General features: G+C 46.2%; 53 protein-coding genes and 1 other RNA gene (1 of these 54 only partly in view). 20 read left to right on the forward strand and 34 right to left on the reverse strand.

Features of this window, described 5'->3' with window-relative positions:
- Nucleotides 1–269: 269 nt before the first annotated feature.
- The gene (locus tag KV201_RS00270) at nucleotides 270–2,036 is read right to left on the reverse strand and encodes an alkaline phosphatase (protein ID WP_226058187.1); all 1,767 of its coding nucleotides are present in this window, start codon (nucleotides 2,034–2,036) and stop codon (nucleotides 270–272) included.
- 255 nt (nucleotides 2,037–2,291) lie between these two features.
- On the opposite strand from KV201_RS00270, the gene KV201_RS00275 reads away from it, so the two are divergent.
- The gene (locus KV201_RS00275) at nucleotides 2,292–2,717 is read left to right on the forward strand and encodes an HPP family protein (protein ID WP_226058188.1); all 426 of its coding nucleotides are present in this window, start codon (nucleotides 2,292–2,294) and stop codon (nucleotides 2,715–2,717) included.
- A 59-nt stretch (nucleotides 2,718–2,776) separates the two neighbouring features.
- Here KV201_RS00275 and KV201_RS00280 read toward each other — a convergent pair whose 3' ends face one another.
- A complete protein-coding gene (locus KV201_RS00280) occupies nucleotides 2,777–4,138 on the reverse strand; it encodes an MATE family efflux transporter (protein ID WP_226058363.1) in 1,362 nt (453 codons plus the stop codon).
- A 532-nt stretch (nucleotides 4,139–4,670) separates the two neighbouring features.
- On the opposite strand from KV201_RS00280, the gene KV201_RS00285 reads away from it, so the two are divergent.
- Entirely contained in the window at nucleotides 4,671–5,588 is a 918-nt protein-coding gene (locus KV201_RS00285) for an alpha/beta hydrolase (RefSeq protein WP_226058189.1), read from the forward strand.
- Nucleotides 5,589–5,671: 83 nt separating this feature from the next.
- On the opposite strand, the gene lgt is transcribed toward KV201_RS00285, so the two are convergent.
- Nucleotides 5,672–6,451, reverse strand: coding sequence for a prolipoprotein diacylglyceryl transferase (gene lgt, locus KV201_RS00290; protein ID WP_226058364.1), 780 nt, complete (start codon nucleotides 6,449–6,451; stop codon nucleotides 5,672–5,674).
- 228 nt (nucleotides 6,452–6,679) lie between these two features.
- Nucleotides 6,680–7,150: a cupin domain-containing protein gene (locus KV201_RS00295; RefSeq protein ID WP_226058190.1), complete on the reverse strand. Its 471-nt coding sequence runs from the start codon at nucleotides 7,148–7,150 to the stop codon at nucleotides 6,680–6,682.
- A 378-nt stretch (nucleotides 7,151–7,528) separates the two neighbouring features.
- On the opposite strand from KV201_RS00295, the gene KV201_RS00300 reads away from it, so the two are divergent.
- Entirely contained in the window at nucleotides 7,529–8,437 is a 909-nt protein-coding gene (locus KV201_RS00300; RefSeq protein WP_011845791.1) for a sensor domain-containing diguanylate cyclase, read from the forward strand.
- 159 nt (nucleotides 8,438–8,596) lie between these two features.
- On the opposite strand, the gene KV201_RS00305 is transcribed toward KV201_RS00300, so the two are convergent.
- Both KV201_RS00305 and KV201_RS00310 read right to left on the reverse strand, forming a co-directional pair.
- Nucleotides 8,597–10,786 (reverse strand): OsmC domain/YcaO domain-containing protein, encoded by a 2,190-nt coding sequence (locus KV201_RS00305; protein ID WP_226058191.1) that lies wholly within the window; start codon nucleotides 10,784–10,786, stop codon nucleotides 8,597–8,599.
- 259 nt (nucleotides 10,787–11,045) lie between these two features.
- Complete coding sequence (locus KV201_RS00310) at nucleotides 11,046–11,276, reverse strand: hypothetical protein (RefSeq protein WP_006080209.1); 231 nt, start codon at nucleotides 11,274–11,276, stop codon at nucleotides 11,046–11,048.
- A 319-nt stretch (nucleotides 11,277–11,595) separates the two neighbouring features.
- Here KV201_RS00310 and KV201_RS00315 point away from each other — a divergent pair, with 319 nt between their 5' ends.
- Both KV201_RS00315 and KV201_RS00320 read left to right on the forward strand, forming a co-directional pair.
- Nucleotides 11,596–13,260, forward strand: a complete 1,665-nt coding sequence (locus KV201_RS00315) for a methyl-accepting chemotaxis protein (protein ID WP_226058192.1) — start codon at nucleotides 11,596–11,598, stop codon at nucleotides 13,258–13,260.
- Between the two features lie 228 nt (nucleotides 13,261–13,488).
- Nucleotides 13,489–13,668 (forward strand): DUF6435 family protein, encoded by a 180-nt coding sequence (locus KV201_RS00320; RefSeq protein WP_226058193.1) that lies wholly within the window; start codon nucleotides 13,489–13,491, stop codon nucleotides 13,666–13,668.
- A gap of 31 nt (nucleotides 13,669–13,699) precedes the next feature.
- Here KV201_RS00320 and KV201_RS00325 read toward each other — a convergent pair whose 3' ends face one another.
- Complete coding sequence (locus KV201_RS00325) at nucleotides 13,700–14,116, reverse strand: ribosome recycling factor family protein (RefSeq protein WP_012588553.1); 417 nt, start codon at nucleotides 14,114–14,116, stop codon at nucleotides 13,700–13,702.
- A gap of 317 nt (nucleotides 14,117–14,433) precedes the next feature.
- Here KV201_RS00325 and KV201_RS00330 point away from each other — a divergent pair, with 317 nt between their 5' ends.
- From KV201_RS00330 to KV201_RS00340, 3 genes are all read left to right on the forward strand, one after another.
- Nucleotides 14,434–14,679, forward strand: a complete 246-nt coding sequence (locus tag KV201_RS00330) for a DUF3297 family protein (RefSeq protein WP_006080205.1) — start codon at nucleotides 14,434–14,436, stop codon at nucleotides 14,677–14,679.
- 162 nt (nucleotides 14,680–14,841) lie between these two features.
- Entirely contained in the window at nucleotides 14,842–15,408 is a 567-nt protein-coding gene (locus KV201_RS00335; RefSeq protein WP_226058194.1) for a DUF2726 domain-containing protein, read from the forward strand.
- Nucleotides 15,409–15,798: 390 nt separating this feature from the next.
- A complete protein-coding gene (locus KV201_RS00340; RefSeq protein WP_226058195.1) occupies nucleotides 15,799–16,770 on the forward strand; it encodes a GGDEF domain-containing protein in 972 nt (323 codons plus the stop codon).
- A gap of 234 nt (nucleotides 16,771–17,004) precedes the next feature.
- Here KV201_RS00340 and KV201_RS00345 read toward each other — a convergent pair whose 3' ends face one another.
- The 4 genes from KV201_RS00345 to KV201_RS00360 all read right to left on the reverse strand — a co-directional run bounded on the left by KV201_RS00345 (nucleotide 17,005) and on the right by KV201_RS00360 (nucleotide 20,906).
- The gene (locus tag KV201_RS00345) at nucleotides 17,005–18,051 is read right to left on the reverse strand and encodes an alpha/beta hydrolase (RefSeq protein ID WP_226058196.1); all 1,047 of its coding nucleotides are present in this window, start codon (nucleotides 18,049–18,051) and stop codon (nucleotides 17,005–17,007) included.
- Nucleotides 18,052–18,067: 16 nt separating this feature from the next.
- Nucleotides 18,068–18,547, reverse strand: a complete 480-nt coding sequence (locus tag KV201_RS00350; protein WP_226058197.1) for a cyclophilin-like fold protein — start codon at nucleotides 18,545–18,547, stop codon at nucleotides 18,068–18,070.
- 61 nt (nucleotides 18,548–18,608) lie between these two features.
- A complete protein-coding gene (locus tag KV201_RS00355) occupies nucleotides 18,609–19,658 on the reverse strand; it encodes an NAD(P)-dependent alcohol dehydrogenase (RefSeq protein ID WP_226058198.1) in 1,050 nt (349 codons plus the stop codon).
- Nucleotides 19,659–19,673: 15 nt separating this feature from the next.
- Complete coding sequence (locus tag KV201_RS00360; RefSeq protein ID WP_226058199.1) at nucleotides 19,674–20,906, reverse strand: MFS transporter; 1,233 nt, start codon at nucleotides 20,904–20,906, stop codon at nucleotides 19,674–19,676.
- A 139-nt stretch (nucleotides 20,907–21,045) separates the two neighbouring features.
- Between KV201_RS00360 and KV201_RS00365 the strand changes: the two genes are divergently transcribed.
- The 4 genes from KV201_RS00365 to KV201_RS00380 all read left to right on the forward strand — a co-directional run bounded on the left by KV201_RS00365 (nucleotide 21,046) and on the right by KV201_RS00380 (nucleotide 25,943).
- The gene (locus tag KV201_RS00365; RefSeq protein WP_006080194.1) at nucleotides 21,046–21,936 is read left to right on the forward strand and encodes a LysR family transcriptional regulator; all 891 of its coding nucleotides are present in this window, start codon (nucleotides 21,046–21,048) and stop codon (nucleotides 21,934–21,936) included.
- A gap of 683 nt (nucleotides 21,937–22,619) precedes the next feature.
- The gene (locus KV201_RS00370) at nucleotides 22,620–23,534 is read left to right on the forward strand and encodes a nuclease-related domain-containing protein (protein WP_226058200.1); all 915 of its coding nucleotides are present in this window, start codon (nucleotides 22,620–22,622) and stop codon (nucleotides 23,532–23,534) included.
- 91 nt (nucleotides 23,535–23,625) lie between these two features.
- Complete coding sequence (locus tag KV201_RS00375; RefSeq protein WP_226058201.1) at nucleotides 23,626–24,324, forward strand: hypothetical protein; 699 nt, start codon at nucleotides 23,626–23,628, stop codon at nucleotides 24,322–24,324.
- 8 nt (nucleotides 24,325–24,332) lie between these two features.
- Nucleotides 24,333–25,943 carry a hypothetical protein gene (locus KV201_RS00380; protein WP_226058202.1) on the forward strand — a complete coding sequence of 537 codons (1,611 nt, stop codon included), beginning with the start codon at nucleotides 24,333–24,335 and terminating at the stop codon, nucleotides 25,941–25,943.
- Between the two features lie 623 nt (nucleotides 25,944–26,566).
- Here KV201_RS00380 and KV201_RS00385 read toward each other — a convergent pair.
- Together KV201_RS00385 and KV201_RS00390 are read right to left on the reverse strand one after the other, a co-directional pair.
- Nucleotides 26,567–27,052, reverse strand: a complete 486-nt coding sequence (locus KV201_RS00385) for a His/Gly/Thr/Pro-type tRNA ligase C-terminal domain-containing protein (protein WP_226058203.1) — start codon at nucleotides 27,050–27,052, stop codon at nucleotides 26,567–26,569.
- A 215-nt stretch (nucleotides 27,053–27,267) separates the two neighbouring features.
- Nucleotides 27,268–28,245 (reverse strand): transposase, encoded by a 978-nt coding sequence (locus tag KV201_RS00390; protein ID WP_226058204.1) that lies wholly within the window; start codon nucleotides 28,243–28,245, stop codon nucleotides 27,268–27,270.
- 490 nt (nucleotides 28,246–28,735) lie between these two features.
- Between KV201_RS00390 and KV201_RS00395 the strand changes: the two genes are divergently transcribed.
- On the forward strand, nucleotides 28,736–28,888 hold the full coding sequence (locus tag KV201_RS00395) for a hypothetical protein (RefSeq protein ID WP_226058205.1): 153 nt from the start codon (nucleotides 28,736–28,738) through the stop codon (nucleotides 28,886–28,888).
- An 83-nt stretch (nucleotides 28,889–28,971) separates the two neighbouring features.
- On the opposite strand, the gene KV201_RS00400 is transcribed toward KV201_RS00395, so the two are convergent.
- The 10 genes from KV201_RS00400 to KV201_RS00445 form a co-directional block, all read right to left on the reverse strand.
- Entirely contained in the window at nucleotides 28,972–29,772 is an 801-nt protein-coding gene (locus tag KV201_RS00400) for a hypothetical protein (RefSeq protein ID WP_226058206.1), read from the reverse strand.
- Between the two features lie 163 nt (nucleotides 29,773–29,935).
- A complete protein-coding gene (locus KV201_RS00405; RefSeq protein ID WP_226058207.1) occupies nucleotides 29,936–30,250 on the reverse strand; it encodes a hypothetical protein in 315 nt (104 codons plus the stop codon).
- Nucleotides 30,251–30,586: 336 nt separating this feature from the next.
- Nucleotides 30,587–31,564: a transposase gene (locus KV201_RS00410; protein ID WP_226058204.1), complete on the reverse strand. Its 978-nt coding sequence runs from the start codon at nucleotides 31,562–31,564 to the stop codon at nucleotides 30,587–30,589.
- Nucleotides 31,551–32,573 carry an aminoacyl--tRNA ligase-related protein gene (locus KV201_RS00415; protein ID WP_226058208.1) on the reverse strand — a complete coding sequence of 341 codons (1,023 nt, stop codon included), beginning with the start codon at nucleotides 32,571–32,573 and terminating at the stop codon, nucleotides 31,551–31,553. Before KV201_RS00415 ends, KV201_RS00410 begins: the two co-directional genes overlap by 14 nt.
- A 911-nt stretch (nucleotides 32,574–33,484) precedes the next feature.
- Entirely contained in the window at nucleotides 33,485–36,373 is a 2,889-nt protein-coding gene (gcvP, locus tag KV201_RS00420) for an aminomethyl-transferring glycine dehydrogenase (protein WP_226058209.1), read from the reverse strand.
- A gap of 122 nt (nucleotides 36,374–36,495) precedes the next feature.
- Complete coding sequence (gene gcvH, locus KV201_RS00425; RefSeq protein ID WP_006080188.1) at nucleotides 36,496–36,885, reverse strand: glycine cleavage system protein GcvH; 390 nt, start codon at nucleotides 36,883–36,885, stop codon at nucleotides 36,496–36,498.
- Nucleotides 36,886–36,910: 25 nt separating this feature from the next.
- Nucleotides 36,911–38,005 (reverse strand): glycine cleavage system aminomethyltransferase GcvT, encoded by a 1,095-nt coding sequence (gene gcvT, locus KV201_RS00430; protein WP_226058210.1) that lies wholly within the window; start codon nucleotides 38,003–38,005, stop codon nucleotides 36,911–36,913.
- Between the two features lie 450 nt (nucleotides 38,006–38,455).
- Nucleotides 38,456–39,664, reverse strand: coding sequence for an FAD-dependent monooxygenase (locus KV201_RS00435; RefSeq protein ID WP_226058211.1), 1,209 nt, complete (start codon nucleotides 39,662–39,664; stop codon nucleotides 38,456–38,458).
- A gap of 44 nt (nucleotides 39,665–39,708) precedes the next feature.
- The gene (ubiH, locus tag KV201_RS00440; RefSeq protein ID WP_226058212.1) at nucleotides 39,709–40,935 is read right to left on the reverse strand and encodes a 2-octaprenyl-6-methoxyphenyl hydroxylase; all 1,227 of its coding nucleotides are present in this window, start codon (nucleotides 40,933–40,935) and stop codon (nucleotides 39,709–39,711) included.
- Between the two features lie 218 nt (nucleotides 40,936–41,153).
- Nucleotides 41,154–41,729 carry a UPF0149 family protein gene (locus KV201_RS00445; RefSeq protein ID WP_006080183.1) on the reverse strand — a complete coding sequence of 192 codons (576 nt, stop codon included), beginning with the start codon at nucleotides 41,727–41,729 and terminating at the stop codon, nucleotides 41,154–41,156.
- A gap of 235 nt (nucleotides 41,730–41,964) precedes the next feature.
- On the opposite strand from KV201_RS00445, the gene KV201_RS00450 reads away from it, so the two are divergent.
- The 3 genes from KV201_RS00450 (at nucleotide 41,965) to KV201_RS00460 (ending at nucleotide 43,278) form a co-directional block, all read left to right on the forward strand.
- Entirely contained in the window at nucleotides 41,965–42,267 is a 303-nt protein-coding gene (locus KV201_RS00450; protein ID WP_006080182.1) for a cell division protein ZapA, read from the forward strand.
- A gap of 117 nt (nucleotides 42,268–42,384) precedes the next feature.
- A non-coding RNA gene (gene ssrS / locus KV201_RS00455) (6S RNA) lies at nucleotides 42,385–42,565 on the forward strand.
- Nucleotides 42,566–42,573: 8 nt separating this feature from the next.
- Nucleotides 42,574–43,278 carry a 5-formyltetrahydrofolate cyclo-ligase gene (locus tag KV201_RS00460; protein WP_226058213.1) on the forward strand — a complete coding sequence of 235 codons (705 nt, stop codon included), beginning with the start codon at nucleotides 42,574–42,576 and terminating at the stop codon, nucleotides 43,276–43,278.
- A 31-nt stretch (nucleotides 43,279–43,309) separates the two neighbouring features.
- Here KV201_RS00460 and folM read toward each other — a convergent pair whose 3' ends face one another.
- Nucleotides 43,310–44,056 (reverse strand): dihydromonapterin reductase, encoded by a 747-nt coding sequence (gene folM / locus KV201_RS00465; RefSeq protein ID WP_226058214.1) that lies wholly within the window; start codon nucleotides 44,054–44,056, stop codon nucleotides 43,310–43,312.
- 266 nt (nucleotides 44,057–44,322) lie between these two features.
- Here folM and KV201_RS00470 point away from each other — a divergent pair, with 266 nt between their 5' ends.
- On the forward strand, nucleotides 44,323–44,721 hold the full coding sequence (locus tag KV201_RS00470; RefSeq protein WP_226058215.1) for a thiol-disulfide oxidoreductase DCC family protein: 399 nt from the start codon (nucleotides 44,323–44,325) through the stop codon (nucleotides 44,719–44,721).
- Between the two features lie 96 nt (nucleotides 44,722–44,817).
- Here KV201_RS00470 and mdh read toward each other — a convergent pair whose 3' ends face one another.
- Nucleotides 44,818–45,753, reverse strand: coding sequence for a malate dehydrogenase (gene mdh, locus KV201_RS00475; RefSeq protein ID WP_011845758.1), 936 nt, complete (start codon nucleotides 45,751–45,753; stop codon nucleotides 44,818–44,820).
- Between the two features lie 294 nt (nucleotides 45,754–46,047).
- Here mdh and argR point away from each other — a divergent pair, with 294 nt between their 5' ends.
- Nucleotides 46,048–46,518, forward strand: a complete 471-nt coding sequence (argR, locus tag KV201_RS00480; protein WP_006080175.1) for a transcriptional regulator ArgR — start codon at nucleotides 46,048–46,050, stop codon at nucleotides 46,516–46,518.
- Nucleotides 46,519–46,658: 140 nt separating this feature from the next.
- Here the strand turns inward: argR and KV201_RS00485 are convergent, their stop codons facing one another.
- Nucleotides 46,659–47,291 carry an NAD(P)-dependent oxidoreductase gene (locus tag KV201_RS00485; protein ID WP_226058216.1) on the reverse strand — a complete coding sequence of 211 codons (633 nt, stop codon included), beginning with the start codon at nucleotides 47,289–47,291 and terminating at the stop codon, nucleotides 46,659–46,661.
- 106 nt (nucleotides 47,292–47,397) lie between these two features.
- Between KV201_RS00485 and KV201_RS00490 the strand changes: the two genes are divergently transcribed.
- The gene (locus tag KV201_RS00490; protein ID WP_012588568.1) at nucleotides 47,398–48,300 is read left to right on the forward strand and encodes a LysR family transcriptional regulator; all 903 of its coding nucleotides are present in this window, start codon (nucleotides 47,398–47,400) and stop codon (nucleotides 48,298–48,300) included.
- A 71-nt stretch (nucleotides 48,301–48,371) separates the two neighbouring features.
- On the opposite strand, the gene KV201_RS00495 is transcribed toward KV201_RS00490, so the two are convergent.
- From KV201_RS00495 to KV201_RS00515, 5 genes are all read right to left on the reverse strand, one after another.
- The gene (locus tag KV201_RS00495) at nucleotides 48,372–49,307 is read right to left on the reverse strand and encodes a Dyp-type peroxidase (protein WP_011845757.1); all 936 of its coding nucleotides are present in this window, start codon (nucleotides 49,305–49,307) and stop codon (nucleotides 48,372–48,374) included.
- 246 nt (nucleotides 49,308–49,553) lie between these two features.
- Nucleotides 49,554–51,266, reverse strand: coding sequence for a gamma-glutamyltransferase (gene ggt, locus KV201_RS00500; protein WP_226058217.1), 1,713 nt, complete (start codon nucleotides 51,264–51,266; stop codon nucleotides 49,554–49,556).
- Between the two features lie 177 nt (nucleotides 51,267–51,443).
- Nucleotides 51,444–52,493, reverse strand: a complete 1,050-nt coding sequence (locus tag KV201_RS00505; RefSeq protein ID WP_226058218.1) for an ABC transporter ATP-binding protein — start codon at nucleotides 52,491–52,493, stop codon at nucleotides 51,444–51,446.
- A complete protein-coding gene (locus KV201_RS00510; RefSeq protein WP_226058219.1) occupies nucleotides 52,493–54,124 on the reverse strand; it encodes an iron ABC transporter permease in 1,632 nt (543 codons plus the stop codon). Before KV201_RS00510 ends, KV201_RS00505 begins: the two co-directional genes overlap by 1 nt.
- Nucleotides 54,125–54,207: 83 nt before the next feature.
- A complete protein-coding gene (locus KV201_RS00515) occupies nucleotides 54,208–55,215 on the reverse strand; it encodes a Fe(3+) ABC transporter substrate-binding protein (protein WP_226058220.1) in 1,008 nt (335 codons plus the stop codon).
- A gap of 219 nt (nucleotides 55,216–55,434) precedes the next feature.
- On the opposite strand from KV201_RS00515, the gene KV201_RS00520 reads away from it, so the two are divergent.
- Nucleotides 55,435–55,845, forward strand: coding sequence for a hypothetical protein (locus tag KV201_RS00520; protein WP_226058221.1), 411 nt, complete (start codon nucleotides 55,435–55,437; stop codon nucleotides 55,843–55,845).
- Nucleotides 55,846–55,859: 14 nt separating this feature from the next.
- Here KV201_RS00520 and KV201_RS00525 read toward each other — a convergent pair whose 3' ends face one another.
- The 3 genes from KV201_RS00525 to KV201_RS00535 form a co-directional block, all read right to left on the reverse strand.
- The gene (locus tag KV201_RS00525; protein WP_226058222.1) at nucleotides 55,860–56,456 is read right to left on the reverse strand and encodes a glutathione S-transferase N-terminal domain-containing protein; all 597 of its coding nucleotides are present in this window, start codon (nucleotides 56,454–56,456) and stop codon (nucleotides 55,860–55,862) included.
- An 85-nt stretch (nucleotides 56,457–56,541) separates the two neighbouring features.
- The gene (locus KV201_RS00530) at nucleotides 56,542–57,291 is read right to left on the reverse strand and encodes a ferredoxin--NADP reductase (RefSeq protein ID WP_226058223.1); all 750 of its coding nucleotides are present in this window, start codon (nucleotides 57,289–57,291) and stop codon (nucleotides 56,542–56,544) included.
- A 113-nt stretch (nucleotides 57,292–57,404) separates the two neighbouring features.
- Nucleotides 57,405–57,671, reverse strand: the end of a protein-coding gene (locus tag KV201_RS00535) for a DUF5610 domain-containing protein (RefSeq protein WP_226058224.1). 351 nt of this gene lie beyond the right edge of the window; the window shows 267 of its 618 coding nt (coding positions 352–618); the start codon falls outside the window, past its right edge; the stop codon is at nucleotides 57,405–57,407.

The raw sequence follows: 57,671 nt of genomic DNA on the forward strand, positions 1-57,671 counted from the left end.
TTTTATTCTTAGGTCGTTAAAGCAAAAGCTTATGACCCCTGTAAGGTCTGTTCGGCGGGTAAAGGTTCCCAAAACACTAAAACAGCTTTGCCTTAGCAAGTGTAGGCAGCCGCCGAATTTTGGGAGCGAATTTTATACCAAAAAAATGCGATGTGCTGCAGTAATAGTAAGAACTTGCGTGACAACAGACATTTATTTTGCCTTTTTAGGCAAAAAGCAACAAAAAGGCCACCCTAAGGTGGCCTAAAAACAGCGAATAAATATCTGCGTTAAACGATAGGCGTAATCACATGCTCGCCCACTTTTGCCTTGGCGCTATAACCACGTGCCGTTGCCGCTTGGAAATCCTTCGATAGAATGGTATCCACATAATGCCAGTCGCTGCGCACCTCATCAGCGGTGAAAGTGAGCGTCATAAAGCCGCGATCTCTTAAGTTAGCGTACTTAAGATCTGGCACTAACTCGACGATCGCCGCCTCAGTCGCAGGGATCTGCTCAGCGGGCAGATTCAAATAGTACTCAAGACCTGGTGAAGACACTGAGCTGGTCGCAAACTCCACCCCAACGGTATCGCCATTCACATCTTTAAGCTCGTTAGCCCAGGCATTATGGGTATCACCCGCGATCACGACTAGGTTGAGGTTTTTCGATTTAGCCGTACCTAAAATCACCTCACGCTCATAGGCATAACCGTCCCAAGCATCTAAGTTGTATGGAATGGCAGGTAATTGCAGCAGTGCGATAACTTCTGGGGTTAATAAGGCTTGATTAGCCTGAAGATATTGCAACTCTTGGGCGGTCAGCGTGGGATCATTTGCCGCAGCACGCGCCGCTAACTTAGCTAACGCGCCTAACATAGCATATTGGGGAATGCTCATCTGCTGAGTCGCAATCGCCGCCGGCAATGACATCTTGCCCATCAAAATCTGTTGCCCTAACACCTGCCACTTACCCGTTGCTTGCAGCAAAGTGCCTTGCAGCCATAACAATTGCGTCAGACCCAGCATAGTGCGAGTGGTCGAAGTCACATCGGCAAGGAAACGCTCACCCGCAAACGAACCCGTTGTCGGATCCATATAGTTGGCATAATCGAGCTGTTTATCACGGGCCAATACACGGGTATCGAGCATGTGCAGGTCGACGAGATTTCCGTAACTGAAGCTGCGGTAAATCTCTTCATGGTTCCCTTCGCGCCATGGACGAATAGGCAACCATTCGAAATAAGCTTGCAGTGCCGCTTCTTTGCGGACGGCAAAATCGCCTTCGCCTTCGTTATGATTCTCAGCGCCATCACGCCAAGTATCGTTGGCCACTTCGTGATCATCCCACACTGTGATAAAAGGCACTTTCGCGTGTAACTTTTGCAGGCTCGCATCGGTATGGTACTGAGCATAACGGGTGCGATAATCGCCCAACGTCAGCAACTCAGTGGCCGGTAAGACTTCACGGCCAAGCTCTGCAGCATGCTCACTGGCATAACCGCCACGGGCATATTCATAGATGTAATCGCCTAAATGCACCACGGCATCTAAGTCATCCTGCGCCGCCGCTAATTCATAGACGTTAAAGTATCCGGCTGGAAAGTTCGCACAGGACATCACCGCCAGTTTGACAGAACTCACATCGCCCTCAGGCAGAGTACGGGTTTTACCCACGGCTGAGGTTTTGTCACCTGTCATAAAGCGGTAAAAGTAGTTTTGGCCAGCACGTAAACCGCGGGCATCAATCTTAACCGTATAGTCACGGCTTGCATTAGTGACCATCTCACCCGTGGTCACTAATTGACTAAAAGCCGCATCGCTTGCCACTTGCCAGCTCACTTTTACATCGCTCTCAGACTCAGGCGTGACACGGGTCCAAAGGATCACAGCATCAATCGCAGGATCACCACTGGCAATCCCATGTAAAAATTGCGCGGGTACAGAATTATCATCATTACTATCGCTACAGCCCATCAAGCCGTAAGAGATCACAGCAACGCCAACACCTTTGGCCGACATAGCCAAAAAGTCACGACGAGTTACGGTACGATTCATTATTATTATTCCTTGTTAGATAAGGCTTCACTGGTATGAGGTCTAATGAGACCCCGATTGTGAGACATCACTGTTACACATTTGTGACATCTTTGTCAGCCTTTTATGATTTCTATCAATTCAAACACTTATACTGAATGGCGTACTTTATTTATGCAGGACTGGCGCAGCGAACAAGGAAGCTGCTAACATCGGTGCAGGCTAACGCAGCGTGTTAAATGCACGCCTAAGAATGGCAAGAAAAGGAATTTAACAATGAAAGTCAGCGATATTATGAGTGCTCAAGTCATCTGCATCAGTGATGGCGCCAGTTTGAAAGATGCCCACCATCTGATGCAAACCCGTGGCGTACGCCACTTACCTGTGATTTCTGAAATTGATGGCACCCTCGTTGGCGTACTCACCCATAAAAAGATGATCGCCAGCGTGATGACTATGTTGAATAAGTACGGCCAAGGCGCGCTCGAGCGCAAGGAACGATACACGCCGATCACAACTGTGATGGACCAAGACTTTCAGCATCTTACTGCCGACGAGCCCTTAACTGTGGTGGTGGAATATTTTATCGAAAACAAACTCGGCTGCTTGCCCGTTGTCGATGCCGATAAAAAGGTGCTCGGTATCGTCACGTCATCGGACTTTATCAAGCTGTGCCGTACCTTGTTGAAGCAGCAAAGTTAAGCTTATCAAACAAAAAGCGCAGCCTATGTTTGCTGCGCTTCCAATTCACCTCACCAAAACTACACTGCAGTAGCAGCGGGTATGCGAGTAAAACGTTGCCAACGGCAGGAGCGCCAGCGATACACCATAATCAGGCCGCGGATCCACTCATCGGCGGCGACGGCCAGCCAAGCGGCGAGTACGCCATAGCCTAAGTGAAGGCCAAATAACCAAGCCAATAATACCCCTATGCCCCACATGCTAAAGAGGCCAACCCGCACGGGGAACGCCACATCACCCGCACCTTTTAATGCCGAAATAATCACCAGATTAAACACCCGCCCCGTTTCAAGCGCGATAGAACCTGCCAGTAATAACGCCGTCAGTTGGATGACTTCCTCGTTCTCACTTAACCAGCCAACAATAGTGAATCGCTGCCAGTAGAAGACTAAGACTATGGCCAGCGAAGCGATAAAACCCACCAGACAGTAGCGTTGCACTCTCGCAGTGATTTCATCGAACCATTGTTTGCCGACATAGTATCCGGTCTGAATTTGCGTCGCCTGCCCTAGCGCCACCGCAAAACAATAAATAAACCGGCTGATGTTTAGGCCATAGGTATAAGCAGTGAGCGATAAGGTGCCCATCTGACTGATAAAATAGATGATTGTCATCTGCGCCACATTGTAAGACAGCATCTCACCGGCATTGAGTAGGCCGATACGCATCACACTCCAATAGGTGCTGCGCGGTAATAATTTAAGCCGTTGCAGTGGCAACGGGATCTTTTTATAGCGGATCACCATCAGCATGATCACAGCGCCAATGATCTGGCTGGTGACGGTGGAAATTGCCACCCCTGTTACCCCATAAACAGGCAAGTCAAAGGGAGAATACAGGGCAATATAGTTACCGATGACGTTCATCAAGCCTGTGCTTGAAGTAACTAACATGGCCGAGCGGGTAAAGCCGTAACTCCTTAGAATCGCGGCAAAAGCGATGTTCATGACCAAGCCTATACTCAAGCTGCCGCAAATCACTAAGTAGTCATATCCAAAGCCTGCCACATCGTGTTCAAGTGCAAATAGGCCGATAATCCCCTTAGCGCCGAAGAACATAGAGGCGCCCATGATCAAGGCGAGTCCTAAACTCAATGCGACACTTGCCACCCCGATATCGACAGCCTGTTGCGACTGACCTGCGCCATTGTTCTGGCTAATCAAAATACTCGCACCAGTGCTCACCATCATCGACATGACCATCATGAAGAACATCAGCTGAGTCGTGAGCCCCACCGCTGCAACCGCATTATCGGAATAGTGGCTAAGCATAAAAATGTCGCTGATCCCAAGCAGTGATTGCAGCAAGGTCTCGACAAAAATCGGCCAAGTGAGGGCGACTATGCTCATGCGTTGTTGCAATGTTTTAGGTGCTTTAGCCACGGAGAATTCCTGCAAATAGAGTACGGATAACGATGTGAGCACTGGCTCAATGTGTCGCTCAAACGGCATCTTGGCAACCTATATTTTAGCCAAGAGACTGAAAGCAACTTTCACAAACAGACAGCATAGTGTTAACTAACACACAATCAGGCGGAAATTTAAGCGCATTCAGCCAAGGGTCAATTGAGTTGGTAATTTTCTTACAAGTCGCCATACAACTCAATCTGTATTAATGAAAATATGCCGACTGCAACCGTATTCATTACTGAGTTGATGGCAGAGCTAAAAACAGGACTCATCACAGTATGTGAATTTAGGCTAACAAGCATCTAATCAATGAGCACAGAATCGGAGTGCGCACAACAAACCGAGCAAAGACAAATTGAGCAAAATTGTGACTCGGCAGAAATCATGTCAATGCGGCTAATCCGCTATTACTTCTCATCACTGCGGCTACCATTTCAATTAAACTGCCGATAAACTCAGCCCATTGCAGAACTGCTAAGCACACTGAAAAATGAGGGAAGATTAAATGAGCCAACTCTATTTAGAAGATGGAATTAAACAATTGGTTAGCGAGTTTATCGCGGCGGGTTGCCCATCGGTGCGAGAGCAAACCATTGAGCAACGTAGGCAAGGTTATATCGCCAGCACGGTACTCGCAGGTGAAGCGGAAGACGTGTTCGAGGTGCGCGCAGTTTCCATCGATGGCGCAGAATTAACCCTGTTCAAACCTTCGGCGGCAAAGGATTTACCCGTTGTCATTTACTACCATGGCGGCTGTTTTGTCAGTGGCGGCGTTGAAACCCACAATCAACAACTGCGTAAACTTGCTAATAATGCTGGCGCACTGGTTATTGCGGTGAGCTATCGTCTCGCCCCAGAACATGTTTATCCCGCCGCCCACGACGATGCCTGCCATGCCGCCGAGGTCATATATGCGCATTGCCAACAATGGGGTGGCGATAAGGACAAGATTACCCTGATGGGCGACAGCGCTGGCGGCCATTTAGCCCTAGTCACTTGCCTACGTTTAAAAGCCAAAGGGCAATGGTTGCCACAAAAGCAAGTACTTATCTATCCAATGCTCGATGCCACCGCTAAAAGCCAAAGCTATAGCGACAATGGCGAGAAATACATCATCACCCGCGACACCTTACTCACTGGATTTGATCTGTATTTAGATTGGCACCCCAGAACCGATGCCGAAGCCAGTCCGCTGCGAAGCGCTGACCTAGCGGGACTGCCCGAAACCCATATCATCACCGCAGAATTTGATCCGCTCGTCGATGAAGGAGAACAGCTATTTAGGCATCTATTAGAGGCTGGCGTGAATGCCCACTGCCGCCGCTATCTAGGGGTCATCCATGGCTTCTTCCAACTCTCGGGAGTGAGCCGCTCCGCACGGGATGCCATGGTGCAAGTGAGTAATATAGTGAAGAAAGCCTAACGTCATCCTTGATAATTAATTCCTTCATAAAAAAGGCTTTCTATTTAGATAGAAAGCCTTTTTAAACCGTTTGATATTCTGACTTAAACGGCTTTCTTTCGATACGCCAAAAACAACAAGACTATGCCAACGGCTAAAAACGGTAAGCTGAGAAGTTGTCCCGCACTTAGCACTGATTCAGAGTAAGCCGCTTGGCTGACTTTAATCGATTCAATCGCAATTCGCGCACTAAATACCGACACTAGGAACAAGCCAAAAATCGCGCCATGCCGTTGTTTAATCTGCGTAAATTGATACAGAGCATAAAGCGCGACAAAGATAGCTAAATAGGCAAAAGCCTCATAAAGCTGCGCCGGATGCCTTGGCAACATATCAACACGGGCAAATATAATGCCCCAAGGTTGAGTCGTTGGATCGCCTAAAATCTCTGAGTTGGCAAAGTTCGCCATACGCACAAAAAAGCCAAAAATGGCGGTGGCGATCGCGAGTCTATCCAACAAAAACAGGAATGGCAGCTTCACTTTGCGTTGGTAATAATACAGCGCTAGAATCGCCCCTACCCCCCCACCGTGGCTGGCGAGTCCACCTTCCCAAATCGCCAAAATCTTAAGCGGATGGGCAAAGTAATAAGCCGGATCGTAAAAAATACAATGGGCTAAACGCGCGCCCACTATGATGCCAACCACACAATAAATCAGTAGATTATCAAGGGACTCGACATCGAGGTTTTCCTTGATATAAATCCGCTTCATCACCTGAAAACCAGCAGTGATAGCAACAGCAAACAAGACTCCATACCAATGTATTTTTAGTCCCATAAACGAGATTAATACAGGATCGAGCTCCCACACTAAGTGTTCCAAATTCAATTACTCCTAACACTTGGTACATAGAGGTACGCCAAAAAGCCTGTTTTACGTGGTTAAACGCCAATAGACAAGCCTTGTCGCGGGGATATCTTACTATTGAGCCAAATTTAACGACACTGAGTAGCATTGATTTAGCCGAATGATGTTATTTCGACCGAATCGAACTCTCACTCATTAATGGGTTAATTCACGCTCTAATGAACGCGCCTTCGTTTTATACCACTATCGGCTCAGACGCTTGATGATTTCGCTGTGCTGCGGAAATTGAGCTAGTAACGTTTTTTGGCTAAATAACTCGAAATCATCGAAGGTAAAACCGGGGGACACCATACAGCCCACGAGCGAAAAGCCGGGTTGATTCATCGCCGAACCAAAGATACAGCCCTTAGGCACCAAAAATTGTGGTCGCTCGCCCGCCGCTAAATCGAGTCCCAATTGCGCCGTGGTTAACACGCCATCAGGGGCAATCATATAAATGGTGAGCGATTGTCCTGCATGGAAGTACCACATTTCATCGGCGGTTAGGCGGTGAAAGTGGGAAACTTCCCCCGTGCGCAGTAAAAAATAGATGCTGCTCCATAATGCCCGAGTCTGATCAAACGGCGTTTCAGAACGATAGGATGAGCGGTAATAGCCGCCTTCAACATGCTGTTCTAGTGCTAAATGTTCAATAAAATCATCGGCTGTATGCATTATAAATCCCTGGATAAAATTAAAACCGCAATTCAGGTTCTAGAGTCTACTCGAAAAACATCTGCTCACTAAGCATTGCGGTTTAGCTTTTTGAACATAAGCACACACGTTTAAGTTCAACATATCACTTTTGACTCGTTACAATAGAAAAGAGAGAGTTATGGTTTGTGGCATCAATCGCGCTGGCGACTTGGCAAAATCGTGACGACAAATAAATTGTACGGCGTGTCGTTATGGTTTGTTGTTCCCACCAAAAGCGGCTAGATTATTATGAATTAGCGGGATTCATTGGCGGCTAAAGCTCCAAAGAGCGGCTCGTAATGATGACTTGGACACGCAGACATAAAGTTAAGTGATTTTCCACAGGGATCTTAATTGATGATCAATATTGAACAGATGGCGTTAATCCTCGATGCACTGCCAGATCCTGCCTTAATATTGTCAAAAAGTGGTCGGTACGTGGCAGTTTTCGGCGGTAAAGATGGGCGCTATTATCACGATGGCAGTGGCTTAGTCGGTTTGTACCTTGCTGATGTATTAAACCCCGATAAAACAAATTACTTCTTAGGCATTATCGAACAAGCATTAGCTAGCCGAGCATTACTGATTGAAGAATATGAGCTCAGTAATAAAGATGTCAAAGGCTTACCCGACGCGGGCCCAGATCAACCCATTTGGTTTGAGGGGCGAATTCAAGCGCTAGACTTTCTCGTCAATGATGAGCCAGTGGTGCTCTGGGTCGCCAGTAATATCTCACAGCGACATGAGCTTGAACTGCAACTGCGTCAGCTCAGCGATACCGATCAGCTCACAGGGTTATATAATCGCCGCCGATTAGAACGTGACTTAACCGTTCAATTCGACACTTTTCAGCGCCACCGTACGCCCACCTCAATCTTGATCCTCGATTTAGACCACTTAAAGTCCATCAATGACCAGTTAGGCCACCATGCTGGCGATAAAATTATCATCGCCGTTGCTGAAACCTGTCGCACTCAATTTAGAAAAACCGATAGCGCGTATCGTTTTGGTGGAGATGAATTTGTAATTGCCCTGCCCGGTGTCGAACAGTCTCAGGCGGTTAAATTTGCAGAATACCTCTGCGATTGTTTTTACTCGGCACTGCAACAACATGCGGTTAATGGCTTGTTTGCCACCGTAAGTATCGGGGTCGCCAGCATAGAAGCATTGGATACCTCCTATGAAGACACGCTTAAGCGGGCCGATGCGGCCCTGTATCAAGCTAAACGTAACGGCAAAAATCGAGTTATCTCAAATACAGCCTAAGCGGGTTGAACATTTCAAAGCACACATAGCAATAACAAGCGCCCTTAATAAGTGATAGTCACAAGTGCTCATAAGAAGCACGCATCAAAAGACAGCAAACAAAAAAGCGAACCCTAAGGTTCGCTTTTAAACACATTAAGCTAATGCCAAATAACAGAATTAATTCGCGTCTGTCGCAGCTTTACGGGCTTGATGCAGCTTTTTATAGCTTTCAATCAATCTTAGATGTGGCTCAATTCCTTCGAGCTGCATGCTGGTCTTAGTCAGGCCATAAAAACGCACTTTACCTGTGACTGAGCCAACGACATTGTCCATCACTTCTTTACCGAACATGCGATTGAAGTTGTGGATAAAATCATCAAGTTCTAACTCGTCATCTAAGGTCACTTCCAATACAGCATTCATGGCTTGGTAGAACAGGCCGCGTTTAACGGTATTGTCGTTAAACTGTAGGAACTCACCAACTAGCTCAATCGCGTCTTCGTGCGCACCGAGCGCCAAATAAATCAGGATCTTAAGCTCGATAATCGTGAGCTGACCCCAAACGGTATTTTCATCGAATACAATGCCGATTAAGGTGCGGATATCCGTGTAGTTATCGAGTTGGCTTTCTTCTAAACGATTAACCAAATTAGCCAATTGCTTAGTGCTTAACGAATGCAGATTTAGGATATCTTCACGGTATGCCAGCGCCTTGTTGGTATTATCCCAAATCAAGTCATCAACTGGATAAATCTCAGAGTAATCAGGTACTAAAATACGGCATGCCGACGCACCTAAATCAGTAAACTCAGCGATATACACCTCTTTACCTAACTCTTCTAAGATACCAAACAGACCGCTGGCCTCTTCTTCGCTGCTGCCAGAGAAATCCCATTCACAGAATTCATAATCGAATTTGCTGCTAAAGAAACGCCATGAAATTACCCCTGTTGAATCAATAAAGTGCTCAACAAAATTTTCTGGCTCGCTGACCGCCATGCTATTAAAGGTCGGTTTTGGTACATCGTTTAAGCCTTCGAAACTGCGGCCTTGCAACAGCTCAGTTAAGCTGCGCTCTAATGCCACTTCAAAGCTTGGGTGCGCACCAAATGAGGCAAACACGCCGCCGGTTTTCGGGTTCATTAGGGTAACGCACATCACGGGGAATTGACCGCCGAGTGAAGCGTCTTTGATCACAACTGGGAAACCTTGCTCTTCTAAGCCGTTAATGCCCGCGAGGATACTGGGATATTTTTCAAGTACCTGCATTGGCACATCTGGCAGAACAATTTCTTGCTCAATGATTTGGCGTTTAACGGCACGCTCAAAAATCTCTGACAAACACTGCACATGCGCTTCTTGCAGGTTATTGCCAGCGCTCATGCCGTTACTTAAAAATAGGTTTTCAATCAGGTTAGATGGGAAGTAAACCGTTTCACCGTCAGATTTACGGGTGTAAGGAATCGCACAAATGCCGCGCTTAAGATTGCCCGAATTAGTATCAATCAAGTGCGAACCGCACAGCTCGTCGTCTGGGTTGTAAATCTCTAAACAATAGTCATCCAGAATACCCGCTGGTAGCGCATCGTCTTCTTCTAATGCAAACCACTTTTCATTGGGATAATGCACAAATTCGCTATTAGCGATCTCGGTACCAAAGAATTGATCATTATAGAAAAAGTTGTTATTCAAACGCTCAATAAACTCGCCGAGCGCTGAACACAGCGCGCTTTCTTTAGTCGCGCCTTTACCATTGGTAAAACACATTGGCGAAGCGGCGTCACGAATATGCAGCGACCACACGTTCGGCACTATGTTACGCCATGATGAGATCTCTATCTTCATTCCAAGATCGGCGAGCATGCCCGTCATATTGGCAATGGTCTGCTCCAGTGGCAGATCTTTACCCAGAATAAAGGTGCTCGATGCGCCATTAGGCTGGCCCATCAGCATGGCATTGGCGTCTGCATCTAGGTTTTCAACGGTTTCAATCTTAAATTCTGGCCCCGTTTGTACCACTTTTTTAACGGTACAACGGTCAATTGAACGCAAAATACCTTCGCGATCTTTATCGGAAATATCTTCTGGCAATTCAACCTGAATTTGGAAAATCTGGTTGTAGCGATCTTCAGGATCGACAATATTGTTCTGCGACAGTCTGATGTTATCCGTTGGAATATCGCGGGCTTTGCAATACACCTTCACGAAATAGGCCGCACACAGGGCTGACGACGCTAAGAAATAATCAAACGGACTAGGAGCAGAACCATCACCTTTGTAGCGGATCGGCTGATCGGCGGTAACGGTAAAATCATCAAACTTGGCTTCAAGTCTAAGATTGTCGAGAAAATTAACTTTGATTTCCATTGAATATGATTTCCACTAAATATGCGAGTCTGTAGCTGCCCATCGACCAAGTCGCGTCATTGGTAATGAGTCATTAAGGGGGAATTATCGGTGTTTTTAGCCCATTAGTCTTGGGTTAATTATGTTAAAAACCACAATCGGGGCATTTGCGGCTTAGCTTAGTGGGTTGAATAGCAGGTTTGAGTTTGAACTGAGATTGAATAACAGGAAAACAAAGTAAGCCAATTAGTCGCTGAGTAAAACCAAGTGCAAGAACAAATTATTGATGTTTTTCAGTCTCTCGCTTAACCAACATAAAGGTTAAATACATTTTAGTCGGTAATGACAACGCCATGCCAAAGGCGACACACATGGCACTGAGAATAATCCCCTGCACGCCCATCGCTTCAACAGTGTCATTAAAATTATGCAGATAAATACCCAGCGCAATAAGACAAATACCCACACTAATGCAGATTTTCAGCGTTAAAATCAGCTTTTCATTCGTCACTGTTCCGCCCTTACCCTTCGCCGCCATGTCACTTTGCTGCCGACCCGCTGCAAGTTTAGATACCTGCTCAAGGTTCGCGAAAGTCTAGCCGCCATTTGCATCAAGTTTAACTAATATAGTGGACGCATTTTCCATATAGGGCCTTGATTAAGATCAACCAAAGTGACCCAACTTAAGGTATACCCAACCCATTAGGCATAAAAAAAAGCGTGCTTTTTGTCATTTACATTATATTTTTGTTAACTTAAGCACTTAAGAATATGGGAAATTAGCTATACTGCCCTGCAATAAAAGGATGTTCATCACGGAGTCATCAAGCATGTCTAATTTCAGTTTACGTAACAAATTACTGCTGTTATCGCTGTTCCCGTTAATCTTGACCCTGTGCATACTCATGACAGTTTCTTACTACGTCGAACAAAGCGCCCTTGCCGATGAAGTCACAACGTTTAGAACTAAGCTTATCGGTGAACGTAAAACCCAAATAAAAGAAGCCACCGAAATTGCCGCTGGCATAGTACAATATCAGTTGTCTTTAAAAGAAAATGGCAATGTAAATCAAGCGCTCCGTGATATCCGTTTTGGCAGTTCAGGCTACTTCTTTATCTACGACTCCCAAGGCAAAAACCTATTCCATGCCGTCATGCCCAACCTCGAAGGGCAAAATAAAATTGATATGACAGATCCCCGCGGCACAAAAATCATTGTTGGTTTACTCGATGCAGCTAAAAAGGGTGACGGTAACTTCTCGTTCTATTTCCAAAAACCCAATACTAATGAGCAAATTGAGAAAATCGGTTACTCCATGATGATCCCTGGCACAGATTGGATGCTAGGCACGGGCGCTTATATCGATGATATCGACGCTGTCGTTGAGGATTATCGTGCAACGGTCACAGAGCAAATGATCGATAAGTCCTATGCCATTCTGTTAATTGCACTGTTACTCGCTGCGATTACTGCCGTCGTTATTCTCGCCACCGCCCAGCGCATGGTGGCACCGATTAAAAATATGGCGGACAACTTAAACGATATCGCCAAAGGCGAAGGTGATTTAACTAAACGCCTCACAGTGAAAGGTGAAGATGAAATAGCGCAACTAGGTCAATCCTTTAACCTGTTTGTCGATAAGCTCCAAACCATCATAGGCGATGTGGCAAACGCGACCGCTAAAGTTAAAAGCGCGGCCAACGCGATTCACGATCAAACCAAAGTCATGTCGAGCCAGCTCATCAGCCATAACAATGAAACCGATCAAGTGGTTACCGCTATTACTGAAATGTCAGCCACCGCCAGCGAAGTAGCGCAAAATACCACGCAAGTGGCCGAAGCGACCCATGCCGCAACAGGCGATGTGGCCAATGCCCAGCGTTGCGTCGATGCTTCTTTAGAAGAAATATCCGCGCTCATGGCGCAAATCAACAATGCGGCTGGCAATATTCAATCCTTGAGCGAACAGTCGAAGAAAATCAATAACGTGCTATCTGTTATTGGCGGCATCGCCGAGCAAACTAACCTATTAGCATTAAATGCCGCCATCGAAGCCGCTCGCGCCGGAGAACAGGGCCGAGGCTTTGCCGTGGTGGCCGATGAAGTGCGCAACTTAGCGAGCCGAACTCAATCAAGCACGCTAGAAATCAATGAGATGCTATCCGAACTGCACAAGCTTGTGGCGCTGGCGGTGAAAACGATGGAAGAAAGTCAGCAAAGCTGCGTACGCTCGGTAGACTCTTCTCGCGCAATCTCCGAAAGCCTAGGCTCAGTGACATCGGCGGTCACGGCAATCAACGACATGAGCACCCAAATTGCAACGGCGGCTACGGAACAAAGCTCTGTGACCGAAGAAATCAACCGCAACGTGTTCGCCATCCAAGAGATTGTGAATGAGTTACTTCATTCCAGTGAAGATGCTGCCAGAGTCAGCCAAACCGTATCGCAAGAAGGGATTAACCTCGGAAAACTCGTCGGCCAGTTTAAGATTTAAACTTATTTTCAATGGGTTGCAAGTTAAATAAGACATAGCAACCCATTCATTTTCTGAAAATGTGGGATAAGGTCCCAGCCTTGCTGAGGCCGAGTGCTGTGGATTGTTGATTGTTGATTGTTGATTGTTGATTAAGAGTTGGAGGCACTGCTTTTAATTTCAAAAAGTAAAACTTAAATCCCGTTACCTACGTATATAACCCAAATACTCAACTCAGTAGAAGTGACCATGTTTTCAATCTTTAAGAAAAATCCCTTAAAAAAGTTAACTCAGCAATACAATGCCAAGCTTGAAGAAGCTATGCATGCACAGAGAAAAGGCGATATTCGATCCTACTCAATGCTGACCGCAGAAGCCGAGCAAATCGAAAATCAAATAAAAGTGTTAGAAAAAGCAACCCAGCAATAGAGGCGCATAGCGAGAACGCGAAGTAAGCAAACTACCAAGAGTCGGCTTGAAAACGTGCCAATCTGGCCTCTGTGATAGTGCATTGGGTCAGTTGCATCAACTCACCTAAAGTGATCGCGGGGTTGTCTGTGATAAGTCGAATCAACTTAGCGTCTAAGGGCTCTAGTTTATCCGCATGTTGCAGCAGGGCCGTCTCCAACTTTTTGATAAGATAACCAAACTGGCCATCTTTAGCCGTTAACTGCTTATCTGGTAACGACTCGGCTTGTAAATGCGCACTGCAGGATTGGATCTTAATCGCCCCACCCACCATGCACCAATTCCTCGAACGTCGCACACGCTTAAGCTCGCAATCATATTGGGTTGCAATCGCTTGAGCTTGTTTAACCGCCTCCCGTCCAATTCGATGAATAAGCGAGGGCAGCGAGATACTGATGTCGTCGTTCATAACTCTTGATTAATAACTCTGATTAATAGCTGTTGGATAATCGCTGTTGATCTATAGCCGCTCGTTTAGAACTGTTGATTTATCGCAGATTTTTATAGCTATAGGATAAAGCCTGCTCGACTTAACATTCAAGCGCCAGAAAATACCACGCGCGAAAGTGTAGCACTGTATCCTCGCAGGCGAATAAGGTTGACGAACAGATACCGCCATACTTATCCATGCTGCGCAATCAGTCACAGTTAAAGTCTTGAGCGTTGCGCTGGGATTGCCTACAATAGCGCACGCTTTTTCACTATAGACAATGACAGATCACGACCATGACCGACACAACATCATTACCCGCTTTACCGGATCGCCTTTCCGTTAACCCACGCAGCCCACACCATGTGGCAGAAATTTTCGAGCACGATATCGGTATTAAGCTCAACGGCAAAGAACGTTTTGATGTCGAAGAATATTGCATCAGTGAAGGTTGGGTAAAAGTGCCAAGTAAATCCTTGGACCGTCGCGGCCAACCACTTTTATTGACAGTAAAAGGCACAGTAGAAGCGTTTTATCGTTAAGACGTGTGCGTACCGATAATACCGGTATTGCTGTAGATGTAGTGGCCAACAAGATTTGGTCACTACACTCAACGCCTCATTACTTTGGGCATTACAGTGTAAGCAACTCACGGATGGATGCTTAACAAGTCACAGTGACAATACTCAAACAAGGATGTCATGATGAATTCGAATCAATTAATACTTATCGGGCTGGGTTTTGCACTTATCATTTTACTACCGCTACTCTTACGCATTTTCACCAATCTGCTTGTCCCATCTTCTGATAATACCTATCGCTACCGTAAACAAGACGCCCTATTTTCCAGTGCTGAACGCTCATTCCTCGGGATATTAGATCAAGCCGTGGGCGACCAATACCGAATACTCGGTAAAGTGCGCATCGCCGACGTTATCACTCCAGAAAAAGGCATGAACCGCAGACATTGGCAAATCGCCTTTAATAGAATTTCCGCCAAGCACTTCGATTACTTACTCTGCGATAAACACACACTTGAAGTTATCGCCGCCATCGAACTCGACGATAAAAGCCACAAGCAAACGCGCACTCAGCAACGCGACCTCCTCATCGAACAAGCCTGCGAAAGTGCTAAGCTGCCATTAATCCGCTTCGACGCCAAACGCAGCTATCAGTTAGAACTTATTCGCAGCACCATACACACCGCCTTACCCGCTAAAACTCACGTCGCTGAAGAATCATCACTCATACTGACGGCGAGCAAAACTTAAGCGCTACAAAGCGTGCTCAATCGCCTGTTGGTTAACTCTGGTCATTCACACTAAATTGCAGATATGTTCGAGCGCGATAGTGGTATTAAGCTCAGAGGGCAAAGCACGTTTTGATGTAAGAGAACTTTGCCTGAGTGAAGATAGGGGGAAGTGCCAAATTAATCTTTAGACCGTCGCTAACCATCGCCGCCAATCACATTACTCACGGTGCAACGCCCTACGACAGGCGATGGAAAAATACCAAACGAGCAGGTTAGTGACATCAGATAAAGCCAGTAACTAACAATTTACTCTGGCCCAATTTATACGTATTCTCATTTAAAAATGTTTTCAGCGTGCTAACGTACTCCGTCTGATTGGCATGATAATTTAATTTACGATGAGAGCATTATGATCAATCAGCTGCAGGAAAAATATCAACTGTCGTTATTGTTACTGCTGAGTTCTGTCGCCGTGATGGGTGTTTTCCCCTTTGTGGTGATACGTTATCTGAGTGGCAACTACATTGCGGCAATCATTGATATAACGCTGATCATAGGGATGATATCGTTCGTCGCTTATGCGCATTATTCCAAAAAAATCCGTTTGGTGAGCGCAATATTGGCGGTGTTTATTAATACCGGTGTTGTCGTCATCGTTGTCGCTAACGGAATAGGCAGTTTTTTGTGGATTTACCCCGTTTTTGCCAGCACTTTTATTTTAGTTAAACCGATTGAAGCCTTTTTAATTAACGTCGTTGCCAGCATTGCACTGGTGGCGCTGGCTAACATTTTTGACGTCATTTCACTATTCTCGTTTGTGATCACCATCTTGATGATGTCGATGAGCGCCTTTGTGTATGCTTTGCACGGCGTGAAACAGTTTCGCTTGCTCGAAACCCTCAATAGCGTTGACCCGCTCACTGGCGCATTTAATCGCCGAGCCATGGGCTCAGATATGGAGGCGGCCTTATCCAACGCAGAACGCAATGGCGTTAAACACTTGCTAGCCATTCTAGATTTGGACTACTTCAAGACAGTAAACGATAAGTTCGGCCATGCTGTTGGCGACCAAGTACTAAAGCGTTTTGTGGCGATTACGACATCGCACCTTGGTAAAAACGATCGACTTTATCGATTCGGTGGCGAAGAGTTTGTCCTTTTAATCCCCGAAATGAGTGAACAAGATGAGTTTATTCAAAATCTTAGAATGGCGATTAAAAAAGAGTTAACAACACCCGATGGCAAAGAAATCACAGTGTCATTTGGTGTCGCACCTTGGGTGCCAGGAACCACAACAGATACTTGGCTGCAGCGTGCGGATGAAGCGCTTTACCTCGCCAAACAAAGAGGCCGCGACTGCGCAGTCTTTAGCAAAGAATAGTATTTAGCCACGAGCAGTATTTCGTTATTGCTCGGAACAATGCCTACCAACAACCCGCTTTAATTTGAATAAGTGAGATTGAGCTCATTGATAGCAGAAATCAAAGCTCCCTTGTACTTTGTTACTCACGCTCCTCATCAGCCATAAACCCAATAACGACGCAGTAAACCTGTGGTTCAAGCAACTCAGCTGTTATCACTCAGTGTGAACCACTCATTTAATCCGGTAATCAATTTATAAGTTTCGGCTAAAAAACTCAGTCAACTTATTCCATGGGATAAGTGCGGTTCTATCATACAAATCAACGTGGCCTGCGCCTTTAACATAGTAAAGCTCCTTTGGCTCGCCCGCTAATCGATAGGCTTCTTCACTAAACTCCTTTGAATGGGCCTTATCGCCAGTAATAAACAACATTGGCCGTGGTGAGATGGTTTCAATATCGTTAAACGGGTAGAAGTTCATAAACTTTATATTGCTGGTCAGCGTTGGGTGAGTGGTTAACTGTGGTGACGAGCTTGCTGGCGTATATTCGCCCCGTGGCGTGCGATAAAAATCGTAAAACTCGCGCTGGATTGGATGAGTATCCTTATCTAACTGATGCACTGTCCCGCTGGTATATTCAATTTCACCGCCGCCGAACTCAAGGTCACGCTGTTTCGCGGCCGCTGCGATAAGCTTTTTACGTTGTTCAATAGTTTGTGAGTGGTTTAGGGCATGACGATTTACTGCGCCCATGTTGTACATGCTCACTGTCGCGATAGCTTTCATCCGCGGATCAATCTTGGCCGCACTAATCACAAAACTACCACTGCCACAGATACCCAGCACGCCGATGCGAGTACCATCTACCAAAGTTTGAGTGCCCAGATAATCGACCGCTGCACTAAAATCCTCGGCGTAAATATCGGGCGAAACCGCATTACGGGGTTGGCCTTCGCTTTCGCCCCAAAATGACAAGTCTAGCGATAAGGTAATAAACCCTTGTTCCGCCATTTTTGTGGCATATAAATTAGCACTTTGCTCTTTTACCGCGCCCATTGGATGACCGACGACTATCGCTGGATGAGTCATTTTTTTATCGAGGTTTTTGGGGATAAACAGATTGCCTACAACCTCCATATTATATTGATTTTTAAATGTCACTCGCTGCATAGCCACGCTATCGCTTTGGTAGAAATTATCGGCGCCATTAGACATATCCTGCGCGAATGCAGGCAGGCTTGCCGTTGATAACAGGCCTAGCATGATTATTGCCTTAGTGATTTTATTTAAATTTTTCATATACATTGTAGGTTTCCTATTCTGAATCATCGCTATTTTGAGCTTGCTCTATTCGTACTGTGATATCACTATCGCCCATGAGGGCATCAACACTTCCATCTATCTGACCAAGGCGGATGAGTCCGCGCGAATAACCAAAGTTGTGATAGAAAAAGGCCAGGTTTCCCCAAGGCGCAAAATACGCAATGTCGCCCACTTTGGGGGTATAACCTTCTGGCGCGTCTTTATGCGAAAGCTTTGCCGGTAAATCAGCAATTTTCTCGGTGCCGTTGTAATCCGCAAGCGTAAGGTCCAAAGGCAATAACGTCACAAAATCCCGAGCCGCCTGCGTGTTTTCAAGCGTTGCGGTTAATGTTGTGTCTGCGATGATGATGCGTATCTTTATCGCACTCTTTTTTGCAAGCGGCATAGTCATAGACTCATTGTATTGGCTCGCTGACGCAGAGGTCGCAGCGGATGCGACCTCGATACTGGCCATTAACAGCAATAAAACCATGGGCATCCGTAAAACCAAAATGCTTAAGCATCGAATACCCATAATCCACACTCAGGTTCAGCTAGCGCGTTAGCGTGGCGTTGTCGATAACAAACCGATACTTCACATCGCCCTTCAGCATGCGCTCATAGGCGGTGTTAATCTCGTCAGCGCGGATCAGTTCAATATCCGACACTATGTTGTGCTCAGCACAAAAATCGAGCATCTCTTGGGTTTCACGCATCCCGCCTATCATTGAACCCGCAAGGCTGCGGCGTTTCATGATCAGATTAAACGCATTGGGCGAAGGATGATTTGTTGCAGGTGCGCCAACTAAGGTCATAGTGCCGTCGCGTTTTAATAGGCTTAAAAAAGCGTCCAGATCATGGGGAGCCGCAACGGTATTTACAATCAAATCTAAACTCTGCAGATGCTTCGCCATTTCATCGGCATTTTTGGAAACAACCACTTCGTCGGCACCCAAGGCTTTGGCCGCATCACGTTTAGATTCTGAAGTGGTAAATGCCACAACATGAGCCCCCATGGCATGGGCGAGCTTAATCCCCATGTGGCCAAGGCCACCAATGCCGACAATACCGACTTTTTTACCCGGTCCCGCATGCCAATGGCGCAGCGGAGAATAGGTGGTGATACCCGCACACAGAAGTGGAGCCACTGCCGCTAATTGCGCTTGTGGATGACTGATACGCAGCACATAACGTTCATCAACCACGATTTGTTCCGCGTAGCCACCGAGCGTATGACCAGGCGTATCATGGGTTGGGCCGTTATAAGTACCCACCATGTGATCGCAGTAATTTTCTTGATCATCAATACACTCATGGCAGTGCTTACAGCTATCAACGATGCAACCCACGCCAACCAAGTCACCCACGTTGAATTTTGAGACATGTCCGCCCACGGCGGTCACTCGGCCAACAATCTCGTGACCGGGAACGCAGGGATATAAAGTGCCCGCCCATTCCGAACGGACCTGATGGAGATCTGAGTGGCACACGCCGCAGTAGTCAATGCTGATCTGCACATCATCCTCACCGGGTAGGCGTCGCGTAATAGTCATAGGTTCCAGCGGTAAATGGCTGGCATTTGCACCAAAAGCTTTAATCTTCATAGTAAAATTCCTTCATTATTGAGCGTGAAGCAGCGGTTCTGGCGTTGAACGTTGGGTCCAATACGCCAATAAAGCAGCCGCCGCTAACAAGGTTGCACTCAGCAAAAATGTGCTGTGGTAACCATTAAAATCAAATAGAACACCGCCTAAGGTTGAGCCCAGCCCGATAGCCAATTGGATAACCGCCACCATTAAGCCGCCACCGACCTCAGAATCTTCCGGCATAGTTCGCGCAAGCCAAGTCCACCATGCAACGGGCGCCGCAGTGGCAACGCCGCCCCACAATGCAAGCAGCGTCGTTACGGCAACACTGCTATCGCTAAACAGGATTAACGCTAAAGCAATTACCGCCATCACCAACGGAATAAAGATTAACGTGCGGTAGAGATTGTTTTTCAAAAACACACTGACTAGCAGCGTCCCCATAAAACCCGCGACGCCCATCACCAGCAAAATGAATGACAAGTTATTGCTCTCTACGTGGATAGCGGTTTCCAAAAACGGACGCACATAGGTAAACAACGCAAACTGCCCCATAAAGAACAACACAATCGCCAACATTCCCAATCGAACCAACGGCTTGTTTAATAGAGAAAACACATTCGCAGAGCCAGCAACGCGTTTTTCGGGTTTCATCGCAGGCAAACTAAACCACATCCACACAAACGCGATCAGTGCGACGGGCACTAAACCGAAAAAGGCGCCTCGCCAACCAAGATGCGCACCAAGGTAACTGCCCAGCGGCGCAGCAATCACCATAGCCAGCGCGTTGCCACCATTGAATATCGCCAAGGCTTTAGGGATCTTTTCCCTTGGCACCAGACGGATCGCCGACGCGCCAGACAAAGACCAAAATCCACCAATCACGACGCCAATCAAAGCTCGGCCCAGCATATAAACTGCGTAGTTGGGGGCATAAGCAATCACAATGCCCGATACCAACATTAACGAAATGAGCCCAAGTAGGAGTGACTTACGATCCGTATCTTTAGCAATTGACGCGATACTCAAACTGGTTAACACGGCAAAAAAACCCGAAATTGCAATGCCCTGCCCGACCAATCCTTCACTCACATTCAAATCCGCGGCAATCGGTGTCAGTAAACTAACAGGCATAAATTCCGAGGCGACCAAGGCAAACACGCATAACGACATCGCCAGCACGCCACTCCAATTTGCCGTTTGTTGTTGACTTGCTTGTTGAATCGCACAGCGTGGTTCTGACGTTTCGCATACCTGAGTGGTCATTACATACCTATCAATGGTTAAATTTAAATCTGATTGACTTTGTAGTCGCTATTGTTTCAAATGCACTGGAACCTTACTAGCTAATGAATGCTTATAGAGCTTATTAGCTCAGCTAATTAAAGTGGTGTAAAAAAACAGTATGATGAAACGGAATCTGAACGATCTTTTGTGCTTCGTCACCGTCGCTCGCGAAGGCAGTTTTACCCGAGCCGCCGCCTTGCTCGGCGTCACCCAATCGGCACTGAGCCAAGCGATCAGTGGTTTAGAAACCCGACTTGAAATCAGGCTGTTAACGCGCACCACTCGCAGCGTATCGGCGACAGAAGCAGGCGAACGCCTGTTAAATGCGATAGGTAATCGATTTGATGAAATTGAATCCGAGCTGGATGCATTAACGGCCATGCGTGACAAACCTGCCGGAACAGTGCGGATCACCTGCGGTGATTTCGTGCTGCGAACCTTACTCATCCCAAAACTGTCGCCATTACTCCACAATTATCCCGATATTAAAGTCGAATTCGATGTAAATTATGGCTTTAGGGACATAGTGGCGGATCGCTTCGATGCCGGCATCCGCCTAGGCGATACCATAGATAAAGACATGATCGCGATCCCTATCGGCCCCCATCAAACAATGGCAGCCGTGGCGACTCCCGCTTATTTTGCACAGCATCCCATTCCCAAACACCCACAGGATCTTATCGAGCATAATTGCATTAACATTCGCTTCCCGACCCACGGTGGTTTGTATGTATGGGAGTTTGAAAAAGACGGCAAGCAATTGAATGTGCATGTGGACGGCCAACTTATCTTTAATGCGTCGCACCATATCGTCGATGCAGCATTGCAAAGCAACGGTATCGCTTACCTGCCTGAAGCAGAGTTTGAACCCCATATCAAAGCAGGGCGTTTAGTCAAAGTCCTTGAAGACTGGAGCCTGTCTTTTGCTGGCTATTACTTGTATTACCCCAGTCGCCGCCAACCCTCCCCCGCTTTTACACTCGTCGCCGACGCACTGCGTTTACGCTAAGATTTACCCCTTCCACAAGCGGTCAATCACAACAGCAAGAACGGTCACTCATATGAAAGTGCTCAATTTTATTTAACTTTTGTGTATATCTGTGGGTTACGAGTAAGAGCAAAGAGAAGAGATAAAAAGCTCGAACGCAATAATTCAAAGACATTACTGACCAAACCATCCTATTCACTTTCAACATTAGTAATTAAGCACTGTCATTCCAGTGACTCGCAGCAAGTACGTCCTTGTATGCTCGAACGTGGCATCCCTGCCACGGACGGTCCCTTACATGACAGTGCCTAATCTTGCTTAACTTCTGTATATATCTGCGGGCTCGACTAAGAACAAATAGAAAAGCAAGGATTGGCGTCTGAAACGCGACTCTACAATGTCGACCAGCTAGAACTTTTTCTAGTGCTATTGAGCTACAAGTCATTATTTAAAATACGTATTGTGATAAACATCATTGATTAAACCGTATAGAGCAGGTTAAAGTGTGACCACTCAGGGAAATGCAGGGCAAACTCGGACTCAATCATCGAGCACGCCATTTAAGGAAGAAGAAGCAAATCAGCAATGTGCGCCCAAACTCTTAGCAGACAAGTCTGCCACCACTTTCCAAAACTATAAGTAAATTTTATTAGCGGGTTATGTCATCAATTTAACTATTGACTCGCATTACTTCAGGGACGTAAATGACCGATTTCAGCAACAGTATGTTATCCCTAGCGATAATACTCTCCAGCATGTTTGCCATAGTGGGTGTCATGTATGGCTTGCTGAAATATCGCGATGCAACCGTAAAACTACCCGTCGATCGTGAACAACTCGCCCGCATTCCCGCTTATGGTTTACAGCAACAAATACAAGATCTGCAAATGGACTTAATCGGAAGCATGCTGATGGGCGCGATGATAGTATCCCTACCGTTTGCCGTCAGCAGCCTTAAAGCCCACATCACAGTCGGTCAATTTCCGTGGATATCTGTCACAACGGGTTTAATGGGATTAGCTTATTGCGGCTTTAAAACATGGAAAAACTTTTCAAAGCTCACCAAATTACGTCTAGGCCACACAGCAGAAATTGCCACAGCCAATGAACTCATAGGCTTACAAGCACTCGGTTATCAAGTATTTCACGATGTCCAAGCCGACGGCTTTAACATCGACCATCTTGTGGTAGGCAAAAATGGCGTATTCGCCATTGAAACCAAAGGCCGCCATAAACGAAACAAAGACCTACTCCAAACCAATGGAAATGGCCCAGGCTCTGGTAAAAAAAGCTATCAAGTATTTTACAAAGACGGGCGCTTAAACTTCCCCTCGTGGACAGAAACCAAACCCATAGAACAAGCGCAGCGCCAAGCAAAGTGGGTCAGCCAATGGTTAACTAAGGCCACAGGAACACCAGTGACCTCAACACCAGTACTCGTATTCCCCGGCTGGTATGTCACGAGTCAATCAAAACCACCGTTCCCGATCGTCAATCACAAACAATTAGTCGGCACTATTCCAACCCTGCGAACCCAAACCCTCAGCCAACAGCAAGTCGACCAGATTATTTATCAAGTCGCACAAAGGTGTATGAGTAAAGGCGAGGTGGGGAAATGATTATGTTAATTGTAACGGAGTATTTAATACGACTATCTACTGATAAATTGATTATCTTATTACGTGTATAAAAAGGAAAAACTATAATAACATGGACATACAAGAATATTTCACTAAGTTAAACTCTGAATCTCAAGAAGTATTTAGTCGAACTATATTAGAAAAAGAAAAAATAGGGATGATGCATCATTTATCATCTTGTATTTATGAATTTTCAAATTATATACTTGACCCGCAAGAAAAAGGGATTTTAGAAACTGTTAGCGCGCAATTAGAGTCAGCAACTTTTAACTTAACACTTGGATTATATAGGCAAGCATTTTCATCGTTAAGACTAGCATTTGAAATGGGATTAGCCGCCATATACTTTTCAGCTAACAAAATGGAATTACATGAATGGCTTAATGGTTGCATTGATATAAAATGGTCAAAGTTAGTGAGTGAGGACAATGGTGTTTTATCAAAAAGATTCTCAAACGCATTTTTTAGTGAACTATCTGAACATGCAGAAGATTATCGAAAAAATGCGATTTCTGTATACAGAAAACTTTCAGAATATGTACATGGGAACAATGAAACATGGGTTAGTAGCGGTATAAAACTAGGTTATAAAAATGTTTTATTTGAGAAATACTTTGAATATTACAAATCAGTCACAGAGATAATACTATTCACCGCCACTTGTAGATATGCAGGATTGTTTGATGACTCTACAAAAGAGTCGTTACAATTTATACCTGAAGATTTTAATCATATACCTCAAATCAGACAAAAATTTGGTCGCACATAGGATAAGACATGAGTGAATTCTATCTAAGAACAGAAAGTATAAAACAATCAGATATATTAAGCCTATCCGTTGTCAATGCTGCTGACAGAGGCATTATTGATGCCTTGAAATCTAATGAGCCATGCCTTCTAGAAGGTTCCAGAGGCACTGGAAAATCATTTCTTATGCGAATAGCTGAGTTAGAAATAGAAGCAGAAAGCACCTCTTGCATAACCGTTTTTGTTCCATTCAATATGAGCTCTTTAATTAGTACTGACGATAACCTTCAGTTTTACCATTGGATGATGGCTAAAACACTTAAGTATCTTCTTAATAAATTGAGAAAAAAGGGCGTAGTAGTTTCTGGTCTTAGTGCAAATCTACTAAGTAATGATGGTAATAACTCTGACGATAGTGTCGAAAAAAGTTTGAAAGAAATTGTAGAGCTATTTGAAGATTCCTACAAAGGGCAGAAATCAATTGATATTTCAGTACTGCCTGATATTGAAGATGTCAAGGAGGCCATACAAACAATCTGCGAAGAAAACAATCTTAATAGAATTGTGTTCTTTTTCGATGAGGCTGCTCATGTATTTAGACCTGAACAACAACGTCAATTTTTTAATCTATTCAAAGATCTTAGATCTCCATATATAACATGTAATGCAGCAATATATCCAGGAGTAACACACTTTGGTGACTCTTTCGAGTTAATTCATGACTGTATATATAAAAAACTAGAAAGAAATATTTCCGACGTAGATTACCTACAATACTTCAAAGATATTGTATTAAAACAATCTGATGATAATTTAAAAAACGAAATTGACAAACAAAGAGAATTATTTAACACCTTAGCTCTATCTTCAGGTGGAAACCCAAGAATGTTACTAAGAACACTTCAGGAATTAACAAAAATAAATACAAGCAATGTTAATGCTGAGATAAAATCTTTTTATAGAAATCAAATATGGGCTGAACATACTGATTTAGGTGAAAAGTACAAAGGACACAGAGGTGTAATTGACTGGGGAAGAGATTTTCTTGAAAACTCGGTGATCCCTAGAGTTGAAGAGTACAATAAAATTAGAAAAGACAAGGGAATTAATGAATCTTCAATATACTTCTGGATTCATAAAGATTCTCCAGAAGCAGTAAAAGAAGCCTTAAGACTTCTAACATATACAGGAATTGTGAGAAAAATTGATAGTTCTGTAAGAGCAACACGAGCTGAACTAGGCACTAGATATGAGATAAAGTATGGATGCATGCTTTCTTTAGAAAGTTATCCTCACACTGAATCCTTAACATTTTATAAAAATCTAGCATTAAATAAATTCCCCGAGTTTGGGAAAAACCACAGTTCATTTTCTGGAAGTGAAAAACTACTTAATAGTAATGATGAATTGCAATATGAGGAGTCTTTAAGATCACTATTAAAAAAACCAATAGATGTATTAATTGCACTCACATCATGGCAAAAAGAAAAATTAAAAACAGCAGGAATTAATACTATTGAGGAACTACATAAAAACTCGGAAGAGAGTTTGATCGAAAATATCTATGGTGTTGGCCCAGCCAGAGCAAGAACCATGAAAAATGCAGCTACAGCTGAGCTTCTAGAATATATATCTGGATAGTAAGTTTATGCAATAATTATGTTTCACTTTAAATCAATACAACATTATAAATATATTTTTAAGTAACTTTAAATTTAAAATGAGAGAAGCCATAAATCACACCAGATACAGCATTGTTACACCAGTGACCTTCTAAAACATGGATGTTTTAGTAGAGCCTACATGGACGTATCCACGGCGTGTCACTGGTGTAACAGTGCGAAAGCCTGCGGCAGGCAATTAGGAAATACCGTTGCCAGAAGCCACGATAAAGCCCATTCGCAGCATACCATTCGACAGAAACAATTCTTCTGAAACCCATTTAGGTAAACACAACTAAGCCCCAAATTGCAGGCAACAAAAAAGCGAACCGCTAAGGGTTCGCTTTTCATCACACGTTAGAACTGAATAACGTACTATTCAGTACCTTACATAATCGCGTCGCAGCCGAAGCTAACTCCCAATAAGGGCTTGCAGTCGCAAGCCCAATGATCAACTGAATTCTAGTTGGAAACTCACTAGATCAGCAGTGTTACTGCCCATTTAATGAGCCAACTCATTGTTAGACGAAGTAACAAGATGAGTAAAAGGCTAGGCATGGGAACCATGGCTAGCCCTAGATAACAGACTCAGTCTTCCTTAGGTTATAGCTTGCGTTCTAGTTTATCCGCGAGATAGTCAGCTAATTCAGCAAGAGGGATGTAAGTAATGACGCCGTCTTTACGGCACTTAACTGAAACCCTATTTTCAGCCTCCTCCTTATCCCCAACAGTTAAGATGTAAGGCACTTTTTGCTTGTGAAAGCGTTTCATTTTGCGGGCAACTGAGTTTTGACTGATATCAACCAACACTCGCATGTCTCGTGCTAAACATAATGCGGCTAACTGGCGGACAAATTGGCTGTTTGACTCATTCACAGAGGCGATAGCAACAGGTACAGGATGTAACCAATCCGGCAGGTTACCCTGTGAGACTTCCAAGAGAATCCCCAGCCAACGCTCGATAGAGCCATACATAGCTTGATGCATAATCACTGGCCGTTCGAATTCACCTTGCTCATTTGTGTACTGAACATCGAACCTTTCAGGCAAATTAAAATCAAACTGGATAGTAAATAAATGGCCATCCATAATAAATCAACAACATAACCTACTTGTGGCTTGCCTACGTCGGCAATGGCTAAAATTGCTTAAACGAGAGCCATCAAACGTGGCAAGGAGTGCATCTGAGATAATAAATTGAGCTAATTCGTTCAAAAATGGCGTATTTCGGACGAGACAAGCCATCCCGTAGTGCTTGAAAGGTGTTCGGAGATGATGGTTTTAGAAGTGATATTAAGTCGCTATCAGTTGCAGTGAAAATGCTGACAGCTTGCCGCAAAGTGCCGTCGTCGTTTTTCTAAATGTTCACAGTAATCGGTCAGTTCTTGCAGCGTTCCCACTGGGCCATGAAATAACTTGCCAAACTCGGTAGTGAGCTTAAGCCAATTGTCTTTGTGGATATTTAATCTTGTCAGTAACTTAGCGCTATTTTCACTGATGCTTCCACGCTTATCACTGCGAATGATTCGACCTGTATCATCAACCAATTGAAGGTAATCAATTAAGGAAAACGCAATGCCATTGGGCTGGTTCTCACGCTCATTACCGATAAAAGGTATTAGATTTTTAGGTTGTTCACCTTTTAATGCGGCCCGAATGCGCAGCTGAATACTGGTATGGTCGGATTGTTCTGGCGTATCCGCTATTTGGGCTCTAATCGGATTCAAATCAACATAGGCCATACAGGTTAACACAGCGGCTTCATCGAGTAAGGCTTGGGATTTAAAGCGTCCTTCCCAAAAACGACCAGTACAGTTATCCTCTTGATTTGCTTGTCTTGCTATCGGTTCATTAAGGCAGCGCATAAACCATGAAATATCGCATAATCGGCTGCGGTAAATTGCGATTGAATGCATTAATCTGTTGACCTCGTGAGCTTCAACTAACTCACCTTTAGCGAATTTTTGTGTTAAGCCATCACCTTTAAACAGCTTATGCCATTGCTCAAGCACTTCACGGTCAGTCCAACGATTAGCACTGTCGATATCCACCCGCAGCACCACATGCAGATGATTGGACATCACAGCAAAGGCCGCCACATCAATGGCAAAAACGGCTTCAAGTTCAAACAGTAGTGACTCAACCCAACTACGGCGATGGTCATAGTTTTTCCCTAAATAGGCATCATCTCCACATAAAAATGCACGCCGAACAACACGGCTACAGCAATGGTAATAGGGAGTATCTTCAACACTAATCTGAGTTCTTCTAGGGCGCGGCATCACATGCTCTCCACATAAACACTTTATTGAGTCTAGTCGAGGCCCATAAAACTCGCGATTTCAGATGGGTGGCACGATTTACTGAATGAAGCCGCAGGGATGATAAGGACAGTAGAAGCAAATATCCATCAGGGCCAGAGGAATCCCTCAATAACAGGCCGAATATATGGGTGCAATGAACTCTTCTCAAAATTGATATCGAATGTCTTGCAAACCGGATGGGTCCATATATGTTTTAGTAGAGCCTACAAGGACGTATCTACGGCGAGTCACTGGTGTAACAGTGCGAAAGCCTGCGACAGGCAATTGGGAAATGCCTTTGCCAAAAGCCATGATAAAGCTATTTCGCAGCACTAAACTCAGCAGAAATAAAATTCAAATCATTAAAGGTGGACGGCACAATTTAGCCCTTCTAAAGTAGAATGTTATGATTGAGGTGATAAATACTGAGTCATGCTCTTTCTATTCTAAGAGGTAAAAGATTGTGAAAATGAGATATCAAGAAGGTGATATTTTTATTATTCCTACAGAGGGTAAATTTGCCATCTGTATCTTAGCGATCATGGAAGCCTATTACGACTTCCTCAAAGAAGCCAAGCTGTATGAAAACCATCAAAATAAGTCGGAACGGCAGAAAAAATAGCCAAAAAAAGCCCTCCAGGATTATATAGTGAGGGCGTTAAGTCGCTTTCATAGTTAGGCCTTAGATATTTTCAATATCTATATTTACCAACATGTGGTTTGTGCCACCATATTTTCATCCGAGCCAGTATAAGTTGTTCTGCATGTCATACCACCGAAAATTATACCCACACTTTTAGTATAATCATTATAGCTACCAGGGGATAAACTCCCACTAAATGAAACTGATCCGTCTGACGATCTGGTCGCCTTGGTAAAATCAACAACCAGGACGTATTTACCAGCATCAATACGAACCAATGCATGGGGCTTTCCTTCCGCGTTTTCAATCAGGATCATACTACTATCGTCTTTTGAACTATCATAATTTGAAAACAGACTATCAAACGCTGCAGAAAAATCTTTAAGACCACTACCAAAGTTTTTAAAGTCTTCACTAAAGCTACTGCCATTATTTTTACTTGTTACATCTGGTGTTTTTTTATTATTCCGCTTTGTTCTTTGCGTATTAAAAGCACTGTTAATACTCGCCAATTCAAAGCTACTTTTAAATTTAACTAATACAGCCTGGTTATCTATCGAATCTGATAAACAACTATGACATAAAATAGTAAAACCTGAATTTGACTGTACAAGCACTTTAGCCCCAGATAAAACCACCTGGGTTTTAAAGCTAATAACATCGCCTTCATCAGTTAACAAAGATGTTTCCAGTGTCTCATAGTTAAAGCCATAGCTATTACAAAACGACATTGAATTAGGTTCAACATCATCAATACAAACTCTAACCAGTTCTTCGAAACTTAAATTGTCGCCACCAAAAGCTGCCGCACTCTTGGGTATAAATATAGAAAAAACACTGAGAAAGCATAAAAACTTTAACATAACAAATTCCATTTGTTTAAAATGACAAAGCGATAAAATAGCACCCAAATGCAACCAAATGCAACCAAACGCAACCAAACGCAACCAAACGCAACCAAACGCAACCAAACGCAACCAAACGCAACCAAATGCAACCAAACGCAACCAAAGAAAAACAAATTTACTACATTTGATTGTAATTGCAATTAAGACCCGAGGTTACCTGTATATTCTTGATCCGGCACATGCCACCGTCACCATTGGCATACACATCAACTCGCTTTCCCGCTAAAGACATAGCAAGCGCTGTCGCATATATTCGGTTACGCTCTTCCGCTGTGCCTTCAAAATGAAACAATCCATAGGTACCACCCCTACAATTATCGGGAGAGACATTCCCTGTAAGACGAATCGCAGGATCTGTACCGCTGTCCAATAAGGAGGTGATTAAGCCTCCCTGCCACGTTGGCCCAGAATGGCTAACGTTACTAAACAGCACACATAAAAAAGACCAACAAACTCGAATTTCATGATTCAATCCTTGATTAATTGTTCAGGCGATCTGAATACTAACCAAAAAAAACGGGCCAGCCATTATAATAGAATAAATAGCCATCCATAATAAATCAACAACATAACCTACTTGTGGCTTGCCTACGTCGGCAATGGCTAAAATTGCTTAAACGAGAGCCATCAAACGTGGCAAGGAGTGCATCTGAGATAATAAATTGAGCTAATTCGTTCAAAAATGGCGTATTTCGGACGAGACAAGCCATCCCGTAGTGCTTGAAAGGTGTTCGGAGATGATGGTTTTAGAAGTGATATTAAGTCGCTATCAGTTGCAGTGAAAATGCTGACAGCTTGCCGCAAAGTGCCGTCGTCGTTTTTCTAAATGTTCACAGTAATCGGTCAGTTCTTGCAGCGTTCCCACTGGGCCATGAAATAACTTGCCAAACTCGGTAGTGAGCTTAAGCCAATTGTCTTTGTGGATATTTAATCTTGTCAGTAACTTAGCGCTATTTTCACTGATGCTTCCACGCTTATCACTGCGAATGATTCGACCTGTATCATCAACCAATTGAAGGTAATCAATTAAGGAAAACGCAATGCCATTGGGCTGGTTCTCACGCTCATTACCGATAAAAGGTATTAGATTTTTAGGTTGTTCACCTTTTAATGCGGCCCGAATGCGCAGCTGAATACTGGTATGGTCGGATTGTTCTGGCGTATCCGCTATTTGGGCTCTAATCGGATTCAAATCAACATAGGCCATACAGGTTAACACAGCGGCTTCATCGAGTAAGGCTTGGGATTTAAAGCGTCCTTCCCAAAAACGACCAGTACAGTTATCCTCTTGATTTGCTTGTCTTGCTATCGGTTCATTAAGGCAGCGCATAAACCATGAAATATCGCATAATCGGCTGCGGTAAATTGCGATTGAATGCATTAATCTGTTGACCTCGTGAGCTTCAACTAACTCACCTTTAGCGAATTTTTGTGTTAAGCCATCACCTTTAAACAGCTTATGCCATTGCTCAAGCACTTCACGGTCAGTCCAACGATTAGCACTGTCGATATCCACCCGCAGCACCACATGCAGATGATTGGACATCACAGCAAAGGCCGCCACATCAATGGCAAAAACGGCTTCAAGTTCAAACAGTAGTGACTCAACCCAACTACGGCGATGGTCATAGTTTTTCCCTAAATAGGCATCATCTCCACATAAAAATGCACGCCGAACAACACGGCTACAGCAATGGTAATAGGGAGTATCTTCAACACTAATCTGAGTTCTTCTAGGGCGCGGCATCACATGCTCTCCACATAAACACTTTATTGAGTCTAGTCGAGGCCCATAAAACTCGCGATTTCAGATGGGTGGCACGATTTACTCCTGAGGCGATAGCAACAGGTACAGGATGCAACCAATCCGGCAGGTTACCCTGTGATACTTCCAAGAGAATCCCCAACCAACGCTCGATAGAGCCATACATAGCTTGGTGCATAATCACTGGCCGTTCGAATTCACCTTGCTCATTTGCGTACTGAACATCGAATCTTTCAGGCAAATTGAAATCAAACTGAATTGTTCCACACTGCCAGCGCCTTCCCATAGAATCTGTCAGTGACACTTCAATTTTGGGACCATAGAAAGCCCCTTCGCCAGCTTGATACTCGGCATTAAAGCCCTCAATCTGGCAGGCTGAATCCAATAGCTTTTGTGCTCGGCACCATTGCTCATCGCTGCCTAATGCCTTCTCAGGTTTAGTCGATATTTTTACGTCTAAATTATGGTAGCCGTAATCACCATAAACCTGCTTTGCCCGTTGGAGAAAACCACATATCTCCGCTTCCGCCTGAGACCAACAGCAAAAAACATGGGCATCATCCTGAGTGAACTGGCGTGCGCGCAGGCAACCATTTAACGAACCGGAGGATTCATTACGGTGCACCAAGCCAAACTCAAATAGCCGCAGAGGCAAATCTCTATGGCTATGTACTCCGCGCTTAAACAGCAAAATATGGGCAGGACAAGACATGGGCTTTAAAACATATTCATCGATGTTTTCCTTTCCGCCACCGAAAAACATGTTCTCTGCAAACATGTCCATATGCCCAGACGTTTGCCATAACTCCTTCTTCATAAAAACAGGCGTGTTCACCTCCTCAAAACCATTGCGACGATATACGCGCCTCATGTGCTCTTGAATATCTCGGAATAATTCCCAGCCATTCGGGTGCCAAAAAATCATACCTGGCGCCTGTGGTTCAGAGTGAAACAGGTCAAGTTGTTCTGCAATTTCGCGATGTGTTTTCATCATTCTCTCCTGAGTAAAATCTGAGTTAAATCTGAGCGAAATACAAAACCAAGGTATAAAAAAACCCTCTGGCGATGTCGCTCAGAGGTTTTTTTTAAAGACGCAAAAAACTACCCCCCGAGAATTCTCGTGGTGGTAGTGGTGGTGTTAATTGCGCTTACGTATATTTTGTTCATGCGTCAGTAATAACAAATCATCCATATTGCGGCAAGCATTTTGTTTAGAAATTCCACAATATCGCGTTAGCTTCTAGTCACTTGCCTGTTGCCAATAAAACACAGGGCATCGCACATGAGTATTGACAAGTTGGTTCATGCATAAGAGTCAGAACAGGCATAACTCTTCACTCAATGGTTACACCAAAACAGGCATTGTTGCACTGAATGTCAGGACAGGCATTACTCTGTACTCAACCGTTACACCTAAACAGGCATTGTTGCACCAGTGGCTCTCTAAACAGAGAGCTATCTTGCCAAGCACCAACAGGCCAATTTTAGTGCTGATAGACTCAAGGGCGAGCTAAATTAAGCACTTGCATGTAAGTGACCGTTGGCGGCATGGCCGCTCATTCACATCCATATGATCGCGGCATTCGAATATCCATATGCAGCAGATGCCGCCGTCGAGCCCTCAGGGATGCTTCTTGTGAAATAAAGGGGGTGGCGTGTCACAGGAATGCCAGTCTTTAATCATTGGGACTAGGTCATAGAACTTTTAAAACATAAAAAAAGCGACCTTTCGGTCGCTTTTTAATGCTTCAAATTCACTGAAGCCAACTACACCATAATTGCGTTGCTGGCGAAGCTAAGGCAAGGAAGCCGATGCTTTTCGCCACGGAGTTGACTGGTGTCAATGAGTAGCGAAAAGTGTTGGCTGACGCCGAATTATCTAGGCCAAGTAGCCATTATTAATTATTCGTAGTCTGATAATGGTGCACAACTACACATTAGGTTACGGTCGCCGTACACATCATCGATACGATTCACGGTTGGCCAGAACTTGTTAGTGCGTACTGCTGCACTTGGGAACACGGCCACTTCGCGGCTGTATGGACGCGTATCAAACTCTGGGTCCATGATATCGGCCATAGTGTGCGGTGCGTTGTGCAGCGGGTTGTTGTCCACTGGCCATTCGCCCGATTCCACTTTGGCGATTTCAGCGCGGATTGACACCATAGCGTCGATGAAACGATCAAGTTCCACCTTAGACTCAGATTCCGTCGGCTCAATCATCAGAGTTCCCGCAACAGGGAAGCTCATGGTTGGCGCGTGGAAACCATAGTCATTCAAACGCTTAGCGATATCCATTTCGGTCACGCCTGAGGCTTCTTTCAGTGGGCGTAGGTCGATAATACATTCATGCGCGACGCGATCGTTACGGCCACGGAACAATACTGGGTAATGTTCAGACAGCTTCTTCATCACGTAGTTAGCGTTTAACAGCGCAGTTTGGGTCGACTTTTTCAGGCCTTGTGAACCTAACAGCTTAATGTACATCCAGCTGATAGGCAGAATGCCAGCGCTACCGTAAGGTGCAGCAGATACAGCACCATTGTGGTCACTTTCACGACCCGGTTTAACCACAACGTGGCCCGCAACGAATGGGGCTAAGTGCGATTTCACGCCGATTGGGCCCATACCTGGACCACCGCCGCCGTGTGGAATAGCGAAGGTTTTGTGTAGGTTAAGGTGTGATACGTCGGCACCGATAAAGCCAGGAGACGTTAAGCCAACCTGCGCGTTCATGTTGGCGCCGTCTAAGTACACTTGACCGCCGTGCTGATGCACTATGTCGCAGATTTCGCGGATAGATTCTTCATACACACCGTGGGTCGATGGGTAAGTGATCATGATGCAAGACAGGTTTTCAGCCACTTCGGCGGCTTTGGTCTTTAGATCTTCTAAATCGACGTTACCTTGCTTGTCACACGCCGTCACCACCACTTGCATACCGGCTAATTGCGCCGACGCAGGGTTAGTACCGTGGGCAGATTGCGGGATCAAACAGATGTTTCTGTGCGCATCGCCACGTGACTCATGGTATTTCTTGATGGCTAACAAGCCTGCGTATTCACCTTGAGCGCCTGAGTTAGGTTGGATACACACAGCGTCGTAGCCTGTGATGTTCACTAACCAAGTCGACAACTCTTCAATCAACTGGGTGTAGCCTTTAGCTTGGTCCAGTGGGCTGAATGGGTGCATGTTGGCAAATGCTGGCCAGCTCACAGGGAGCATTTCAACCGCTGCGTTTAACTTCATGGTGCATGAGCCCAGTGAAATCATCGAGTAGTTAAGTGCTAAGTCTTTGCTTTCGAGACGTTTGATATAACGCATCATCTCGGTTTCGCTTTGATAGCGATTGAACGTCGGGTGGCTTAAAATCGCATCTTGGCGCACGAGTGCAGCAGGAATCGATTGGCTACCTTGGCTCACGATTTGCGCGTCTAACGCGGCAACATCTAAACCATGGCCAGCACCTAAGATCACATCAAACAAGGCGTCGATATCTGTGCGCAATGTGGTTTCATCTAAACTCACGCCCACAGTGCCGTCGGCATCGAAACGTAGGTTCATTTCAGCGGCCAGTGCGCGTGCATTAACAGCTGCGACATCTAAGCCTTTGATGCTGATGGTATCAAACCAAGTACTGTTGACTAAGCTCACGCCCTTCGCTTGTAAACCAGCCGCTAAAATATCGGCGAAACGGTTAATGCGTGACGCGATAGTTTTCAGGCCATCTGGGCCGTGGAATACGGCGTAGAAAGACGCCATGTTCGCTAACAGAATTTGTGCAGTACAAATGTTTGAGTTGGCTTTTTCGCGGCGGATATGTTGTTCGCGAGTTTGCATCGCCATACGCAGTGCGCGGTTACCACGGGCGTCTTTTGACACACCAATGATACGGCCAGGCATAGAACGTTTGTGCTCGTCACGGGCAACGAAGAAAGCCGCGTGTGGACCACCAAAGCCCATTGGCACGCCAAAACGCTGTGCACTACCAAATACCACATCGGCGCCCATAGAGCCCGGTGACTTCAGTAATACCAAGGACATAATGTCGGCGGCCACAGTCACAATCACATTCTTCGCACGCAGGGTTGCGAATAATTCGGTGAAGTCAGTGATTTGACCGAAACGGTTAGTATATTGGAACAAAGCACCAAACAGCTCGTAGTTAACGGCTTCGCTTGCAGGGCCAACTACTACTTCAAAACCAAAACACTCAGCGCGGGTTTTCACTACGTCTAAGGTTTGCGGGAACACATCATCGGCAACGAAGAAGATATTGGCTTTTTTCGCTTTAGAAACACGCTTTGCCAGCGCCATCGCTTCGGCAGCAGCGGTTGCTTCATCTAGTAAAGAAGCAGAAGCCAAATCTAAACCCGTTAAGTCCATCGACACTTGTTGGAAGTTTAGAATGGCTTCTAAACGGCCTTGGGCGATTTCTGGCTGATATGGCGTGTAAGCCGTGTACCAACCTGGGTTTTCAAATACGTTACGCAGGATCACGTTTGGCACTTGAGTGCCGTAGTAACCCATACCTATGTAGCTCTTAAATACTTGGTTTTGGTCCGCTAAACCACGAATGTAGGCAATGCCTTCGGCTTCGCCGCAGGAATCACCAATGCTCAGGTCTTGGCTTAAACGGATCGACTCAGGCACGATTTGCGCGGTCAGATCTTCCAGTGACTCAGCACCAACAAAATTCAGCATCGCTTGCTGTTGGTTGCTATCTGGGCCGATATGACGACGTAAGAATAAATCGTGCTGTTCTAACTGAGTGAGGGTTTGCTTGGTCATGATAAACCTTGTTCCAGATTTGCCGAAATTCAGAACTGTAGGGTACTGATTAACGGACTGTTGTTATGTCAATCTTGCGCTAAAACAAACGAAGCCCCTCAGGGCTTCGTTAGCGTCGACGATTAATCTTCGTCGATTACAGCTTGGTAGCCTTCGGCATCCAGCAGGGCGTCGACTTCTGATTCGTCAGAAGGCATTACGCGGAAGAACCAGCCTTCGCCGTAAGCGCTGCTGTTAACGAGTTCTGGAGAATCTTCCAGCGCTTCGTTCACGGCAATCACTTCGCCAGAAATTGGGGCATAAATGTCAGACGCCGCTTTTACTGATTCAGCTACAGCACAGTCTTCACCCGCAGTTACAGTGTCGCCAACTTCTGGGAGTTCAACGAAAACCATGTCACCTAACAGCTCTTGGGCGTGTTCAGTGATACCTACTGTGTAGCTGCCGTCTTCTTCCTTGCGGATCCATTCGTGTGAAGAGGCGTATTTCAGTTCTGTCGGAATATTGCTCATTGTTCTTGTTCCTTGTTCCGTTTTTTTAAAATGCTTGTTTACCGTTGCGCACAAAGTTTGGCGCTACTACTCTAACAGCCACACGTTTTTTACGCATTTCGACTTCCGCCGTATCCCCAATCGAGTTAGGAACACGCGCCATCGCAATAGAATAGCCCAATGTTGGCGAGAAAGTACCGCTGGTAATCACGCCTTGGTGCTCAACACCGGCTGAGTCGGTGAAAAATACCGGCATATCATGGCGTAACACGCCCTTTTCTTCCATCACTAGACCAACAAGTTTGTCGGTTCCGGCATCGCGAAGTGTTTCGAGGGCTTTACGGCCGATAAAGTCACGGTCGCTCGGTTCCCATGCGATGGTCCAGCCCATGTTGGCGGCCAATGGGTTGATGGTTTCGTCCATATCTAAGCCGTAGAGATTCATACCGGCTTCGAGGCGCAGAGTGTCACGGGCACCGAGACCACAAGGTTTAACACCTTGATCTAACAATGCTTGCCACATAGCTTGGGCTTCATCTTCTGGGACGATAATTTCGTAGCCTGCTTCGCCTGTGTAACCCGTAGTCGCAATAAACAGAGAACCGGCTTGCTTACCGAAAAAAGGTTTCATGCCTTCGATGGCGGCGTTTTGCTCGGCACTGAACACGGCAGCGGCTTTCGCTTTAGCGTTTGGACCTTGAACGGCGATCATCGCCAGCTCAGGACGCTCAGTCACAGTGACATCAAAACCTTGGGATTGCTTGGCGATCCAAGCGAGATCTTTTTCGCGGGTCGCTGAGTTCACTACCACGCGGTAGTTAGTGTCAGTGAGGTAGTAAGTGATGAGGTCGTCGATGACGCCAGCATTTTCGTCTAACATGCCGCCGTATAAGGCTTTACCTGGAACTTTAAGCTTAGCCACATCGTTTGCCAGCAACTTACGCAGAAATGCACAAGCGTCGTTACCAATCACATCAACCACAGTCATGTGGGAAACGTCGAACATACCCGCGTCTTGACGCACGGCATTGTGTTCTTCGATTTGTGAACCATAGTTGAGAGGCATGTCCCAACCGTGGAAGTCGACCATCTTAGCGTTTGATTCTAAGTGCTTGTTAAACAGAATAGTTTTGTTAGCCATTGTTATCCCTTTTTTGCGGCCTTTTTCAGGTCTCTGCCTAGTGTAGGGTAATATCAATCCGGTTAAATATCTGGCTATTGCAGCGATTTGCCAATGTTTACCATTGGCCGCCCTTCGGGAGCAACTCACACATTCCACTTCTGCGTTGCATTGGCTTGAAAGGAATTGACCCTTTCTGCATCAATGCGTCTTGAATTGAAACGCCTGATTGGCTCTGAACTAATCAGATATTTATCGTGATTGTTATAAATACTAGGGTCTAAAATGCGGCGAAATTATACCTTGCGTCACAAATTTGTATACAGGAGATTTTTCTAATCCGAAGTCAGTGCCATTAGATTTTCTCATCTTTAACATGTAATTTTTTTACATGCGAAGACCAGATTTGCGCAGCTTGCAGTCAATATGCTGATATTAGCGGCAATTCTGATCACATTAGCGCAACCGAGGCTAACGACATAACTTAGGCAGCGCCGACTTATTGCCCATGGCCTGTTGTATGAACACTGTTTTCAGCCCAGCGACATTATCAACCAGATTTAAGCCCAGATCGCGGATCGCTTTTTTAAGCGGATTCGTCCCTTCGAATAAGCGTTTAAAGCCTTCCATCGCCGCGATCATCTCCATCGCATCGGCTTTACGCCAACGTTCCAGTGCGCGCAGCTGGGCATAATCGCCGATATCTTTACCCGCTTGCTGTAATTCGCTGATGACTTCGATAATGCTGGCCGCATCTAAAAAGCCAAGGTTCACCCCTTGGCCCGCCAGCGGATGGATAGTGTGGGCGGCGTCGCCTGCCAACACTAAACGGTGGCGGGCAAAATGGCGGGCGTAGCGCATCCGTAATGGAAAGGCTTGGCGCTCGCTTTCCAACTGGCAAATCCCCAAACGACCGTCAAAAGCCGAGGTTAAGTTGCGCTCGAATTGCACTTTGTCCATCGCTAATAATTCATTGGCACGCTCGGGCGGCACCGACCAGACGATGGAGCAGAGATTGTCTTCATACAAAGGTAAAAATGCTAACGGGCCGTCCTTTAAAAACACTTGGCGGGCGGTGGCAAGGTGCGGCATTTCGGTGCGGATCGTTGCGACAATTGCGTGGTGGCCGTAATCCCAAAATGTCAGCGGGATCTTGCATTGCTCGCGCACCCAAGAGTTGGCGCCATCGGCGGCGATCACCAAGGCAGCACTGACGTTGTCGCCATTGGCGAGGGTCAGCCAAGCTTCGCGCTCACCAAAGGCAATGCGTTCTAAGCGTTGGTTTTCGATATGGGTAATATTGTCAAACTCACCGACGCGTTTCGCCAGCGCAAAGCTAATAGCATCGTTTTCGATAATCGCGCCGAGACTGGTTTCGCTGATGCTGTTGGCGTCAAAGGCAATTTTGCCAAAACCGTCTTTATCCCACACCGCCATTTTTTGATAAGGCGTGGCGCGGGAAGTGTCTAAATAAGTCCATGCACCTAAGTTTTCTAACAAGCGCTGACTCGCCTTATTGATGGCGCTCACCCGTAAACGCGGCTCGCCGACAACGGCATCCGTGTGACCCGCATCGATAACGACAACATTAAGATTGGCCTGCGCCAATCCAATCGCGGTGGCGAGTCCCACCATGCCGCCACCCACAATGGCGATGTCATAGGCTTGTGAACTTAACATGGGTACATCCTTTTCGCGTTGCGATACCAGTAATGAAAAGCGGGTTATTTCCAGCCCATCGCCTTTTGAGCAACGGGAGTTTTAAGTGGCGGAAACCAAGATAATAAGCGCAAGCCTAAGTTACGACCCAGCGCCATCGGCCAGTATTGGTTTGAAAAGCCACGGACTAAAAATTCGATATTGCGGATAGTGCTATTTCTGTCGTGCTCGCGGGCATTGAGATAAGCATGGGTCACGGCGGCGGAGCCGATATCATCACCCTGCGCTAGCGCCTTTTTGAGCACCTCAAGTAAGCTCACCACATCCCGCAGCCCTAGGTTAAATCCTTGCCCCGCAATTGGATGCAGCGTCTGCGCCGCATTGCCGATAAACACACATCTGTGATGGATTGGCCTTGGCATATACGACAAATTAAGCGGATACGCATGACGCGCGCTGACATCGATAAACGTGCCTGCTCGATAACCAAAGGCCTGCTGCAGCGCCGCTAAAAATTCCGCTTTAGGCGCGGTTTGCATCTGTTTAGCCCGTGCATCATCGAGCGCCCACACCAGTGATAAGCGAGGTTGACCTTGGCTATCAGCCATAGGCAACAACGCTAAGGGACCCGTTTGGGTAAAACGCTCATAGGCCAAATGTTGATGCGGCTTGTCGGTTTGAATATTGGCAATAATCGCGGTTTGCTCGAAGGCCACTTGGGTCACGGGCAAAGCAAAACTGCTACGCACTTTGGATTGCAGTCCATCGGCGGCGACCACGAGTTTTGCTTGAAGGCGCTCGCCCGTGTCGAGCACTAAGGTATGGCCTTCAACGGCGGGTTCCACTTGCGCGAGTTTGGCGGGGCAAAACAGTTTTACCTCGCTCTTATTCAACTCGTTAAACAACACTTGGCCGACACGCTCAAGCTCAACAACTTGGCCTAAGGCATCTAAATGAAACTGAGCGGCATTGAGCTCTGTCATGCCAAAGTGGCCGCGATCCGATACATGGATATTTTCAATCGCCGTGCCCAAATGGGCGAGCTTTGGCCATAGACCTAAACGGGACAATTCGAAAATAGAACCATGAGCGATAGCGATGGAGCGAGCATCGAATCCGGGGTGTTGTTTATCGGGAAGGTGCGCCTCGATTAAGGCGATGGAAAGCGGCCTAGCTGCAGATAAAGAAAGACGCGCGAGAGCCAACGCGAGAGTCGCCCCCGCCATCGCACCGCCTACAATCGCGATGTCGACGTGTTGAACTGAAGTATCCATGTGATTTGTGGCCGTCATGGGGATCTCATTCAAGCTTTGGCATGGCACTGAGGCATGTAAACATAAAAGATGTAAACATCAGTGCTATGCACTCAAAAACACCAGTGCTATGGATTCAAAGGCAGGTTTGCCCGCCTTTGATATCAAATGAAGCCACTACTGCGTTAATTTATTAAGCATTAAACCTAAGCACTAAACCTAAGCGCTAAACTTAAGCACTAAACAATCGCGGTAAATTAATGCACCACCGCTGTATCGTCGGTCTCGCCAAGCGGGATCTCAGGACCAAACTCCGAGTAACACATAATGGCGGCAATGCGCACAAACTCGAGTAGTTCAGTGTAAGCAGCTTCAGATTCTTCATCGTCGGCAACATCAAATTCCACTTGGGCAATTTCTGCCAAATCTTTGATCACTTCACGCACTTCTGCCGAGGCTTGATTCAGTTTCGGCTGAATAATTGCCATGCCAGTCAAAAAGCTTTGGGTCCAAAGGGACAAGGCTTCAACACGTTGGCTGAGCGGCTCTTCTTCTTCGGGCAACAGCGGCATGAAACCAAATTCAAAATCCACTAAACGCGCGACAGAATCATTAAACAAATCACACACTAATTGGTGCAACTGCGCTGGCAAAGGTTGACCATCGTTCATCAAGTCAAATAAAGGCTTGATCCAAGTGTCGCCAGTTTGCGCTACACCACCGCAAATTAAACCGACTAAAGCACCGTGAACTTCTACCGGATGTTGGCCGATTTCAGCTGCATCTAAGGCGAGTTTTAAGCTGTCGATACGTAACGAAGGAGGGGTTGCCATGTCAGATCCCAATAAGATTTTTCCAGCAGCAATGCTAGCAGAGATAAAGACTTGAACCAATACTGAATCCCAATAATGGCGAAATCGGCCACACCCTGATAAAAAATTATCCAACTGCTCACACAAACAGCAAACAAAACCGCCAAAGACCAATCCATTTGCGGCTTACCTTGCACTTTTAATATCAGCCCTATATAGTCCGCCCTAAGAGGCTAACGAAAGGATCACCCGCGACATGAGTAACAGTGCTGTTGAAATTACCCTACTTGGGCGCACCTACTCTATCGCTTGCCCGAAAGGTCAAGAGGATGCCTTACGTACGGTAGCATTGGGAGTTGAACAACAACTCACAGCGTTAAAAACCCGAACCAATAGTCTAAGCCGCGAAGAAATTGCCATTATGGCGGCGCTGAATATTGGACACGAGTTGTTCCAAGAAAAGCAAAAAAATAAGCATTATATGCAACAGATGGACGACAGGATCAGCTTGCTGCAGTCGACCCTCGAAAATGCCTTAGTTGAGCGTTCAACTAAATAGATTTAAACTGTGCGCCTTGGTGATTTAACACCATTTGAGTTAAACCGACTGACGCACAGTGAATGGCTAAACTGGCTTATCTAAATAAACCAATGTTTTAGCGATTCAATACCGTTTTGCTCCCTGAGATGCATGCCAACTGGTAATGTCCCTGTGCCGATAATTTTTATCTCAGGGTGAATGCTTTACTGACATTGTGCATGCTCGGCTTGTACCGAGAAGCCTTAGGAGGTAATCATTTACCCGCCTTGAACCTACGGTTCAAGGGCTACACCGGTAGCGGCATTCTGGGGAGCATCTTAATTTATGTCTACATCCTCCAAACTTTCTCATTTCACCCCCCAAAGCGACACGTCGCACCTTGCCGTAGATGCTGCTGTTGGTGAAATGACTGATGTCGCCAGCCATGCGGCAAGTATCGCCATTCATACGCAAGAAAACCGCAATCAGTTACGCAAAAGCATTCGTACCGCACGCAAATCCCTTTCAGAAACCGAGCAAACCCAAGCAAGCTTAAGCGCCAGCCAACGCATGCTGGATAAACTGCAAGCCAACAAAGCGCAACATGTGGCGCTTTATCTCACCCACGATGGCGAACTCGCCACGCCGCCGCTGATCGCTGCGCTGTGGCAATTGGGTATTCACACCTATCTGCCAAGGTTGCATCCCTTCAATGCTGGGCAACTGTTATTCCTGCATTACAGTGCTGATACCCCGATGCAGGCGAATCAATTCGGCATCTTAGAACCTAAGTTAGATGTGCGCGCCATTATCCCAGTAACAGAGCTAGATGTGGTTATCACGCCCTTGGTGGCGTTTGATTTAATGGGGAATCGCATGGGCATGGGCCGCGGTTATTACGATAGGACGCTGGCAAACTGGCAGCTTAAAGGTAAACCTTTGCCTATGGGTTACGCCCACGACTGCCAGCAAGTGGTGAGTTTACCCTGCGAGCATTGGGATGTGCCTTTGCCATTCATCATCACCCCAAGTCGCGTACTGACGTTTTAAGCCATTAGCTGTTGCTCGAAAAATCAAATGACTATTTTAACTGGCGGCCGCCATCGACATTATGGCAACGACCCGTAACGTAGCGGCTATTAAGCAGGTAGTCCACGAGTTCGATAATCTCCGCATTCCCCGCCTCTTTCGGCAACAGCGCTTTGGCTAAGGTTTTTTGCTGATAGGCGGCGTCATCACCCGTATTAAATAGGATCATCGCCGGCGCAATCGAATTCACTTTCACCTCGGGCGCAAATTTGGCGGCAAAGGATAGCGTCATATTGTGCAGCGCGGCTTTACTGGCGGCATAGGCTATGTGCTTCTGACTGCCCTTCTCTGCCACGTAATCGGTAATATGAATCACATCACTGCCGCCGATTTCATCGCAAGCAGCGGCACGTAGCTGCGCCTCTAAGGCCAAGTTCAACTGATAGGGCACGCTCACATGCACTTGCATCATCCGCTGCAGCACTTGGCTCGGCGTAAAAGTGGTACTCTTTAAAGGCTCATTCTTTGTAAGAATAGTATCCGGCAGCCAGTCCGATGCATTGTGAATAATGGCACGAATTTGAGGCAGTTGAGTTAACTCATCGATTAAGGATTGCACTTGGGCATCGTCATAAAAATCGCAGGGATACAGAGTCGCGCCTAAAGCGTTCAGCTCATCAATGCTATCGTAATGGCGGCGATAAGTACCAATCACCTGCTGACCTTGGGCGATAAAGTGTTTGGCTAAGGCGTAACCTATGCGTTTACCCACGCCTGTGATTATGATGGGAGATGTCATACCTATCCTTTTGATTCGTCATTGCTCAGGTTTTACCTTGCTTACTTAAAAATCAGCAATCAAGTTAACCTGATGAATAACCAAGATGTTACTGTACTCGTTTGAATTTAACCTAACAAAAAGCCAAATGAGACACACATTAGATTTAAAATCAGCTGCGATCTAAAACCCTTTATTCTGCGTATAGGCTATAAGAAACCAAGCTTAAGTGCACAAGCCAAGAGCTTAGACCAAGTATTGTGATCAAGTCATCAGAGGTGGACCCGATGGAACTGCGGATTTTTTATGATGGTAACTGCCCATTATGTAGCGCCGAAATGCGTCAACTGAAAGCGCGCGATCCCAACAACTTGATTGCGCTTGAGGATTTAAATGCATCCGACTTTAGTGAACGTTTCAGCCATATCGATAGAGACTACGCCAATACTATTCTTCACGGTGAAACCGCAACGGGCGAAGTGTTACTCGGGTTAGATGTCACCTGTAAAGCGTGGGCACTGACAGGAACACGTGCTTGGATCCAACTGTTACGCCTGCCCGTGATTAAAACTGTCGCCGATTGGACTCACCTGCGCTTTGCAAAACACAGATACCGTATCTCCTATTTACTGACGGGCAAAGCCCGCTGCGACGATAACTGCCAAATTCCCACCAAGCGCCGCTGAATGAGCTTTAGAAAGTATAAAACCTAGACATAAAAAAACGGAGCTCAATGGCTCCGTTTTTTAATTCGTCATAATCTAAAAAGATTATCCGAAAGATTATTTAACGAAATCAACGCCTAGTTTGATATCGCCTTTCAGCGTATCTAACATAGAATCACGAGCGTTAGCTTCGAATGCACTCACTTCACCGTAAGGCAGTACTTTTTCAATACCGTTTTTGCCTAACAGCACAGGTTGTGCGAAGAACTCTGCGTGCTCGCTGCCGCCGTCAACATAGGCGCATTCAACGATGTTAGCTTCGCCTTGCAGACCACGAACCAAAGACAGACCGAAACGGCAAGCCGCTTGACCCATAGACAGAGTCGCGCTACCGCCACCGGCTTTAGCTTCAACCACTTCTGTACCCGCGTTTTGGATGCGAGTAGTCAGACTTGCCACTTCTTCGTCAGTGAAAGTCACGCCTTCAACTTGAGACAGTAATGGCAGAATGGTCACGCCGCTGTGGCCGCCGATCACATTGACTTTAACGTCAGCAACGTTCAGGCCTTTTAATTCAGCGATGAAGGTTTCAGAACGGATCACGTCTAATGTCGTGATACCGAACAGACGGTTCTTATCGTAAACACCCGCTTTCTTCATCACTTCTGCAGCGATAGCGACAGTAGTGTTGACTGGGTTAGTGATAATGCCAACCAAAGCCGTAGGGCAAGTTGCCGCTACTTTTTCGATCAGGTTGCGAACGATACCGGCATTGATATTGAACAGATCTGAACGATCCATACCAGGCTTACGCGCAACACCAGCAGAAATTAGAACAACGTCAGCACCCACTAGGGCAGGCGTTGGATCTTCACCAGCAAAACCTTTGATTTCAACAGCAGTAGGGATGTGGCTCAAGTCAACCGCAACACCCGGAGTAACCGGTGCGATATCATATAGAGACAAATGTGAACCCGCAGGCAGTTGAGTTTTTAACAGTAGGGCAAGAGCCTGGCCGATACCACCAGCAGCACCAAGTACAGCAACTTTCATAGTTATCTCCGTTATTTCTCGGATATGTGTGACATGGATCTAATTTACGTTGGCGTCACATTACTGGAATGTCACAACAATTTCAATTATCCCTTAGTCGTGGGACAAAAGAATTCCGGAATAACTTAGAAGCAATGTAGAACAATTACTCAAATTGGTATTTTTAAGCCCCCAGCAAACGCTTAACCACAGGGAGTTAGTGAATTTTTATTCAACCAATCTGGTTATTTGTTGACAATTTTTCTAAAAATATTCAAAATGGGCCTGTTTTTTTGAATAACGAATAATAATATTATGCAAACGACCAAGAATCAGGATGACCTTGTTAGAATTTTTAAGTCGATTTTAAAAGAAGAGCGCTTTGGCTCTCAAAGTGAAATCGTCACCGCCTTGCAAGCTGAAGGCTTTGGTAATATTAACCAATCAAAAGTATCACGCATGCTCAGCAAGTTCGGCGCAGTGCGGACTCGCAACGCTAAGCAAGAGATGGTGTATTGCTTACCGGCCGAATTAGGCGTACCCACCGCGGGGAGCCCGTTGAAGAATTTGGTACTCGATGTCGATCATAACCAAGCGATGATCGTCGTGCGAACTAGCCCAGGTGCCGCGCAGCTGATTGCCCGTTTATTGGATTCTATCGGTAAACCAGAAGGCATTTTGGGCACGATTGCCGGTGATGACACTATCTTTATTTGTCCATCGAGCATCCAAGATATCGCCGATACCTTAGAAACCATCAAATCTTTATTCAATTACGCAGAATAAAAAAACAGGTCAGCTTGCTGACCTGTTCTATTTCATCTGTACGCATTTCTGTCCAATCTTGCGCTGATTATTTGGCCATTGTCCCGATTACGTTACACATTTAAGCCAATCTCGCGCGCACCGATGTTTATACGCTAAGGTCAGTAAGCCACACTGATGCGCTGATTTGCGTGAGTGCCCTGTTCGGCTTCGTCTAACATGGCTTTAGCGTAATCCGCAACAGAAATGCGGCTGCGACCATTAGCATCGGTAAAGAAGCTGTCGCCACCAAGGCGATATGGGCCTTCACTCTCGCCAGGATAAATCTCAGCGGCTGGGCTCACAAAGGTCCAATTAATTGCAGTTTGCGCCGCACGGAATACCTGCAAAGCTTCACCCTGAGCTAACGCCTCATCTTTATATGCTGCGGGGAAATCTGGGCTAGAAACCAGAGTCACACCCGGTGCCACTTCTAAGCTCCCTGCGCCACCAACCCACAATAAACGTGGCACCTTAGCGTTAGGCAGCACATCCAGTAAATGCTGAACCGTACTCGCCACTAGGCCATGATTTTGTTGTGCGCGGCCACCAACAGAGGCAATAACAACATCTACGCCAGCAAAGGTTTGCGCAACTAATGGCTGCTCTAAATCCACAGCATGCACAGCCACGTCAGTAGCAGATAACTTGCTCGGATCACGCACTAGCGCTGTTACTTGGTGCCCACGGCTCAATGCTTCTTTTAAAATTGCACCACCAATCCAACCTGTTGCACCTAAAATTGCGATTTTCATTTCGTTAACTCTCTCTGATGATTTACATTGAAGCCAGTTTACTTGCAGTGTTTCCCGTGATAAACATCAATAAATGAGCATGATTGTTTCAGTTTGAGGTACTAATATGGATAAAATTGCCGCAATACGCAGTTTCGTCGAAGTGGCAAACTGCGGCAGCTTTACCAAAGCTGCCGAGCATTTAGACCTCAGCCGCCTGCAGGTGTCCCGCCATATTCAAGAAGTAGAGCAGTGGTTGAGTTTACGCTTACTACACCGTACCACCCGCAGCGTCAGCCTGACTTTGCAAGGCGAAGAAGCGCTGCAATTTTGCCAGCGGATCTTAAGTGAAGTCGCCGCCATGGAAAGCCGCGCCCACAGCCATAACAGTGAACTGGTGGGCAGTATTCGCATCGCCACACCGATTGGCCTTGGACAGCACAGCCTGTTTGATGTCGTCGACCGCTTTATTAAAATTCACCCTAAGGTCAGCATTCAGCTGGTGATGTCAGACAGTTTTGCCCAATTGGTGGATGAGCGAGTCGATGTGGCACTGCGCTATACCGAGCAGCCCGATGATAATTTGATTGCCCGCCGTTTAATGACCATAGATGCCGTGATCTGTGCTGCGCCGAGCTACCTTGATAGCAACACACCACTTGTCGAGCCCATCGATCTACTGGCTCACAACTGCCTGATACACTCGGCGCAACAAAATTGGCCTTTCCTGAAAGAGCTGCAAGCCGAGCATGTAAAAGTCACAGGTAATCTTAAAGCTAACGACATGGGCGTATTGGTGAGTGCGGCGCTGCGGGGACATGGCATAGTGCGTTTGCCCTGCGACTTAGCCAATCAATACCTTGCCAGCGGCCAGCTCAAAGAAGTGTTACCCGACTTTACGACGCCAGGCCAAACCTTATGGGCTGTGTACTTGTCCCGCAGTTATCAGCAAAATCTGGTGCGCGCCTTTATCGATTTCACTGCCCAGCAATGGCAACTCGATATCAAAAAATGGCTCCCAGCGCATTAGCATAAAAAACGCACTTAGGCGTTAGCGTAAGTGCGTTTAATTGATGCTGAATCTGCGCAGATCTCGAAAGCTTATTCGTCGAATTGCAGCATAAAATCCAATGCGGGGGCAAAGAAGGATGAGCCTGTCATCGCCTTAGTAAAATGCATCAAGTGATCATGGTTACCTTCGCCATCACCAAACATCATGCTATGCAGCATCTTTTCAAAATGCTCCGGCGTACGGCAGTTAGAGATAAACATCAATCCCTGCTCCTTCAGCGAACCATAGGGCATACTCTGGCGCAGGATTTCCATCGACTGACCGTTCGCATCTTTAAGATTCACCCGCTTGATATGGCTGGTCAGTGGCTTATCCTCTGACTCATACTCGATATTATCTTGCTTAGTACGGCCGATAATATCTTCTTGTTTTTTAACCGGTAATCTATGCCACTTACTCAAGTTATGGGCATACTTTTGCACGTGAATATAGCTGCCGCCTCTAAACTCAGGATCTTCATCACCAACGAGAGCGACTTCCTGACGGTGCCGCCCCTTAGGGTTTTCAGTGCCATCGACAAAGCCGGTTAAATCGCGGCTATCCATAAATCTAAAGCCACGTTCTTCATCGACTAGTTCCACTAAGTCTTCAAACATTTGGCTGATTTCATTAGCGACTAAATGCAGAATATCGTAACGGTCGCAGCGGATATGCACGAACAAATCATATTCAATTGCCGGCGCTTCGCGGCTGCCGACTTGCATAGCAGGAAAAGGCTTGAGCATTTCAGGGCGAGCATTGGGGTAGAGGCTATCCCAATAATTGGCGCCAATCCCCACAAAACCATTGAATGCACTGTCAGAGTATTGATCTGTCAGCTCATAAATATACTGCGCAACGTTGGCAAGACAGGGACGTAATTGCGACTCGACATTGTCATTGGCATTAAACATCAAATAGACACTGTGTAAGTTCCCCTCTGCACACACACCCAACTGTTCACGCGGCATATTTTGTATATCCATTTGGTTATCACCCTTTTTCTAAATTCATTTTCGGCAATATTATCCGCAACTTTACCTGAAAATGACATTAACTAACGCACAGTTTGTTCTGGTTTATCATGATAATGCTCATTACGCAGCGTTATCGCGCCCAAGATCCCTAAATGTAAAAATTGACGAGACTGTAAAAGTCTCGTCAATCAGTTTAATCGAATAAATGAAGCAAAGCTTACTCTGCCTCAAGCTTACCTTAGCGTGGCGCTGAAGTTAATAACCCGCGGCATGACCATCTTTACGGCTCTCAGAAGCCGCACGATACACGCCCGTTTCAGCATTAAATCCAATAGCTTGATAGCCGCCAAAATCGCCAAGGCCGTCACGCAGCACATGCCCTTTCTTGATAAGCTCACGGCGCGTTTCCACAGGGAAGCCCGATTCCAGACTGACGTAGCCGCCATCATTCATCACTTCGCCGGTGGGCTCGGTTGAACCCATATGCAAAATTCTGGGGGCATCGCCCGCTTCTTGCAAGTTCATTTTAAAATCAATCAGGTTCATTACAATCTGTGCGTGCATTTGTGGTTGAGTCGCGCCGCCCATCACCCCAAAGCTGAGCCAAGGTTTACCGTCTTTGGTCACAAAAGCGGGAATGATAGTATGGAAAGGACGCTTGCCCGGTGCGTAGGTATTAAAACGCCCCTCAGTTAAATCAAACATTTGCCCACGGTCTTGCAACACAAAACCGAGATCAGGCGGCGTCATGCCCGAGCCCATACCACGGTAGTTACTTTGAATGAGTGACACCATGTTGCCGTCTTTGTCGGCGGTGGTCAGGTACACAGTATCGCCATGTTGCAACGCAGGATTACCCGCATCGACACTCTTGGCCGCTTTATTGGGATCGATTAACTTAGCGCGATCATAATTGTATTGCTGCGAAATCAACTCGTTAACCGGCACTTTATTAAAGGCCATGTCGGCATAAAACTTAGCCCTGTCGGCAAAGGCGAGTTTTTTCGCTTCGACAAATAAATGCACATATTCAGGGCTATTAAAGCCCATGGCGGCAATATTAAAGGGCTCCATGGTTTTTAGGATTTGCAGCGCCGCAATACCTTGACCATTGGGCGGCAGTTCCCATACATCGTAACCACGGTAGTTCACCGAAACCGGCTCTATCCAGTCGCTAGTATGGCTGGCTAAGTCATCATAACTTAAATAACCACCTTGGGATTTCATGTACTTATCGATACTTTTGGCGATATCGCCTTTATAGAAAGCATCGCGGCCGCCCTTGGCAATTTTCTCATAGGTATTAGCAAGCGCTGGGTTTTTAAAGATTTCGCCCACCGCTGGCATCTTGCCATTAGGCATATAAGTTTCTTTAAAACCGGGGAATTTTGCGAGTTTTTTACCACTCCCCTCAAGGTAATAGGCGATGAGTTCGGACACAGGGAAACCATCACGGGCGTAATGGATTGCGGGCGCAAGATTATCGGCCATCGCTAATTTGCCGAACTTATTATGCAGTTCATACCAGCCATCCACAGCGCCGGGCACAGAAACAGGCAAGGGTCCAAGCGGCGGTAAATAGTCTAAGCCGAGGGACTTAAGCTTTTCTAAACTTAAGGATTTTGGACTGCGGCCCGAAGCGTTAAGACCATAGAGGCGTTTATCTTTCGCGCTCCAGACGATGGCAAATAAGTCACCACCAACACCCGAACCCGTTGGTTCGACTAACCCTAGCATGGCATTCGCTGCAATCGCCGCATCGACCGCACTACCGCCCTGCTTGAGTATATCAATAGCGACTTGTGTGGCGAGTGGTTGACTGGTCGCCGCCATTCCATGGGTGGCATACACTTCTGAGCGCGTCGCAAAGGCTTTACCCGTGATCCTATCCATGGCCATCACTCCTGAAGACGATATTGCCGTCGCCACTGTCACTAAGGTACAAATTGATTTTATTGTTTTTATCATAATTCCTCCCACTCTGGAGAAATTAAGGTAACAAGGATGGTCGAAAATATCACCAACCAATACCACATAGGCCTAAGTTAAACGTAAGCAAAAATATCGTACTTTCGTTGGTGATAGCTTATCGCCGTGGCATTAATACCTGACCGCTTAGATTTGCTCTGCACAATATCAATATGTCTAAGATTCAAATAGTACCAGCGAGTGCGGCTCTGTCGTGACCCCGACTTTTTGGCCGATAGTGAGCTGCATCATTTGGCTTCGCACTTCGACATAATAAGCGTGAGAAGCGGCTTCAATTTTGACCCAGTAATGACAAAAAGCGCCTAAGAAACGCCGCTCTGTGATCGTGCCCACACCTTGCTCATCGGCGCTGAGCGTCAATTGCTGCGGGCGCAAGAATACCGTACCGCTGAACTCGCTCGGCAACCCTAATGGCGTAAGGCTGGTTAAATGACCGATAGGAGTGGCAACTCTGTGTCCATCGAGCACTGCGGCGGGTAAGTAATTACCGCTACCTAAAAAGTCCGCCACATAACGGCTGTTTGGCGCGGCATACAAGGCTTCGGCGCTGCCATACTGCACTATAATGCCTTGATTAAAAATCGCCAAAGTATCAGCAAATACAAAGGCTTCATCCTTACTGTGGGTGACAAACACCGCGCTAACATTACGCTGTTTTAAAATGCTGCGAATTTCCGCCATCATCTCGTAGCGCACTTGGGCATCGATATTAGAAAAAGGCTCATCGAGCAGTAATAACTGCGGCTCATAGGCAAGTGCCCGCGCAATCGAGACGCGCTGCTGCTGACCGCCAGATAACTCATGGGGATAACGCTGAGCTAAGCCTTCCAGTTTGACTAAGGTTAGCATGTCATCCAACCGTGCCTGACGCTCGGCGGCCGACAATTTAGCCACGCCAAAAAGGATATTCTCCGCCACAGTTAAATGGGGGAAAAGCGCATAGTCTTGGAAAATCATGCCGATACCGCGCTGCTCGCTAGGCACAAACTGGCTGTCGCCACTCACAACGCGGCCATTGATCTGGATTTCACCTTGGCTAATTGCCTGTAAGCCCGCAACCGCCCGCAACAGTGTGGTCTTGCCGCAACCGCTAGGACCTAACAACGCAAGGATTTCCCCTTGGTCGAGGGCCAAGCTCAAGCCTTTGAGTACTTGCTGGCCCTGATAATCGCTATGAACTTGCATAAGTTTGAGCGTGTTTGCCATCAGCTGTGTTGCTCCAATGAACGGTTTAAATAAATCAGCGGCACTAAGCCCACCAGTACAATGACAATCGCGGCTAAGGCGCCGTGCTCGAGTTTTTCATCGGACACAAACTGGAAAACATAGGTTGCGAGGTTTTCAAAGCCGATAGGTCGCAGTAATAATGCCGCAGGCAGTTCCTTCATGCTTTCGATAAACACCAATAACGCGCCCGCAAACAATCCCTTACCAAGTAGAGGTAAATGCACTCTTTGCAGTAACTGCCGTGGACTTTGGCTCATAGTCAGGCTCACCATGTCCAGCGATGGCGAAATGCGTTTATAGCTGCTTTCAACGCTGCCGATAGCAATTGCCACAAAACGTACGCAAAAGGCAAAAATCAACGCTACTACGCTGCCCGTCAGGATAAGTCCTGGGCCGTCTAAACCAAGCAGATCCGCCAGATCATTAATCGCAAAATCGAGCATAGTGAGCGGCACTAATACGCCGATAGCGAGCACAGTGCCGGGCAAGGCATAACCCGTCGAGGCTAAACGTGAGGGCAAGGCATCACTGGGTCTTGGGCTTATCCGGCGTACAAACATGAGCAGCAAAGCGATTAAGCAACAAATTAAGCTAGTGATCAGCGCAAGGCTGAGACTGTTAAGGCTTAACTGCCAAAAGCTCTCATCCCAGCTTTGTTCAAAATAACCAATGGCATAGGACAATAGAATCCCAAAGGGCAACAAAAAGGCTAATAGCAGCAGAGTGGCACAAAAGCTCAGTGCAACTGCGGTTTGCGCTGCCGAGAGTCGATACAAATCACTGGCTTGGATGCGCGATTGCTTTTGGAATAACTGCTGTTTACGGCGAGCGAAACGCTCAAATCCAATCAAGCTAAACACCACCAGCAAGATAATAGCCGACAACTTAGCGGCGGCGGTCAGATTGCCATAACCCAACCAAGTGTCATACACGGCCGTGGTTAAGGTTGGTACGGCAAAATAGTTAACCGTCGCAAAATCGGCGGCCGTTTCCATAGCCACCAAAGCCACGCCAACCGCGAGTGCTGGCCTTGCCATAGGCAATGAAAGCCGCCAAAAACTCTGCCAGGGTGAACAGCCCATAATGCGTGAAGCATGGGCCAAACTTAAGGATTGCTCCATAAACGCGGTGCGCGCCAAGAGATAAATATAGGGAAATAACACCAGCGACAACATGCACGCTGCGCCGCCTAAGGTGCGAATGTCGGGGAAGAAATAATCCTGCGGTGAGCTCCAGCCAAATATCGATCTCAAGCTGCGCTGCACTGGCCCCGCATAATCGAGCAAATCGGTATAAACGTAGGCAACAATATATCCCGGCATAGCGAGGGGAAGTAATAGCGCCCATTGCAAATAACGCCTGCCGACAAATTCACAGCGGGCCATCAACCAAGCACAGGGTAACGCGAGTAATAACGCGCCCAAACTCACCCAAAAGATCAACAATAAACTGTTGATGATATAAGTCGGCAGAACCGTTGCTATCAAGTGGCCAAACACGGCTTCGTCAGGCTGCAAAGCTTGCAATATCAGTGCAACCAGTGGCAACACCAGTATGGTGGCGAGCGCATAACCAGCAAGCGACCAGCTTCTGGCTAATCCTAAAATCATGTCAATCCTTAAAAAGTCACAGCGCCAATCAATGGCGCTGATAACCTAATCTGCAATTTTTCACTCTCACTTAAAGCAAAATGCTAGAGATCAAACTGCACTTCATCTAATAACTTAACCGCCGCTTGGTGATATTCGGCCAGTTTAAAAATAGGCAATTGATCCGACTTAAACTCGCCCCATGAAGCCACTAAAGGCGAAGGTGCTACATCGGCTTTCACTGGATATTCCATATTCACATCAGCATAAGCCTTTTGAGCCACATCGGCAGATAAGAATTCCATCAATTTGATCGCATTGGCTTTATTCGGTGCATGACGAGCTAGTACCATACCAGACACGTTCACATGGGCACCGCGATCGGCTTGGTTCGGGAAGTTAATCGTCACCGCTTCAGCCCAGCTTTTTTGCTCTGGGTCTTGCATCATGTTGCCGTAATAATAGCTGTTGCCGATGGCGATATCACATAAGCCTTCTTTTACCGCTTTCACTTGGGCTCTGTCATTACCCTGTGGCTTGCGCGCTAAGTTACTCTTCACGCCTGCCAACCAAGTTTTCGCCTCAGCTTCACCGTGGTGGGCAATCATAGATGCCACTAACGCTATGTTGTATGGATGCTTACCGCTGCGTGTACAGATTTTGCCTTTGTATTTAGGATCGGCGAGTTCTTCATAGGTAATTTGCTGCGGCCCTAAACGGTCTTTCGCCGTGTAGAGATTTCGCACTCGCATGGTCAGGGCGTACCACTGGCCGTCAGGATCGCGATACTGGGCAGGTATATTGCTTTCGAGTTGGGCATTTTTAACCGGTGAAGTCAGATCTTTATCGACTAATTCAACTAGACGTGAGAAATCAGAGGTCAGCACCAGATCTGCAGGGGATAAACGACCTTCACGGGCGAGACGCTCGGCAATGCCGTCCTTTGCAAAGACCAAATTCACACCTATGCCGGTTTCTTCGGTGAAACGCGTCAGGATAGGCTCCACCAAGAAGGCTTGGCGATAAGAATAAACTGTTAATTTATCATCAGCATTCGCCGAATGCCCAACCGACATTAACCCAACTACTGCTGCGCAAGTTACCCATTTCATTACCGATTTCTCCCCAAAGTGATGACGTGTTCAGCGAGTGTGAACATGGCTGCATTAATGATAATGCTTATCAGTTGCGCAAGAGTAATAGATAGATAAGTGGAGGGCAATAGTCTATTTAACTTTTTGTTTTTAATGAGTTTAAACTAAAAACTGGTTATTATCTCAAATCAAACTAAACTGAACCTTAATTTGCTTAAAATGCTTTGAGGAGGTGTTATGTTAACTGTTTTGCTGCTAGGCGTAGTCGCAGTGGCGCTATTTGGCTTATTTAAACTCAATACTGGCCACAAACGGCATAAACGCTATGCTAAAGCTGTTATTCCATACACTGACGGGACTAAGCTGCATCATCATTTTCACAGTGTAAGCATAGTGAATGACGGCAGTTGCTGTAAGCAAGTTGAAACATTCTCTGGAAAACGTTTTCTATCAAAGGATGCGCCGGAAATTCCGATGGAAAAATGCACTATGACCCACTGCCAATGCCGCTATCAACACCATGAAGATAGGCGTCAAATAGGGAATGATCGCAGAGTCGAATATGGGGTCACTCGGGATTTATTCGGCGCTTTTGGAGAACAAAACCGCCGTGATAGACCAAAGGGAAGACGCGCAACCGACGGCTGAGCATCTTCATCCAATTACTGGGGACGTGTTTGAATAAATGCGGGTTGATCACGCATCTCACTAAACCAAAGTGCCGTCGCAGGGGCAACCTTGCGCCAATCTAACTCTGGATGTCTAAAGTCCACATAATCAAGCAGGCAAATTAAGGCTAATTGCGGTGCCTGAATCGTGGTTTGGGTGATCACGGTTTGCAGCTCAACCTGCATAAGGCCACGCAGCAATGCTTGTTCAAAACGGGCCGTCCAAAAAGCCGATCTCACAGCTTCATCTTCACGCATCTGCTCTTGGCGCAATTTTACCGCGCTATCGATTAAGCCTTTTATCAAGGAATACTGACACTCCAACACCCAGTTATGACTTGAGATGCCAAACATCTTACGATCGCCAAGCTCAGCATCTAGGTAACGCATAATCACTTCGCTATCGAACAGTGCCACGCCATCGTTGGTGATAAGACACGGGATCTGTCCTAACGGGTTGGCATCGAGTAATTCGGCACTGTTTTCAAAGGGATTAACTAGCTGCTCTTCAATATTGTTAATCCCTAAATACTGGATTAAGGCTCTAACACAACGGGCATAGGGTGAAGCTTGAGAACTTAACAACTTCATCAAAAAATTTCCTTTTATTTGCATTAAACGCTATGGCTATTAAGGGGTGAGAACTGTTTACTCTCACCGCCCATATAAAATGGGATCACCAATATTTTTCTACGGTAATTTGTCCCGGAGCGCGACGTAAGTTCTTCACCAATCCCTTATCGAGTAAGGCACTTTGGGCGCCATTTATCATACCGGGATTGCCGCAAATCATGACTTGGGAATCAGCGGCACTTAAGGTTAATCCTGCCTTTTGTTCGATTTCACCCGAGACTATGCCCTCGGGAATACGACACTGCAACGCATCGGCCAAAGGTTCACGGGTCACACTCAAGACTAATGTAAACTGTGCTGGGTATTTGCGTTCTAACTCACGCAGCTTATCAAGGTAGGCTAAGTCCTGCGCCTCGCGCACGCCATACACAAGCACCACTTTTTCAAAACGCTCCCAAGGTTCATGGGTGTCGAGCATAGACAAAAACGGCCCTACCGCTGTACCTGTGGCCAAAAACCATAAGTGCTTGCCTTGGAGTTCACCCTTAGGAATTTCCGCTAAGGTCATGAAACCGGTCGCGGTTGAGGTGATTTCAATTTCATCGCCTATGACAAGGTTGTGTAATTGAGGCGATAACAGACCGTCCTCTACCGCAACGGCGAGCACTTCGGCATAGGGTTTATCGGGGGAATTTACTAAGGAGTAAGCTCTGGCCACACGCTTATCATCTTGCATTTGACTTAACTTGATAAACTGACCAGGAATAAATGGGGCTAACTCGGCGGCGATGCGCAATGAAAATAACTTATCGCTCCAATCAATACGTTCTATAACTTGTCCCCTAGTCCACATAACTTGCCCTCAAGCGAAACGTTAAATAGGCTTCCAGCATAGACTTTTTTCCGCATAACAAAAACCCCTTATGATAAGGGGCTTATGACGATAGAACCGAAAACAACAGAGCGTTAACTGGCACTCGATTGTGTCTCATCTGTCTTCTTGTTAAAGCTATCCCTAAAGGCCTGTAATCCCTCTTGCACTAAACCGTAGGTTTTATCGACACCATCGGCAATATCACCCTGCAATACTTTAAGACCAGACAGAATATCTTTCGCTTCTTTAAAGCCGTTATCAATTGCACCACCAATAATTCCCATAAAGCTATCGAGTTGTTCATCTAAGCTCATACCTGAATGTTGCTGCTGATGAATCCCAAAGAATTTAGTCGCAAA

The organism is Shewanella sp. SR1, from assembly GCF_020447145.1.
Classification (GTDB): Bacteria; Pseudomonadota; Gammaproteobacteria; order Enterobacterales; family Shewanellaceae; genus Shewanella; species Shewanella baltica.

What these genes read in the sequence shown, in the direction of transcription:
- KV201_RS00275 (WP_226058188.1), top strand. Translation starts at nt 2,292, where the DNA reads ATGAAAGTCAGCGATATTATGAGTGCTCAAGTCATCTGCATCAGTGAT.
- ubiH (WP_226058212.1), bottom strand. Translation starts at nt 40,935, where the DNA reads ATGACGGCCACAAATCACATGGATACTTCAGTTCAACACGTCGACATC.
- KV201_RS00450 (WP_006080182.1), top strand. Translation starts at nt 41,965, where the DNA reads ATGAGTAACAGTGCTGTTGAAATTACCCTACTTGGGCGCACCTACTCT.
- KV201_RS00335 (WP_226058194.1), top strand. Translation starts at nt 14,842, where the DNA reads ATGAATTCGAATCAATTAATACTTATCGGGCTGGGTTTTGCACTTATC.
- KV201_RS00340 (WP_226058195.1), top strand. Translation starts at nt 15,799, where the DNA reads ATGATCAATCAGCTGCAGGAAAAATATCAACTGTCGTTATTGTTACTG.
- KV201_RS00325 (WP_012588553.1), bottom strand. Translation starts at nt 14,116, where the DNA reads ATGAACGACGACATCAGTATCTCGCTGCCCTCGCTTATTCATCGAATT.
- KV201_RS00320 (WP_226058193.1), top strand. Translation starts at nt 13,489, where the DNA reads ATGTTTTCAATCTTTAAGAAAAATCCCTTAAAAAAGTTAACTCAGCAA.
- KV201_RS00530 (WP_226058223.1), bottom strand. Translation starts at nt 57,291, where the DNA reads ATGTGGACTAGGGGACAAGTTATAGAACGTATTGATTGGAGCGATAAG.
- KV201_RS00350 (WP_226058197.1), bottom strand. Translation starts at nt 18,547, where the DNA reads ATGGTTTTATTGCTGTTAATGGCCAGTATCGAGGTCGCATCCGCTGCG.
- KV201_RS00270 (WP_226058187.1), bottom strand. Translation starts at nt 2,036, where the DNA reads ATGAATCGTACCGTAACTCGTCGTGACTTTTTGGCTATGTCGGCCAAA.
- KV201_RS00400 (WP_226058206.1), bottom strand. Translation starts at nt 29,772, where the DNA reads ATGTTAAAGTTTTTATGCTTTCTCAGTGTTTTTTCTATATTTATACCC.
- KV201_RS00510 (WP_226058219.1), bottom strand. Translation starts at nt 54,124, where the DNA reads ATGATTTTAGGATTAGCCAGAAGCTGGTCGCTTGCTGGTTATGCGCTC.
- KV201_RS00355 (WP_226058198.1), bottom strand. Translation starts at nt 19,658, where the DNA reads ATGAAGATTAAAGCTTTTGGTGCAAATGCCAGCCATTTACCGCTGGAA.
- mdh (WP_011845758.1), bottom strand. Translation starts at nt 45,753, where the DNA reads ATGAAAGTTGCTGTACTTGGTGCTGCTGGTGGTATCGGCCAGGCTCTT.
- KV201_RS00495 (WP_011845757.1), bottom strand. Translation starts at nt 49,307, where the DNA reads ATGGATATACAAAATATGCCGCGTGAACAGTTGGGTGTGTGTGCAGAG.
- KV201_RS00520 (WP_226058221.1), top strand. Translation starts at nt 55,435, where the DNA reads ATGTTAACTGTTTTGCTGCTAGGCGTAGTCGCAGTGGCGCTATTTGGC.
- KV201_RS00330 (WP_006080205.1), top strand. Translation starts at nt 14,434, where the DNA reads ATGACCGACACAACATCATTACCCGCTTTACCGGATCGCCTTTCCGTT.
- gcvP (WP_226058209.1), bottom strand. Translation starts at nt 36,373, where the DNA reads ATGACCAAGCAAACCCTCACTCAGTTAGAACAGCACGATTTATTCTTA.
- KV201_RS00490 (WP_012588568.1), top strand. Translation starts at nt 47,398, where the DNA reads ATGGATAAAATTGCCGCAATACGCAGTTTCGTCGAAGTGGCAAACTGC.
- argR (WP_006080175.1), top strand. Translation starts at nt 46,048, where the DNA reads ATGCAAACGACCAAGAATCAGGATGACCTTGTTAGAATTTTTAAGTCG.
- KV201_RS00395 (WP_226058205.1), top strand. Translation starts at nt 28,736, where the DNA reads ATGAGATATCAAGAAGGTGATATTTTTATTATTCCTACAGAGGGTAAA.
- KV201_RS00345 (WP_226058196.1), bottom strand. Translation starts at nt 18,051, where the DNA reads ATGAAAAATTTAAATAAAATCACTAAGGCAATAATCATGCTAGGCCTG.
- KV201_RS00460 (WP_226058213.1), top strand. Translation starts at nt 42,574, where the DNA reads ATGTCTACATCCTCCAAACTTTCTCATTTCACCCCCCAAAGCGACACG.
- gcvT (WP_226058210.1), bottom strand. Translation starts at nt 38,005, where the DNA reads ATGGCTAACAAAACTATTCTGTTTAACAAGCACTTAGAATCAAACGCT.
- KV201_RS00410 (WP_226058204.1), bottom strand. Translation starts at nt 31,564, where the DNA reads ATGCCGCGCCCTAGAAGAACTCAGATTAGTGTTGAAGATACTCCCTAT.
- KV201_RS00390 (WP_226058204.1), bottom strand. Translation starts at nt 28,245, where the DNA reads ATGCCGCGCCCTAGAAGAACTCAGATTAGTGTTGAAGATACTCCCTAT.
- KV201_RS00505 (WP_226058218.1), bottom strand. Translation starts at nt 52,493, where the DNA reads ATGGCAAACACGCTCAAACTTATGCAAGTTCATAGCGATTATCAGGGC.
- KV201_RS00365 (WP_006080194.1), top strand. Translation starts at nt 21,046, where the DNA reads ATGATGAAACGGAATCTGAACGATCTTTTGTGCTTCGTCACCGTCGCT.
- KV201_RS00300 (WP_011845791.1), top strand. Translation starts at nt 7,529, where the DNA reads ATGATCAATATTGAACAGATGGCGTTAATCCTCGATGCACTGCCAGAT.
- KV201_RS00370 (WP_226058200.1), top strand. Translation starts at nt 22,620, where the DNA reads ATGACCGATTTCAGCAACAGTATGTTATCCCTAGCGATAATACTCTCC.
- ggt (WP_226058217.1), bottom strand. Translation starts at nt 51,266, where the DNA reads ATGATAAAAACAATAAAATCAATTTGTACCTTAGTGACAGTGGCGACG.
- gcvH (WP_006080188.1), bottom strand. Translation starts at nt 36,885, where the DNA reads ATGAGCAATATTCCGACAGAACTGAAATACGCCTCTTCACACGAATGG.
- KV201_RS00385 (WP_226058203.1), bottom strand. Translation starts at nt 27,052, where the DNA reads ATGGATGGCCATTTATTTACTATCCAGTTTGATTTTAATTTGCCTGAA.
- KV201_RS00515 (WP_226058220.1), bottom strand. Translation starts at nt 55,215, where the DNA reads ATGAAATGGGTAACTTGCGCAGCAGTAGTTGGGTTAATGTCGGTTGGG.
- KV201_RS00360 (WP_226058199.1), bottom strand. Translation starts at nt 20,906, where the DNA reads ATGACCACTCAGGTATGCGAAACGTCAGAACCACGCTGTGCGATTCAA.
- KV201_RS00315 (WP_226058192.1), top strand. Translation starts at nt 11,596, where the DNA reads ATGTCTAATTTCAGTTTACGTAACAAATTACTGCTGTTATCGCTGTTC.
- KV201_RS00295 (WP_226058190.1), bottom strand. Translation starts at nt 7,150, where the DNA reads ATGCATACAGCCGATGATTTTATTGAACATTTAGCACTAGAACAGCAT.
- KV201_RS00375 (WP_226058201.1), top strand. Translation starts at nt 23,626, where the DNA reads ATGGACATACAAGAATATTTCACTAAGTTAAACTCTGAATCTCAAGAA.
- KV201_RS00305 (WP_226058191.1), bottom strand. Translation starts at nt 10,786, where the DNA reads ATGGAAATCAAAGTTAATTTTCTCGACAATCTTAGACTTGAAGCCAAG.
- KV201_RS00445 (WP_006080183.1), bottom strand. Translation starts at nt 41,729, where the DNA reads ATGGCAACCCCTCCTTCGTTACGTATCGACAGCTTAAAACTCGCCTTA.
- KV201_RS00285 (WP_226058189.1), top strand. Translation starts at nt 4,671, where the DNA reads ATGAGCCAACTCTATTTAGAAGATGGAATTAAACAATTGGTTAGCGAG.
- folM (WP_226058214.1), bottom strand. Translation starts at nt 44,056, where the DNA reads ATGACATCTCCCATCATAATCACAGGCGTGGGTAAACGCATAGGTTAC.
- KV201_RS00485 (WP_226058216.1), bottom strand. Translation starts at nt 47,291, where the DNA reads ATGAAAATCGCAATTTTAGGTGCAACAGGTTGGATTGGTGGTGCAATT.
- KV201_RS00470 (WP_226058215.1), top strand. Translation starts at nt 44,323, where the DNA reads ATGGAACTGCGGATTTTTTATGATGGTAACTGCCCATTATGTAGCGCC.
- KV201_RS00525 (WP_226058222.1), bottom strand. Translation starts at nt 56,456, where the DNA reads ATGAAGTTGTTAAGTTCTCAAGCTTCACCCTATGCCCGTTGTGTTAGA.
- KV201_RS00380 (WP_226058202.1), top strand. Translation starts at nt 24,333, where the DNA reads ATGAGTGAATTCTATCTAAGAACAGAAAGTATAAAACAATCAGATATA.
- KV201_RS00415 (WP_226058208.1), bottom strand. Translation starts at nt 32,573, where the DNA reads ATGAAAACACATCGCGAAATTGCAGAACAACTTGACCTGTTTCACTCT.
- KV201_RS00435 (WP_226058211.1), bottom strand. Translation starts at nt 39,664, where the DNA reads ATGTTAAGTTCACAAGCCTATGACATCGCCATTGTGGGTGGCGGCATG.